Here is a 57,671-nt window from a genome sequence, read left to right as displayed (position 1 = left end):
TGCCTGCATTCCACAGGCAATGGCACAAAAGCAGAGCCGTCTGGAAAAGCTGCTAAGGTATCTGAACGATAATGACGCCGACAAATGGCAGAAAAACCGTGATAAGATAGATGACGAGACGCAAACCTATTACGCTGAGGAACTGGCATTGTTGGATGTTCTCAACGGATTGTGGAACGGACAAAGTGAGCAAGCTGCCACCAACTATTTCGGCTGCTACGAAAAGGCCGCGAAAGCTTATTTTCCGAATATCTGCGAAGAAGAGAAAATACAGCTTTCCAACATACAAGGCAAAGCGGAACAGGCTGTTATCTCCATCCTGGAAGCATCGAAAGAGCAGATTCCCTTTAGCAAAACATTGATGGACAGCATCCAGTCAAGCGGCTATACGGCAGACTCCGCCCTCTTGCAGAAGGTGCGGGACATCCGCGAACTGGCCTTACTGGAAGGGATGCTGAAAACACCTGCGCCGAACATCTATCAAACGTATACCTCGGAATATCCGAACGGCAAGTTTATCTCTCAAATCAACACTGCGGAGAACAAACGGCTTTATCAGATCGTAAAGAGTAATCCGACCTCTGCGAATTTTAAGGCATTCTTTGATAATGCCGCCATGCAGAAATTCTTCACTGATAAAGATACACGCCCCTTCCTTTCGGAAGTCCGCACGTTATACGACGATTTTCTATTTCAAGGGATTGACAGCCTCCGGGAGAAAGGAAACGCAACAGCTATCCGGCAGACCATTGACGAGTATAAGCAATCACCTTATCTGACTTCCACAGCACGTACGCACCTGGATGACCTTGAATATCTTAGCGAAAAAGCTGATTTTGAACTTTTAAAACCTGCCATTGTCAGTTCCGAATCGTTAAGTATGTTGCAGGATTTTCTTTGTACACACAGATACAAGGAATTTCGCGACCAGGCCAACGCACTGCGGGCACCATTTATTCTGCAAACAATCATATCCACCCCTACTTCCGTGAAATATTATAATGGAGGGCGGCTGATAAAGTCTGCGGAAAACGACAGCACAGGGACCACTTCGACCACTTATTCGTATGACGATAAAGGACAGCTCGTCTCCACCCTGGCACTTACCATGAAGAACGGGCAGCCAGACAATGAAATACAGACGAATAGATTATACGACCCGCAAGGTCACTGCATCTTTGAGGTACAAACGAATCCGAAAACCAAAACGGATCTCTACCGGCGGACACGCCGCATCGGTACCGATGGAAGTATCGAGAGTGATTCGCTCAAATATGCAGATGGAAGAGTCGTCATAAGCTCCTACAACAAACAGGGATTATTGACCGAAACCAAAGAATATAATAAGAACGGAGAACTTCAGGCATACACCGCCAACAAATATGATGATAAAGGAAGATTGATTTCATCCCAACATCAGAACTTGCTTTTTGCCAATTCTCCGGATCAGATTATTTCACAAAAAGATGCTTATGAATACGATAAATATGGTTATCTGTCACAGATTGTCTACCAACGGATTTTGGGTAATAACCAAAAAACGTCCGGATGCCTGACTTGCCTGTATGATAAATACGGGAACCGGATTGACGGCAATTCTTATTATGAATATGACAATACGGGCCAATGGATCTGCCGGACCAACCGTGATCACCCGAAAGAGGTGGAACGTATACAGTACATTTACAAATAAAGCAAGATGCTGTGAACATTTTGCAGAAGGCTTCTGTTATTTATAGTATAACAAGCCAATTAAAACTTGTAACATTATGAATACAATATTAATGTCTTTAATTATGATGACCATGACTTACGAAATGCCTAAACTTCCTTACGCAAACAACGCGTTGGAACCTGTAATCAGTCAGCAAACAATAGATTTCCATTACGGAAAACATCTACAAACGTATGTAAATAATCTGAATAGCCTCGTGCCCGGAACAGAATATGAAGGTAAAACGGTAGAAGAAATCGTTGCAACCGCACCGGATGGAGCTATATTCAATAACGCCGGACAAGTATTGAATCACAATCTGTACTTCCTGCAATTTGCCCCGAAACCATCAAAGAAGGAGCCGGCAGGCAAACTGGGAGAAGCCATCAAACGTGATTTCGGTAGCTTTGAAAACTTCAAGAAAGAATTCAACGCTGCAGCAGTCGGATTGTTCGGCTCAGGATGGGCCTGGCTATCCGTTGGTAAAGACGGTAAACTGAAAATCACAAAAGAAGCCAACGGCAGCAATCCGGTACGTGCCGGTTTGAAACCGCTTCTCGGATTTGACGTTTGGGAACACTCCTATTATCTGGATTATCAGAACCGCCGCGCCGACCATGTAAATGCCCTGTGGGATATCATCGACTGGGATGTGGTTGAAAAAAGAATGTAATCGGATTTACTAGCAAAACTAGACTTATGAAAAAGGTCGTTGTGTTTTTCACAGCGACCTTTTTTACAGATTAAAAAAAACAAACTTTTATTGTATATCAGACGCATTAGTTGTATTTTTGCAACTCATAAACTAGCATAACAAACAATTATGGTACTATATAAAAGAGAAGAGATACGATTTATTGTCTCCATTGCCGTTCTCCTTTTCTTCCCCCTTTTCTGCAACGCTGCCGCTACAGAAGAACCAGAGGAAGAGATCCTGTTCATTACCTCATACAATTCTGACACTAAATATACCTACGATAATATCAGCACATTTATAGAAACCTACACCCAGTTGGGAGGAAGATACTCGACTATTGTAGAAAACATGAATGCGACAGATTTGACGCAGGCGCACCAATGGAAAAAAACATTAACCGATATTTTGGACAAACATCCAAAAGCTAAATTAGTGATCCTTTTGGGTGGTGAGGCATGGAGCAGTTTCCTTCATCTTGAAGATGAGAAATATAAGCAGCTTCCTGTTTTCTGCGCAATGGCATCACGCAACGGCATCCGTATTCCGGAAGATTCAATCGATATCCGGAACTATAATCCTGTAAGTATCGACTTAACGGAACGAATGAAGGAGTACAACGTAAAATACTGTGATACATACGAATATAATATCAGCAAAGATATCGAAATGATACAGGATTTCTACCCGGACACAGAGCACCTGGTATTTGTATCGGATAATACCTACAACGGACTTGCCGAATTGGCATGGTTCAAGAAAAACCTGCAACATTTCCCGCACTTATCCATCACCTACATTGACGGCCGCATCCACACACTCGATATGGCTACCAATCAATTGCGCAATCTTCCCAGAAACACAGCAATGCTTCTGGGTATCTGGAGAATTGACAGCCGGGGTATCACTTACATGAACAACTCCGTTTATGCTTTTTCCAAAGCCAATCCGCTCCTGCCTATGTTCAGTATGACTTCCACTGCAATAGGTTATTGGGCCATCGGGGGATATGTCCCGCAATATGAAGGAGTGGGAAAAAGCATGGGAGAATATGCTTACCGCTTTTTAGACCAGAAGGAAACGGGTATCAGCAGCATCAATGTCTTACCCAACAGATATAAATTTGACGCGAAGAAACTAAAAGAATGGGGATTTGAAAACAAGAAGTTGCCTGTCAACTCAATGGTTATCAATCAACCCATCCCCTTCTTTGTAGCTTATAAGACAGAAGTGCAGTTTATCCTGATTATATTCCTCGTATTAGTAGGAAGTCTGATGATTTCCCTGTACTATTATTACCGGACTAAAATACTGAAAAATCACCTTGAAAGAACCACGCAACAATTAAGGGAAGATAAAGAGAAACTGGAAAAGTCTGAAATTGAATTACGTGACGCCAAAGAGCGCGCCGAAGAAGCCAATCAATTAAAAAGTGCCTTTGTCTCGAATATGAGCCACGAGATTCGGACACCGTTAAACGCGATTGTAGGTTTCTCCAGCTTGATTATCGGTTCGGTAGAGCAGAATAATGAACTGAAAGAATACGCGGATATCGTCCAGACTAATTCCAGTTTATTGCTCCAACTGATTAGCGATGTACTGGATATATCACGCCTGGAATCAGGAAAGCTGCAATTCAACTATGGATGGTGTGAGCTAGTGAAGCATTGCCAGAATATGATTACCCTCACCAACCGGAACAAGACAGTGGATGTAGACATCAAACTCCAAATGCCTAAAGAGCCTTACATGCTCTACACGGACCCTTTGCGTCTGCAACAGATTATTATCAACCTGCTGAATAATGCCTTGAAATTCACTCCTGCCGGAGGAAGTATCACGCTGGATTATAAAGTGGACGAAGAAAAGCAATGTATGCTGTTCTCGGTGACAGATACCGGCACGGGAATCCCCGAAGATAAACAGGAACTCGTATTCCAACGTTTCGAAAAGCTGAATGAATTCGTGCAGGGCACAGGGTTGGGACTGGCTATCTGTAAACTGACCATCCAATATATGGGAGGTGATATATGGATTGACAAGAGCTACAAAAATGGCGCCCGATTTATCTTTTCTCATCCCATCAAAAAACAGGAATCAACAGAAAAATGAAAAAAAACCGACTGATTTAGTGTTTTTCTGTTTCTTTTTCGCTTACTTTGCCCCCGTAAAGACAAAGGGGTGCCCCACGAGGGGCTGAGATTATACCCTAGGAACCTGAGGCAGTTAGCACTGACGTAGGGATTGTGTTTCTTCTTATCGCCTTTCTATTTAAGCACGCTCTTTGTATTTACTTTCAACTTATTTATTCTGATAGGACAATGAAAGTACAAGTGAACAACAAAGAGGTGGAAATGACTCCTGACTCTACCCTTACGCAACTGACAGCACAGCTCGAACTTCCGGTTCAAGGCATTGCTATCGCCGTAAACAACAAAATGATTCCCCGTACCGAATGGGAACGTTTCATTCTGCACGAGAACGATAACCTGGTGATTATCAAAGCCGCTTGCGGAGGGTAAGGAGATGATTAGTCTACAATTTATCACGCATCAGACCGAACGGTATTCATACCTCGAATCGGCACGTATGGCACTCGAAGGCGGGTGCAAATGGATCCAGCTACGTATGAAAGACGCTCCTCTCGAAGAAGTGGAGGCAGTAGCCCTGCAACTGAAGCCGCTTTGCAAAGAGCACGAAGCAATCCTGATTCTGGATGACCACGTCGAACTGGCCCAAAAGCTGGAAGTGGACGGTGTGCATCTAGGCAAAAAGGATATGCCTATCGACCAAGCCCGCCAAATACTTGGTGAAGCCTTTATTATCGGCGGCACTGCAAACACTTTCGAAGATGTCGTACAGCACTATCGTGCCGGAGCCGATTATCTCGGCATCGGTCCTTTCCGGTTTACTACCACTAAAAAGAATCTAAGCCCCGTACTGGGTTTGGAGGGATATTCTTCTATTCTTTCACAGATGAAGGAAGCGAATATCGAAATCCCCGTTGTAGCTATCGGAGGAATCACTTTTGAGGATATTCCTGCCATACTTCATACAGGAGTAAATGGAATAGCCCTGTCAGGAACTATTCTCGGAGCAGATAATCCGGTAGAAGAAACACGTAGAATCATTGAAAGTGATTTATAATTTGTCAAATAATAAATGGGATTTTTTAGGCACGGATTACGCTGTTGCTTTATGCAATCATATTTCTAAAACCGTGAAATCCGTGTAATCCGTGCCTAAAATGACAATATCCCGCAGGGAAACCTTGCCGGGGCGCTACGCCCCTAAATTAGCATTTAAATAATCAACTAAAATATATAGAATGGAAAAGTTAGTAATTGCGGGACGCGAATTTAACTCCCGTCTTTTTCTGGGAACAGGAAAATTCAATTCCAATGAAGTAATGGAACAAGCTATTCTGGCTTCGGGCACGGAAATGGTAACTGTTGCCATGAAACGAATCGACATGGATAACAAAGAAGACGACATGCTGAAACATATTATTCATCCGAATATTCAGTTATTGCCCAACACCTCCGGTGTACGTAACGCGGAAGAAGCAGTTTTTGCCGCACAACTGGCTCGAGAAGCTTTTGGAACAAACTGGCTGAAACTGGAAATTCATCCGGACCCGCGCTATCTGCTCCCCGACTCTATCGAAACACTGAAAGCTACGGAAGAACTGGTAAAATTAGGCTTTATCGTGTTACCTTATTGCCAGGCTGACCCTGTACTCTGCAAACGTCTGGAAGAAGCAGGCGCAGCTACCGTTATGCCGCTCGGTGCACCCATCGGTACAAACAAAGGATTGCAGACAAAAGAATTCCTGCAAATCATTATCGAACAGGCGGGTATCCCGGTGGTAGTGGATGCCGGTATCGGTGCACCCAGCCATGCTGCCGAAGCAATGGAACTGGGAGCTTCCGCTGTATTAGTGAATACCGCAATAGCCGTTGCCGGAAATCCGGTAGAAATGGCTAAAGCATTCAAAGCGGCTACAGAAGCCGGAAGACAGGCTTACGAAGCAGGATTAGGATTACAAGCCATCGACTTCGTAGCAGAAGCAAGTTCACCTCTAACGGCTTTTCTTGATTAAAACAAATAAACTATGGAACAAAAAATAAAATTCCCCCGCTCGCAGAAAGTCTATTTACCCGGTAAACTTTATCCGAATATCCGCGTTGCCATGCGGAAAGTGGAGCAAGTGCCCAGTGTCAGCTTTGAAGGCGAAGAAAAGATAGCAACACCGAATCCGGAAATATATGTATATGACACCAGCGGACCGTTCAGTGATGCGGAAATGAACATTGACCTCAAAAAGGGACTGCCCCGCATGCGCGAAGAATGGATCGTGGGTCGTGGTGATGTGGAACAACTTCCCGAAATTACTTCGGAATACGGACAAATGAGAAGGGATGATAAAAGCCTCGATCACTTACGTTTCGAACACATCGCCCTGCCCTACCGTGCTAAAAAAGGAGAAGCAATCACCCAAATGGCGTATGCCAAAAAAGGAATTATCACTCCTGAAATGGAATATGTAGCGATCCGCGAAAATATGAATTGTGAGGAACTGGGAATTAAAACTCACATTACCCCCGAATTTGTCCGTCAGGAGATTGCGGAGGGACGTGCTGTACTACCGGCCAACATCAACCACCCGGAAGCTGAACCGATGATTATCGGACGTAACTTCCTTGTAAAAATCAATACGAACATCGGAAATTCGGCTACTACCTCCAGCATCGACGAAGAAGTGGAGAAAGCACTATGGAGCTGTAAATGGGGTGGAGACACGTTGATGGATCTTTCCACAGGAGAAAACATCCATGAAACACGTGAATGGATTATCCGTAATTGTCCCGTACCGGTCGGCACTGTTCCTATTTATCAGGCACTTGAAAAAGTGAATGGCATAGTGGAAGACCTCACCTGGGAAATCTACCGGGACACATTGATTGAACAATGTGAACAAGGGGTAGATTACTTTACCATCCATGCAGGGATTCGCCGTCATAATGTCCATCTTGCCGATAATCGCTTGTGCGGCATTGTCAGCCGTGGAGGAAGTATTATGAGTAAATGGTGCCTCGTACACGATCAGGAAAGTTTCTTATATGATCATTTTGACGATATCTGTGATATTCTGGCACAATATGACGTAGCTGTGTCATTAGGTGACGGACTTCGCCCGGGTTCTATCTACGACGCAAACGATGAAGCGCAGTTTGCCGAACTCGATACCATGGGAGAACTGGTACTCCGTGCCTGGGATAAGAATGTTCAGGCATTTATTGAAGGCCCCGGACACGTTCCGATGCATAAAATTAAAGAGAACATGGAACGTCAGATTGAAAAATGCCATGACGCCCCCTTCTACACGCTCGGTCCGTTGGTGACGGATATTGCTCCCGGATATGACCATATCACGTCCGCTATCGGTGCCGCACAAATCGGATGGCTGGGTACGGCTATGCTTTGCTATGTCACTCCCAAAGAACATCTTGCCTTACCTGATAAAGAAGACGTACGCGTAGGAGTAATCACTTACAAGATAGCTGCTCATGCTGCCGATTTGGCAAAAGGGCACCCTGGTGCACAGGTACGGGACAACGCATTAAGCAAAGCTCGTTATGAGTTCCGATGGAAAGACCAATTCGACCTGTCTCTCGATCCGGAACGGGCACAGACCTATTTCCGTGCAGGACACCATATCGACGGAGAATATTGTACGATGTGCGGACCTAATTTCTGTGCGATGAAATTGTCACGCGATCTAAAGAAAAGTGCCAAAGGCAATAAATAATGAGTGTTGGAAAACAGAAGGTCAACCTGCACCTCATTTCTAATTTTTAATTTATAATTGAATAAAATGTTCTCAGACGAATTAGAAAAAATATCCTGGGAAGAGACGACAAAAGCCATCTATTCCAAGACAGATGCTGACGTACGCCATGCGTTAGGCAAAAAAGAACATCTGGATGTCAATGACTTTATGGCGCTGATTTCACCTGCCGCCACTCCCTATCTGGAAGTGATGGCACGCCTTAGTCAGAAATATACAATGGAACGGTTCGGTAAGACAATCTCTATGTTTGTACCGCTCTACCTGACTAATTCATGTACTAATTCCTGTGTCTATTGTGGTTTTCACATCAGTAATCCGATGAAGAGAACGATACTGACAGAGGAAGAGATTGTCAATGAATACAAAGCTATCAAACGGTTGGCTCCTTTTGAGAATCTACTGCTTGTGACCGGTGAAAACCCGGCTGCAGCAGGTGTTCCATACATTGCCCGGGCGTTGGATTTGGCAAAACCTTACTTTAGCAACCTGCAGATTGAAGTAATGCCTCTTAAAGCGGAAGAATATAAAGAACTGACCAATCATGGTCTGAACGGAGTGATCTGTTTTCAGGAGACTTACCATAAAGCAAATTACAAGACGTATCATCCGAGAGGCATGAAGTCGAAATTCGAATGGCGGGTAAATGGCTTCGACCGCATGGGCCAGGCAGGTGTACACAAGATTGGCATGGGGGTCCTGATCGGCCTGGAGGAATGGCGAACCGATGTAACGATGATGGCTTATCATCTGCGTTATTTACAGAAGCATTACTGGAAAACAAAATACAGCGTAAACTTCCCACGTATGCGTCCGTCTGAAAACGGCGGATTCCAGCCGAATGTGGTCATGAACGACCGGGAACTCGCCCAACTCACATTCGCCATGCGAATCTTCGACCACGATGTAGATATCTCCTATTCCACCCGTGAGAGCGCAGAAATCCGAAACCACATGGCAACACTTGGCGTAACCACAATGAGTGCGGAAAGTAAAACTGAACCGGGAGGATATTTCAGTTATCCTCAAACCCTGGAACAATTTCATGTAAGTGATGAGCGAAAGGCGGTTGAAGTGGAACGTGATTTGAAAAAACTGGGTCGTGAACCGATCTGGAAAGATTGGGACCAGTCTTTTGATTTTAAAAGATAAACAGATGCGATACGACAGACAAATCATACTTCCCGAAATCGGAGAAGAAGGTCAGAAGAAACTGCAGGAAGCTAAAGTGCTTATTGTAGGCGTGGGAGGGTTAGGCTCTCCCATCGCTCTCTACCTGACAGGTGCAGGCGTGGGATGCCTGGGGTTGGTAGATGACGACTTGGTAAGCATCAGTAACCTGCAACGACAAGTGCTCTATTCCGAAAAGGAATTAGGTAGACCGAAAGCAGTCTGTGCAGCGGAACGACTCTCCGCTCTTAACAGTGAAATCGAAATACACCCCTACTCTGCCCGGCTGACGAAAAACAATGCGCATGATATCATTCAGGAATATGATATAGTGGTGGATGGCTGCGACAACTTTGCCACCCGTTACCTGATTAACGACATTTGCATTGAACAGAAAAAGCCCTACGTATATGGTGCTATCTGCGGTTTTGAAGGACAGGTTTCTGTGTTCAACTACGGAAATCAGAAGAAAAACTACCGGGACCTTTATCCCGATGAAGAAGAAATGCAACGGATGCCTCCTCCGCCCAAAGGAGTGATGGGGGTTACTCCTGCCATTGTAGGGAGCATTGAAGCTACGGAAGTACTGAAAATAATCTGTGGGTTTGGTGATGTTTTAGCCGGCGAACTATGGACAATTGACCTGCGGACATTGCAATCTAACAAATTTTCACTATAAAGGTTGGTTTCTAACACAGTTAATTAGTAACTTTGCTAGACAATCCAATTTTAACAAAAGAAATGAAACTAATTGTAGTTACCACCCCTACTTTCTTCGTCGAAGAAGATAAGATTATTACCGCTCTTTTCGAAGAGGGGCTGGATGTCCTACATCTTAGGAAGCCGGAGACTCCGGCCATGTATTCGGAACGACTATTGACACTTATTCCGGATAAATATCACCGTCGCATCGTTACACATGAGCATTTTTATCTGAAAGAAGAATTCAATCTGATGGGAATTCACCTGAATGCACGTAACCCCAAAGAGCCGCATGATTATTATGGTCATATCAGTTGCTCCTGCCATTCAGTGGAAGAGGTAAAGAATAGAAAGCACTTTTACGACTATGTTTTTATGAGTCCTATCTATGACAGTATCTCTAAAGTGAATTACTATTCAACATACACTGCCGAAGAGTTACGCGAAGCACAAAGAGCCAAGATTATCGACTCGAAAGTGATGGCATTGGGAGGTATCAATGAAGACAATTTACTGGAAATTAAGGATTTCGGTTTTGGAGGGGCTGTCGTTTTAGGAGATCTCTGGAATAGATTCGATGCCTGTCAGGATCAAAACTATTTAGCCGTAATCGAACATTTCAAAAAACTGAAGAAGCTATCAGATTAATAAATAGCCGATAATAAAACTGGCTATGCTTTTCATTTTACCCAATAAGAAAGGCACTTTTCCCAATCATGAAATATTAAAAAAAGCCGTTGCAGAAGATAATTCGCAACGGCTTTCTATATTTTCAGTGTTTTCTTATCAGAACTTATATCCTACAACAATAGAGAAGTTCATATTTTTAGGATTACCAACTTTTTGTACGTCAACCAAACCGAATTGGCCTTCCAAACCTGCAATGATTTTACCGAATTCCAATGCAACTCCAACACCAAGACCTGCATCAAAACGTTTCAAAGCATCGTCACCAAACGTATCTTCCTTATACTCTACATCACCCATATCCATTTTCGATTTTCCTGCAATTCCACATGCCAAATAAGGACCTGCATTAACCACAAGATTAGTATTGTCTGCAACATTAAAACGAGCAGCAGCCATTACCGGTAATTCCAAATAATAAGCGTTGATAGTCAATTCATCTTTTTTGGCACCTTTGCTAGTCAGGTATAATGAAGGCTGCAATGACCATGTATCATTAAAAGCATATTCAAAACCTCCACCAAGTTTGAAACCAATCTTAGCATTCATATCAGCATCTCCTGTGTAATTACTGATGTTCATACCTACTTTGGCATTCCAACCTGTAATTTGAGAAAAACCTGCTACTGAAATCAGCGCAAATAAAACAAACAAAACACTCTTCTTCATAATTTTAAAGTTTTAAATTAATACTAAAGGTTTTTATTGACCTCATTGTTTAACAATGCAAATGTATAATTGTAATTTGTATTAAACAACTTTTTCGTTAACGAGTGCGTAATTTATAGAGTTTATACATAAAAAAAGGGAATTCCCTATTTTTGAGAACTCCCTTTCCTATTTTGTTGAATTACTTTTCTTCTTATCAAAATGCGTAGTGGAAACCAATTGAAAGGTCTTCGCTAGTAAGATTAAGTCCGAATGAATGCTTAATAGGAGCATAATCCCCATCATAATCCATATTTCTCCGGTAACCCAAGAAACCATACTTAGCTATAAAAGAGAAATGGTCATTCAGTTTAACTGCGATTCCCGGTCTCAAACCAACTTGACCTCTTTTAAAAGTATCTCCATCCTTCACTTTATCAAAACCGATTGAAGCGGTTCCATCTAAGAATAAACGAACAATACCACTTTCATAATAAGAGAAACGGATATACGGAGCAAAATCAAATGAATTCATAGAAACTTTGTTTGCATACTCATGTCCATACGCTAATTCAGCACCCAGCGCCCATGTTTCATTAAAGTTGTATCCAATTTCCGGAGCAATTTTAAAAGAAGTTGTGTTGCCTGTGCTGTTACGCCAAACGTTCAAAGATCCGCCTACGTAAATGTCTTGTGCTTTTACAGCGATAGTTGCTAACATCACAACTACCAATAATAAACCCTTTTTCATTTTTTTTGTTTTTTAAATTAAACGTTAGACCCCAATTCGGTCGATTGATTTCTGAGGTACAAATGTAAATCAGTTTTTATGAATGAACAAATATTTAGTTAGTTTTCTACAATAAACACCAAATAAATGTTTAACAGAGGCTCTGTACCTCTTATATAGCAGCACAAAATTCTAGCTATACGATTCTTATTCAAATGGATTGCATGTAGTGAGTGTCGCCCTGCCATAATAAGCCGAAGGATTTAAGAAGTAATGAGGACTGTTTCTTTAAGATTTAGTATCTTTGACGAGTAGTAAGCCTTTCAGCTATCAGACACAGACGCGTTTGACTAACTTTGTATAGTGTAAATGCTTCGTTATTATGAAAATAAAGGCAATAAAACAGTTAGTTTAAACGATTTGTTATGTCAATAGAAATAAAGTATTTCGAGAACAGAAAAGATTGGCGAAAGTGGTTGAATGACAACTTTGAGACTGCCAATGAAGTTTGGTTTGTATTTCCCAGTAAGTCTTCAGGCGAAAAAAGTATCACATACAACGACGCTGTTGAAGAAGCTCTTTGTTTTGAGTGGATTGACAGTACGATAAAATCGCTCGACAAAGAACATAAAATTCAGCATTTCACACCTAGAAACCCTAAAAGTACCTATTCGCAAGCCAACAAAGAAAGACTTAAGTGGTTATTGGAAAATAGGATGATACACCCTAAATTTGAGGATAAAATACGAAATGTATTGTCTGCTCCTTTCATTTTTCCCCATGATATAATTGACAGATTGAAAGAAGATAAGACAATATGGGAAAACTATCTACATTTTTCCGACGCATATAAACGTATCCGAATTGCATACATTGAAGCAGCCAGGAAACGCCCGGAAGAATTTGAAAAGCGATTAAACAACTTTATCAATAAAACGAAAGAAAATAAAAAGATCACAGGATTTGGTGGAATTGAGAAATACTATTAATCTCAACTAAAAATCAATGATAATCTAAAATAAAATAGACTGCAAATACTTTCACAAGTATTTACAGTCTATTTATCAGATAGTTAAGTACCTAACCAGTGTATTCAACTACCCTTCTATAGCTGCCTGCGCCGCAGCCAGTCTGGCAATCGGTACTCTAAATGGAGAACAACTAACGTAGTTCAAACCTACCCGGTGACAGAACTTCACTGAAGAAGGCTCACCACCATGTTCACCACAGATACCACATTTCAAGTCCGGACGGATAGCACGGCCTTTTTCTGTAGCCATACGTACCAGCTGTCCCACACCATTCTGGTCGAGAACCTGGAACGGATCTACTTTCAAAATCTTCTTTTCCAAATAAACAGGAAGGAAAGAAGCTATATCATCACGAGAATAACCGAAGGTCATCTGCGTCAAGTCATTTGTACCGAATGAGAAGAACTCGGCAGAAGAAGCAATACGGTCGGCAGTCAAAGCAGCACGCGGGATTTCGATCATTGTACCTACTTTGAAGTCAATATTATCTCCCACTTCCTCAAACAATTTCTTAGCTTCCGAACGAATCACATTTTCCTGTTCCTTGAATTCATACAAGATACCAGTCAACGGAACCATGATTTCCGGATGAGTTTCCACTCCTTCTTTCTTTAGTTCCAATGCAGCACCCAAAATAGCACGCGTCTGCATTTGAGTAATTTCAGGATAAGTATTTCCTAAACGGCAACCACGGTGACCTAACATCGGATTATGTTCACACAGTGATTCTACACGTTGCTGGATATATTGCAGGCTTACACCCATCGTATCCGCCATTTCCTGCTGTCCCTTCAAATCATGAGGAACGAACTCATGCAAAGGAGGATCGAGCAAACGAACGGTTACCGGGCAACCAGCCATTGCTTTAAAGATACCCTTGAAGTCTTCTTGTTGATATGGAAGAATCTTAGCCAATGCTTTCCGACGTCCTTCTGCATTTTCCGCCAGGATCATTTCACGCATTGCTTTGATCTTTTCGCCTTCGAAGAACATATGTTCTGTACGGCAGAGGCCGATACCTACCGCACCGAAGTTACGTGCAACTTCCGCATCATGAGGAGTGTCCGCATTGGTACGTACCTGCAAACGAGTATATTTATCAGCCAGTGTCATCAATTCGGCAAAATCACCGGAAAGCTCCGCAGCTTTCGTTTCTACCTTACCATTATATACTACACCGGTACTTCCGTTCAGAGAGATATAGTCACCTTCTTTCAGCAACACACCGTCAATCTCCACCGTACGGTTTTTATAATCAATGTTCAATGCACCCGCACCCGACACACAGCATTTACCCATACCACGAGCCACAACAGCCGCGTGAGAAGTCATACCGCCACGAGCCGTAAGAATACCTTCGGCAACTGCCATACCGGCCAAGTCTTCCGGAGAAGTTTCGATACGAACCATCACCACACGTTTACCGGCAGCATGCCATTCGGCAGCGTCATCAGCGAAGAATACGATCTGACCGGTTGCAGCACCCGGAGAAGCCGGAAGACCACGGGTCAACACTTTAGCTTTCTTCAAAGCATCCTTATCGAATACAGGGTGAAGCAGTTCATCGAGTTTATTCGGTTCTACGCGCATCAAAGCAGTCTTTTCGTCAATCATGCCCTGACGGAGCAAATCCATAGCAATCTTCACCATGGCAGCACCTGTACGCTTACCGTTACGTGTCTGGAGGAACCAGAGTTTACCTTCCTGTACGGTGAACTCCATGTCCTGCATATCCTTATAGTGATTTTCCAGTTTAGTCTGGAGAGCATCCAGTTCTTTATAGATTTCCGGCATTGCTTCTTCCATTGAAGGGAATTTCGCTGCACGAACATCTTCGGTAACGCCAGCCAATACAGCCCAACGTTGAGAACCGATCTTAGTGATCTGTTGCGGAGTACGGATACCGGCCACTACGTCTTCACCTTGTGCGTTAATCAAGTATTCACCGTTGAAAAGGTCTTCACCTGTACCGGCATCCCGTGAGAAACAAACACCTGTAGCCGAGGTTTCTCCCATATTACCGAACACCATAGCCTGTACATTGACAGCTGTACCCCATTCATCAGGTATACTTTCCATCTTACGGTAAAGGATAGCGCGTTCATTCATCCATGAATCAAATACAGCACAGATAGCTCCCCAAAGTTGTTCGTATGCACCAGTCGGGAAATCTTTTCCGGTCTGTTCCTTTACGGCAGCTTTAAATTTCTTTACGAGTTCCTGCAAGTCTTCCACTTTCAACTCGTTATCCAGTTCTACCCCTTTCGCTTTCTTCACCTCTTCGATAATTGCTTCGAACGGGTCGATATCATCTTTATTGGTAGGTTTCATGCCCAACACAACATCACCGTACATCTGTACGAAACGACGGTAAGAGTCCCATGCAAAACGTGCATTCCCCGTCTTGCGGATAATACCTTCCACCACTTCATCATTCAATCCGAGATTCAGGATCGTATCCATCATACCCGGCATAGATGCGCGTGCACCGGAACGTACAGACACCAACAAAGGATTTTCAACGTCACCGAATTTAGATTTCATCAACGCTTCCACATGAGTGATCGCTTTTACAACTTCATCTTTCAGCAACTCAACCACTTTATCACGTCCTAACGTATTGTATTCCGTACAAACATCTGTAGTTATTGTGAATCCGGGAGGGACAGGAATTCCGATTAAATTCATTTCAGCAAGGTTGGCTCCCTTACCACCGAGCAAATTCTTCATGTCAGCCTTTCCTTCTGCCTGACCATTACCAAAGGTATAAACTCTTTTTTTATCCATAATATTGTGTTTAAAGTTACATTATGACTTTTTTCTGTTCGCAAATCTAAGGATATTTCGCAAACTTGAAAACTTTTTGCGAGAAAACTTTCTATCAAAATGCAATTTCGACATTACAATCCGGAATATTTCTGTATACCCGAATTTTTTCCAAAAAAAATACCTACTTTTGCAAAGTAATTATTAGACTGGTGTAAAAGTGGCAAGAAAGAAAAAAGAGCTTCCCTTATTGGAGAAGATAACAATCATGGATGTGGCTGCCGAAGGAAAAGCCATCGCAAAAGTAAACGACTTGGTGATTTTTGTTCCCTATGTAGTGCCGGGTGATGTCGTAGACCTGCAAATCAAGCGTAAAAAGAATAAATATGCCGAAGCTGAAGCGGTGAAGTTTCACGAGCTGTCGCCCAATCGTGCTGTTCCTTTCTGCCAACATTATGGCGTATGCGGTGGCTGCAAGTGGCAAGTGCTCCCCTATTCAGAGCAGATCAGATATAAGCAAAAACAAGTGGAAGATAATTTGAGACGTATCGGAAAGATCGAACTTCCCGAGATTTCTCCGATTCTCGGTTCTGCCAAAACGGAGTTCTACAGAAACAAACTGGAGTTCACCTTCTCAAACAAACGCTGGTTGACAAACGAAGAAGTTCGTCAGGACGTGAAATATGACCAGATGAATGCGGTAGGTTTCCACATTCCGGGAGCGTTCGACAAAGTGCTGGCTATTGAGAAATGTTGGTTGCAGGATGATATATCCAACCGAATCCGGAACGCAATACGTGACTACGCTTACGAACACGATTACTCTTTCATCAATCTGCGTACACAGGAAGGCATGCTGCGGAATATGATTGTACGCACCTCCTCCACAGGAGAGCTGATGGTGATTGTTATTTGTAAGATTACGGAGGATCACGAAATGGAACTGTTCAAGCAGTTACTCCAATTCGTAGCGGACTCTTTCCCCGAAATCACTTCTCTTCTATACATTATTAATAATAAGTGCAACGATACCATCAACGATTTGGATGTGTACGTCTTTAAAGGGAAAGATCACATCTTTGAAGAAATGGAAGGACTACGTTTCAAGGTCGGCCCGAAATCATTCTATCAGACTAATTCGGAACAGGCTTATAATTTATATAAAATAGCCCGTGAATTTGCCGGGTTAACAGGAAACGAACTGGTATATGACCTCTATACAGGAACAGGAACAATTGCCAACTTCGTTTCACGCCAAGCCCGTCAGGTGATTGGTATCGAATACGTACCGGAAGCTATTGAAGACGCAAAGGTGAATGCAGAAATCAATAATATCAAGAATGCAATTTTTTATGCCGGTGACATGAAAGATATCCTGACACAGGATTTCATCAACCAGCATGGACGCCCCGACGTAATCATCACAGACCCTCCCCGTGCCGGTATGCACCAGGATGTGGTGGACGTTATTTTGTTTGCTGAACCGAAACGGATTGTATATGTAAGCTGTAATCCTGCTACTCAAGCGCGGGATCTGCAATTACTTGATGAGAAGTATAAGGTGAAGGCTGTTCAACCGGTAGATATGTTCCCTCACACTCACCACGTAGAAAATGTGGTATTGCTGGAACTTCGATAATCTGTGGTGAAAATAGAATCTCAAAAGAAAAAAGAAATGAAAAAAAGACCGAGAAAAACTCCTGCTGAAAAAGCACGTGCTCAATATACCAATTATGCAGTCAAAGAACCCATGGAATTAATGGAGTTCCTGGCTGCCAAGATGCCGGATGCAAGCCGTACGAAATTAAAAACATTATTAAGTAAGCGAGTGGTATTTGTTGATAATGTGATAACCACACAATTCAACTTTCCCCTTGAACCGGGCATGAAAGTGCAAATCAGCAAGCAAAAGGGAAAGAAAGAATTTAATAACAGATTACTGAAAATTGTATATGAGGATGCCTATATCATTGTTGTCGAAAAGATGCAAGGACTTCTATCCGTCAACACGGAGCGTCAGAAAGAGCGCACTGCCTACACGATACTGAATGAATATGTGCAACGCTCCGGACGTCAATTCCGTGTGTTTATCGTTCACCGCTTAGATAGAGATACTTCCGGTCTGATGATGTTTGCCAAAGATGCAAAAACGCAGCAGGTTCTACGTGACAACTGGCACGATATAGTGACCGACCGTCGGTATGTGGCTGTGGTGGAAGGAAGTATGGAAAAAGATTATGATACAGTCGTTTCCTGGCTGACTGATAAAACGCTTTACGTAAGTTCCAGTGAATATGATGACGGTGGATCAAAATCTATTACCCACTATAAGACAATCAAACGCGCTAACGGATATTCTCTGTTGGAACTCGATTTGGAAACTGGCCGAAAGAATCAGATTCGTGTACATATGCAGGATTTAGGCCATCCTATTATCGGCGACGGAAGATATGGAAGAGAGGATTCTCCCAATCCTATCGGACGCTTGGCACTCCATGCTTTCAAACTTTGTTTTTATCATCCGGTAACGGGAGATTTGATGGAGTTCGAGACGCCTTACCCGGCGGAATTTAAGAAGTTGTTTTTGAAAAGATAAATTCCTACATTCAAAAATAAAGCCAGAATCAACCATGACTCTGGCTTTATTTTTAATCTTTATCACTATTTTATTGACGACGCATATAGAATGGCTGTCCATTTATTCTATCCCTAAAATCCCGCCAATTATTATACCATGTTCCACTAAAGGTTCTATCGGTAGCTTCCGCACCCCAAATATAGGCATAAGTGTCATCACCATAAAAATACAATTCCATTGAATTATATCCTTCATCAATCCATCTCCACTCAAAAACCAAGTAATTCAGATCACCGGCAGAACCAATTGTGCCTTGATTTCTTGCGTTAAATGTCATAAGCGTACCTCTTCCCCAAGTATATGCCCCGAAATCAATTTCTTCATTCGTATACCACTCACCAGGCAGATTAAATTCTGTCTCGTCTTCACTTTCGCACGAAGTAAAGCCAACCAATAAAGTCAGCATCATCAAGATACCCGCATATCTCTTTATCATTTCCATAATTCTCTAGTTTATTGCGTTTATTAATACAAAATTAGCGTTTTTTATTTACTATACATCACAAGCCGCAAGTTTTTTGTACCTTTGCGAAGATAATATTAAAATTTCCGCATGAAACTTCTTTGGCTCGATTTAAATAGTTCGTACGCTCATTCTTCATTGGCATTACCTGCCTTACATGCCCAAATAGCAAATAATACAGACATTGAATGGTGTACGGTCTCCGCTACGATCAATGAAAACACCGGCAGTGTCGTCAATCAAATCTACCGCCATCAACCGGACATCATTGCAGCTACCAATTGGCTATTCAATCATGAACAACTCCTGCACATTGTTTCACGTGCAAAAGCATTATTACCTCACTGCTGTGTTATACTCGGAGGTCCCGAATTTTTAGGAGATAATGAAGCTTTCTTATATAAGAACAAATTTGTAAGCGGAGTGTTTCGCGGAGAAGGCGAAGAAGTATTTCCATTATGGTTAAAAGTGTGGAATCAGCCAAGAAAGGAATGGAAATCAATCACAGGACTCTGTTATCTGAATGAATCGGGAGAATATCAGGACAACGGGCTCGCCCGCGTCATGAACTTTTCAGAATTGGTTCCTCCTGAAAAAAGCCGTTTCTTCAATTGGAGCAAACCATTTGTGCAGTTAGAAACTACCCGGGGATGTTTTAACACCTGTGCTTTTTGTGTCAGTGGAGGTGAAAAGCCGGTTCGCACCCTATCTCTCGAAGCAATCAAAGAACGTCTCGACGTGATACACGAACACGGAATCAAAAACGTGCGAGTACTGGACCGTACTTTCAATTACAATAATAAACGGGCAAAAGACCTACTAAATTTATTCTGCGAATACCCGGATATTTGTTTCCATCTGGAAATTCATCCGGCACTACTTTCTGACGAATTAAAACAGGAATTAGCCACTCTGCCTAAAGGTCTGCTACATCTGGAAGCCGGTATTCAAAGTCTTCGGGAAAATGTGCTTGAACAAAGCCGGAGAATAGGAAAACTATCCGATGCCCTGGCCGGACTCCACTATCTATGTTCACTTGAAAACATGGAAACTCATGCCGACTTGATAGCTGGACTTCCACTCTACCATCTTTCAGAAATATTCGACGATGTCCGTACTTTAGCAGAGTATGGCGCAGGAGAAATCCAACTGGAATCCCTGAAATTACTTCCGGGCACCGAAATGCGAAGAAGAGCGGACGAGTTAGGTATACAGTATTCTCCACTTCCTCCATACGAAGTACTCCAGACTCGTGAAATCACGGTAGATGAGTTACAAACAGCACATTATCTGTCCCGCCTGTTAGACGGTTTCTATAACACTCCCACTTGGCGAAGCATCACACGTATACTAATATTGGAGAACCCACATTTCATACATGACCTACTCAACCATTTGGTCCGGACAGATGTCATCGACACTCCTCTTAGCCTGGAAAGGAGAGGATTAATCCTCTATGATTTCTGCAAGAATCATTATCCCGACTACCTGACACAAGTCAGTATTGCATGGATAGAAGCAGGTATGTCATTAAAAAAAGCTCCGGCAGAAAAAGTAAGAACCAAAAGACAATTACCTCCTGCAAGTTGGGAAGTAGTATACGGTGCATACCGCGAAAATCTACGACTATGTTTCCTCCCTGTCGATGAAGAAGGGCATGGCTACTGGTTTGGCTTTGAATCGGAAATTCAGAAGATACAACCGGTTTTCAAAGCTAAAAAATTATCATAAACAAAAGAGAAGTATTCCCATATTATGTGAAATATGCAATACCAATATAACGCTATACGAAAAAGATGGGAATGGATACCTCAAGTCAGCGTTTCATACGAATGGTAAATCCTATTGATAATCGAGGATCGAAAAGTTTTAGAAAGCAAGAAAGCATATTTTCCATTTATTCTCGTACCTTTGTCATACGATTAAATATGCTATCATAATGAAGAACTTTATCAAGGGATTCCGGTTTACCCCCTCTAATTATCCGGCAGAAGTAGAAGCAAAAATACAGAAATACAGAAAACAAGGTTACAAACTTCCTCCCCGTAAAGTACTCCGTACTCCCGAACAACTGGAAGGTATTCGGGAAAGTGCAAAAATCAATACGGCACTGCTGGATTACATTTCAGAAAATATCCGGGAAGGGATGTCCACTGAAGAGATTGATGTATTGGTATATGATTTCACCACCAGCCACGGTGCTATCCCTGCCCCACTCAACTACGAAGGATTTCCTAAAAGTGTATGCACAAGCATTAACGACGTGGTTTGTCACGGTATTCCCAACAAAAATGAGATTCTGAAAAGCGGAGACATTATCAATGTGGATGTTTCCACCATTTATAAAGGATATTTCTCTGATGCGTCCCGTATGTTTATGATTGGCGATGTCAATCCTGACATGCAAAGATTAGTACAAGTCACCAAAGAGTGTATGGAAATAGGTATTGCCGCCGCACAACCCTGGAAACAACTGGGTGATGTAGGCGCTGCCATCCAGGAACATGCAGAAAAGAACGGTTTCAGCGTAGTTCGTGATCTCTGCGGACATGGCGTAGGGATGCAATTCCATGAGGAACCGGACGTAGAGCATTTCGGCCGACGGGGTACGGGCATGATGATCGTACCGGGAATGACCTTTACCATCGAACCCATGATTAACATGGGAACCTACGAAGTCTTTATAGATGATGCCGACGGATGGACTGTCTGCACCGACGACGGACTCCCCTCCGCCCAATGGGAAAACATGATTCTGATTACTGAAACCGGAAACGAAATTCTGACGTATTAATGGAACTGATTCTACTTATTGTCATTGCCATATCAGTGATAGTCCTACTTGTATTATCACTAACCAAAGGCAACAATCAAGCCCAAGCAGAACAACTACAAATAGCCTTGCGTCAACAAATGCAGGAGAACCGGGAAGAACTGAACCGCAGCATCCGGGAACTCCGCATGGAAATGACGCAAACGCTGAACCAGAATATGCAGCAGCTCCAAGACGTTCTGCACAAGAATATGATGACCAGCGGCGAATTGCAACGACAAAAATTTGACACAATGGCCCGCCAACAGGAAACATTACTGAAATCCACCGAGAAACGACTGGATGACATGCGCCTGATGGTGGAAGAAAAGCTGCAAAAGACACTGAATGAACGCATCGGACAATCATTCGAAATCGTTCGTTCGCAACTTGAAAACGTACAGAAAGGACTGGGAGAAATGAAATCCCTGGCCCAAGATGTCGGCGGACTCAAAAAGGTATTGAGCAATGTGAAAATGAGGGGAACATTCGGTGAAGTTCAACTGGGTGCACTCTTAGAACAGATGATGAGCCCTGAACAGTATGACGCCAACGTAAAAACGAAAAAGAGCGGAACTGAGTTTGTAGAATTTGCCATTAAACTTCCGGGAAAAGACGATGCCAACAGCACTGTCTACCTCCCTATCGACGCCAAATTTCCCAAAGACGTATACGAGCAGTATTACGATGCGTTCGAAGCAGGAGACACAGCATTGATGGAATCGTCCGGCAAACAACTGGAGAATACGATCAAGAAGATGGCAAAAGATATCCATGAAAAATATGTAGATCCGCCTTTTACCACAGATTTTGCCATCATGTTCTTACCGTTTGAAAGTATTTATGCAGAAGTAATTCGTCGTACAAGTCTTGTTGAAACGCTACAGAAAGAATATAAAATTGTAGTTACGGGACCGACAACATTAGGAGCTATTCTCAATAGCCTTCAAATGGGATTCCGTACATTGGCTATCCAAAAACGTACCGGAGAAGTCTGGACCGTATTAGGAGCTGTTAAAACGGAATTCAGCAAATTCGGAGGATTACTCGAGAAAGTACAAAAAAACCTGCAAAGTGCCGGCGACCAACTCGAAGAAGTGATGGGAAAACGAACACGTGCCATCGAACGCAAACTGCGGCAAGTGGAACAGTTGCCACACGAAGAAAGCCAGAAAATTCTACCGATCGACGGAATAGAAGACGAATTTGTAGACGAACCATAAATCAGTATCCCCCTTCATCACACTCTTCCCCTATAAAGGAACCAAGTAAAATGAAGGGGGATTTTGTATACCTTATAATCCAAATATATCGTCATTATTAGTTTATATAATAATGTAAGACTATTTTGCAGGGGTACACTTACACCCATTATCTTAATCAGTATAACTTCGCAAAGCCAAGTTCTTCACCCACAATACAAAGATACCGGTCAGAATCAGATTCAACACCAGAGTAAGCACAGAAATCACCAATGCCGGTCCACCCAAGTTATAACCCAATGCTATGAAAATAATTCCGGCTCCTACCTCACCACGGGTAAACATACCGATAGAAAGAGCCAGTCGCTCGCTTAACTTCCGGTCACGGTAAAAGAACATCGGACAAAGCTTTCCTATATTCGACAATAAAGAGACAATCACCACATGAAACAGAATCATTCCCCACGACATCATCTCCTGCGAACCGGTGACGGAATAAGCACCTGCGTGAGTCTCCGCAAAGTTCACTCCAATAAAATGCGGCATACTCATCCCTACCAGGAACATAAAGAAAAATGAAATTCCGGTAGAAACCTTTCGTTCCACGGGCGTGTCATGTTCCTTATGTTTCATAATCATACCCAACACAAATGCAGGCAACAGGACTTCAATATGAATGCTTCCCTCCTCCCCATACAATTCCTTACTACCGAGATAAAGAATTTGAGTAGCCAAAAATACGATTATCGAATAAAAAAGGATAGCCTTCCAGTCCTGACGCCAATCGTATTTATTCAGCCTTTGCCAGCCGATTGATAATAACAGGAACACAATCACTACCACAATAATCAACTGCCAGCGCAGCCCGATCATCATAATCTGAAGAGGAATCATCAAAAGAATCGTATCCAAATCATCGAAAATAGCCAATACCTGTATCTTCTTATAAATCCAACTGGACTTTAGCCCGATAGCCGCCAACATCGTAAACAAAATACCGGCTGATGTCGGTGCGGCAAAACGGCTTAACAGCAAATTCTCCTTCCATGCTTCCCAACTATTCCAAAAATCGGGCGGAAGCAATATAAACACATAATAAATGGCAATCATAAACCACGGCAAAGCAGCCGTAGCCATTGCAATAAAATAATCCTGGGCGTAACTTTTCCACCGTGTCTTATCAAGAACAAATTCACGGCCTACATTAATCATTATAAAACTAAGGCATACATAGAGTAGTACATTCGAAATGGATTTAACGGCTCCATAGCCATCGCCTGCCATCATCGGCAGGAATTGCGAAATGACGAGCCCCAACATCAGGAAGCCCGAAAAAGACAGAACTTTTCTCATATTTATAGTTGTTTGTTTCTAAAAAGTGATTGCCAAGGAAAGCTCTGCAGACAGAAGGCAATCACCTGGTGTATTAAAAACTAACCGCAAGTCAATTTGTTCAGAACATATCTCTGAAAAATTGCTTGCGGCAATATTTCTAATCCAGCTTCAATACGGCGAGGAAGGCTTTCTGCGGCACTTCCACGTTACCGATTTGTTTCATTCGTTTTTTACCTCTTTTCTGTTTTTCAAGCAGTTTACGTTTACGGCTCACGTCGCCACCATAACACTTCGCGGTCACATCCTTACGAACCGCCTTAATGGTTTCACGAGAAATAATCTTCGCTCCGATAGCTGCCTGAATGGCAATATCAAACTGTTGACGCGGAATAAGTTCCTTCAACTTCTCACACATCCGGCGTCCCATATCGTAAGCATTGTCAATATGTGTCAAAGTGGAAAGCGCATCCACAGGCTCACCGTTCAAGAGTATATCCAACTTCACCAATTTAGAAGTACGGAAACCATTCGGATGATAATCAAACGAGGCATACCCTTTGGAAATACTCTTCAACTTATCATAAAAGTCAATCACAATTTCTCCCAAAGGCATATTATAGTAGATTTCCACCCGGTTACCGGAAATATATTCCTGTTTGATCAATTCACCACGTTTACCCAGACAAAGCGTCATGATAGGACCGATATAATCGGTAGTAGTAATAATAGACGCTTTGATATACGGCTCTTCGATATGGTCAATCATGGTCGGGTCGGGCATACCACCAGGGTTGTGCACTTCCTTCATATTACCTTGTTTATCATATATATGGTAAGAAACGTTCGGCACCGTAGTAATCACATTCATATCAAACTCACGGTCCAGGCGTTCCTGCACAATCTCCATGTGGAGCAATCCGAGGAAACCACAACGGAAACCAAAACCCAGAGCCAACGAAGATTCCGGCTGGAAAGTCAAAGACGCGTCATTCAACTGCAACTTTTCTAAAGACGCACGAAGATCTTCAAAATCCTCCGCCTCAATCGGATAAACTCCGGCAAACACCATCGGCTTCACTTCCTCAAAACCGGCAATAGCCTTTTCACACGGACGGGCAATATGCGTAATTGTATCTCCCACTTTCACCTCCTTAGAAGTTTTGATACCGGAAATAATATATCCTACATCGCCCGTACGAAGTTCGTTACGAGGCACCATATCCATTTTCAACACCCCTACTTCATCAGCATCATACTCTTTTCCCGTATTGAAGAACTTCACCTTGTCTCCCTTGCGAATCATACCGTTTTCAATCTTGAAATAAGCAATAATTCCACGGAAAGAATTGAATACAGAGTCGAAAATCAAAGCCTGCAACGGCGCCTCTTCATCTCCTTCGGGATGAGGAATCCGCTCAATCACAGCCGCCAGTATCTCTTCCACTCCCATCCCCGTTTTGCCGGACGCACGGATTACTTCCTCCCGTTTACAGCCCAACAATTCAACAATCTCGTCTTCCACTTCTTCGGGATTGGCGCTTGCCATGTCACATTTATTAATCACCGGAATAATCTCAAGGTCATGCTCAATGGCCATATACAGATTCGAAATCGTCTGCGCCTGCACTCCCTGTGAAGCATCGACAATCAGCAACGCACCTTCACATGCAGCAATAGAACGCGATACCTCATACGAAAAGTCCACATGTCCCGGGGTGTCAATCAAGTTAAGGATATACTTCTCACCCTGATAAGTATATTCCATCTGGATAGCATGGCTCTTGATAGTGATCCCTCTTTCCTTCTCCAGATCCATATTATCAAGCATCTGCCCGGAAGTCACCTGAATGGTATGTGTAAACTCCAACAAACGGTCAGCCAAAGTCGACTTACCGTGATCAATATGAGCAATAATGCAAAAGTTGCGTATATTCTTCATTCTGAATTCTTATTATTTTATCTTTTTGGTGTGCAAAGATACGTAAATGGCGGAATAAAAAAAAATGCGTTGATAACATTATGATCATGTACCAACGCATTTTTTTATTGCTTAAGTGAGTTACTCGCTTAGATCAATTTGATGAAGAGTTCACCTTCAACTTCTTCCACAGAGACTTTGTCTTCTCTCAATAACCAGCCAAGGCCGAGAAACAGATCTTTGTCAACCAATTTAGTTGCTTTTTTAAGCTGCTTGGCAGTCATTCCTTCTGTTTCGTTCAGTGCATTCCAGATAGTACCTGCAATTACACCAGCTTTTTCTTTCAACATTTGCTTTGCAATTTTAGTTAGACATGCATAAAATCTTTCCAGCCAAAAGACTTTCAGATTTTATTTCGGAGGCAAAGATAGTTATTTTTATGTTATATAACATTTTATTGAGCACTTTTTTACCGTTTTTGTAATAAAAAAGCATTTTAGGACCTTATTTGGGATGCTTTTCGAGATATTCAGACCAAATTCTTGCCGCTTCTTCGACCATTTTTGCACAGGGACGCTTGCTATAATATTGAGTAGTACGCTCTTCCGGAATAGTGGAAACCGGCTCTTTTTTCTTTAATCCCAACAATTCGCCACAAATCAACGAGCCGTTACGCTTCTTAAATTCAGCCGCCAATTCTTGCACTACCGCATAATTGGCAGCTTTTCCTTCCCGGTCAGTTGCTTCCGTAGCACCGGTTTCCAAGCCTGCCACCAGAAACATGCCGCAGGCAGCCCCACACGTTTCACGCATCCGTCCGATGCCCCCGCCAAAAGAAGCACTCATACGCAATGCCTGTTCCTGTGTAAATCCATACATGTCCGCAAAAGCCGCTACTACCGACTGCGAGCAGTTATATCCACTCTTAAAAAGCTCCACCGCTTTCTGTATTCTATCTTCCATAAACTATTTTGCATTTTTAAGGTGTCTGCCTCTGCGAGTTTCGCGACGGAAGAGACACCCGTAAATTGAGTATTACCATTCTATAATATTTCCAAAGCCATTGGACAATGGTCGGAATGTACGGCCTCATTCAAGATATACGCCCGTTTCAACAGCGGGCGTACCGGCTCACTGACCATACAATAATCGATTCTCCAGCCTTTATTCCTGGCACGCGAATTAAAGCGATAGCTCCACCAGGTATATTCCTGTCTCTCCGGACAAAGCGTACGGAAAGAGTCCACATATCCCGCAGACAGGAAACGCGTCATCCATTCCCGTTCTTCAGGAAGGAAACCGCTGTTGGTCGCGTTCCGGACAGGGTCATGAATATCAATCGGCTCATGGCAGATATTATAATCACCACAAAGAATCAAGTTGGGACGAGACTTCTGCAACTCCATCACGTATTTCTGGAAATCTTCCAACCACACCATTTTAAAGGCCTGGCGTTCATCCCCGCTTGTTCCCGAAGGATGGTAAACGCTGACCACCGACAAGTCACCGAAGTCCGCACGGATGAAACGTCCTTCATTGTCATATACTTCCATTCCCATACCGTATTCCACATGGTCCGGTTCCCGCTTGGTAAGTATGGCCACCCCACTGTATCCTTTTTTCTGTGCGGAATACAAATAAGACTTGTAGCCCAACGCTTCAAACACTTCTCCCGGATATTGGTCCGGTTGCAGTTTCGTCTCTTGCAGACAAAGAATATCAGGATTCTCCTGCGCCAGCCATTCCGGTAATCCTTTAGATACGGCAGCGCGTAGTCCGTTCACGTTATAAGTAATAATCTTCATCATTCTATATTTATAAATTCGTGTTCATTTTATGAAAACAAAAGCATAATGTTCAGTACCGAAACAATAATAGCAATCGAATATAATACAAACGTACTCCAACGGCTATTGACATAATCCCCCATCACCTTTCGGGAAGACGTCAGTCCCACCTGTAAAAACACGGTGAAAGGCAATTGAATACTTAGTACCATCTGCGAAATAATCAATCCTTTAAAAGGATCTCCAATAAAGAAAATCAGCAATAAGGCAATTCCCAAAGACAAGAGGACTCCCACCTGCGAGTGACTGTCCCTGATATGATAAGACTCGCCGAAAATACCTGCAAAGATAGAGCCTGCCGCCATTCCGCTCGTTATGGTTGAGGAGATACCCGCCATCAGCAGTGCCAATGCAAATACAATTGCCGCATTACTTCCCAATAAAGGTTCGAGCAAGGACTTAGCCTGTTGCAACTCTTCTACCTGAATACCACTTTTAAAGAAAGTGGCGGCCGCCAGCAGAATCATGGCACTGTTAATCGCCCAACCGACAATCATTGAGAAAAGAGTGTCAAACAACTCATATTTCAATACCTTCTTAATAGAAGCATCATCTTTCTTATTGTACTCGTGACTCTGTATCACCTCCGAATGAAGGAACAGATTATGAGGCATCACTACCGCTCCCAGCACGCTCATGATAATCAGCATACTTCCTTTCGGGAAAGAGGGAGTCACCCACCCCGCCGCAGCAGCCGGCCAATCTATTTCCACCAAAAACAATTCATAAATAAACGAAAGCCCGATTACGGAAACGAACGCAATGATGGAACGTTCTATTTTTTTATATGAATTAGTGAAAAGCATAATGGAGACAAAAAGCGTAGTCAACACAGCTCCCCATATAATAGGAATATCCAATAACATTTCCAATGCGATGGCACCTCCCAGAATTTCCGCCAGGGAAGTAGAGATCGACGCCAGTACTGCCGTGCCAAGAATAGGGCGTGACACCCATTTAGGAGTGTACTTAGTGGCCGCCTCCGAAAGGCAAAGCCCGGTAACAATACCCAAGTGGGCAACGTTGTGCTGAAGAATAATCAGCATGATGGTAGACAAAGTAACCACCCAAAGCAAGGAATAGCCGAATTCGGAACCGGCTGCGAAATTAGAAGCCCAGTTTCCCGGATCAATAAATCCTACAGTAACCAGCAGCCCCGGACCAATATATTTAAAAACATCCAGTCCACCCAGATAGCGTTTATGATCTTTCCGTCTTAAGTCTTGAAAAATATTCTTCATTTTTGCATAATAGTTTTTTTAACTTCACAAATATACTTATAAATAACGAGTGAAGATCAATTTTAGTTCAAAATACCGACAAGTAAGTAAACGATAAAAACGGATAAAATTCCGATAGAAAGGAAGCGGATAGCATATAACTATTTTGCAGGGGATTTTAAGGAAAAGGAAATAAAGATTTAACAAAAAACAGCCCCCGACAAACCAATTGCCAGAGGCTGAAAATTAAAAATAAAAAAAAACAAAAAAATCGTCAATTAATATCCCATTTCATGCAATGCACGACACAATTGATCGGGACATGAAGTCGGTCTGCCACCACAACGCACTCCTTCGAGTTTTGTGATAACATCCGCCACCTTCATCCCTCTCACAAGGCGGGAAAGACCTTGAAGATTACCATTACATCCTCCCCAGAAAGCAACTTCTTTCACCACTCCATCTTCCACATTCAGTTCGATATTCGTGCTGCAAGTCCCCTGGGTCTTATAAACATATTCCATAACCTTGCTTTACTCTTCTCCCCCTTCCGGTTGCATGTTGGTATAGACAGTCTGCACGTCATCAAATTCTTCCAGACGTTCGATCATCTTATCCAATGTTTCGCGTTGTTCCGGAGTAACCTCTTTCAGGTCGTTCGGAATATAAGTGAAGTCTCCGCCGACATCTTCAAAGCCACATTCTTCCAAATGTTTCTGAATAGCGGCATAGCTCTTGGGATTACCATAGATAGTGATTGTTCCCTCTTCATCATCTTCTTCATATTCATCTTCCACATCATAGTCGATCAGATCCAGAATCAGTTCTTCCATATCCAATCCGTCTTTCTTCTTGAAAGTGAATACACATTTGTGGTCGAAAAGAAATGCAAGAGAACCCATTGTACCCAAATTACCACCGAACTTATTGAATACCGAACGGACATCAGCCACCGTACGAGTCGTGTTGTCTGTCAATGTGTCTACAAACACAGCAATACCGTGAGGACCATATCCTTCATAAGTCATACTCTTGTAGTCACTCTGGTCTTTACCCATCGCGTTTTTGATAGCACGCTCAATGTTATCCTTCGGCATGTTTTCACGCTTACAAGTAGCGATCACCGAACGCAGTGTCGGGTTGTTTTCAGGTTCCGGACCGCCTGCCTTTACAGCGATAGCGATTTGTTTACCCAGTCTTGTAAAAGTTTTAGCCATGTGGCCCCATCTTTTCAGTTTAGCGGCCTTTCTATATTCAAATGCTCTTCCCATTGGTTTATATTTTTAATAATGACAATTTTAAGTTTATCTAAGTTTGGCACCCAGTTTATCTTCCAGGTTCTTCACCAGTTTCGACATGATCTTATCAATCATCTTATCATTCAAAGTCTGGTTTTCATCCTGAAGCAGGAAGCTCACTGCATACGACTTCTTACCCGCTTCGAGATTCTTACCTTCATATACATCGAAGAGTTCCACTTCTTTCAACAGTTTCTTCTCTGTTTCGTATGCAATCTTTTCGATTTCGGCAAATTGTATATTCTTGTCAAGCAACAATGCCAGGTCGCGTTTCACAGCAGGGAATTTAGAGATTTCCTTGTAGCTGATCTTCACAGAACGGATGGCTTTCATCAATTCCTTCCAGTTCAGGTCGGCATAATACACTTCATTGTCGATATCAAACGCTTTCAACAGCTTCTTAGTCACAACACCGAAAGAAGCAAGACGTTTTCCGCCCTTCGTGTTGACAGAGAGTGCGGCAGCAAAAATATCGTCTGTCAGATTACCGACAACCAGATTGTGCAAATCCAGTCCCAGACGTTTCAATATATTTTCTACGTACGCTTTCAATTCATACACCGAACTGTTTTCATCCGCATGCGCCCATGAATTGGAAACCTTCTTACCGGTTACCCACAAGCCCAGGTGATAATCTTCCGAGTAAGGAGCCAGTACCTTCTCTTCGTTCTTCTTGTCAGCATTGAAATAATAACAGTTACCGAATTCGAAGAACTTCAAATCAGCGTTCTTACGATTGGCGTTATGAGCAATACTTTCCAGTCCGCCGAACAGCAAAGTCTGACGCATAGCGTTCAGATCAGCACTCAACGGATTGAGCAGCATCACCAGGTGATTGGACGGATAAGCCTCCAGACCATCATAATAAGCCGCACGGGTCAGTGAGTTGTTCAGAATTTCATTAAATCCACAGCCCACCAGTTGTTCTGCAATCAGGTTCTGCAATTTATTCGACTTGTCGTGCTCACCCTTTGTAGTCAGGCTGGAGTTCAGCGTAGTCGGAATTTCGACATTATTATATCCGTAGATACGAAGAATATCTTCAATCACGTCGCAATCACGCTGCACATCTACACGATAAGGAGGCACAGCCAATGTCAGTCCTTCTGCCGTTTCATTGGTAATCTTCATTTCCAGGCTGGTCACAATGCTCTTGATTGTCTCTACCGGAATCACTTTACCTACCAAAGAATGTACTTTTTCGTAAGCAAGATCGACGATAAAATCCTGTGCAGGAGTCGTAAATACATCTTTTATTTCAGAAGAAATCGTACCGCCAGCCAGTTCTTTCACCATCAAAGCAGCCAGTTTCAAGCAATAAATCACACTATTCGGATCGATGCCACGTTCGAAACGGAAAGAAGCATCCGTATTCAACCCATGACGACGGGCTGTCTTACGCACCCATGTAGGATGGAAATAAGCACTTTCAATGAATACGTCTGTCGTAGCTTCCGTAGAACCGGAGTCCAGTCCGCCGAATACGCCGGCAATGCACATGGCCTCTTCCTTGTTGCAAATCATCAAGTCGCGTTCATTCAGTTTACGCTCTACTTCATCCAACGTAACGAACGGAGTACCTTCAGGCATTGTCTTTACAATCACTTCGTTGCCTTTAATCTTTCCGGCATCGAAGCAGTGCAACGGCTGACCGAAAGCATGAACGATATAATTCGTAATATCCACTACATTATTAATAGGGCGCACACCGATCAGACGCAATTTGTTTTGCAGCCATTCCGGACTCTCCTTCACCGTTACACCTTTCACGGTAACACCGGCATAATGCGGACAAGCTTCGCTGTTTTCAACCTTCACTTCGATATTCAAGTCATGGTTTTCCACCTTAAAGCCATCCACCGACGGACGTTGTAAAGTTGCCTGACGACCGTTCTGAATCAGATAAGCGTACAGGTCGCGAGCTACCCCATAGTGAGAGCAGGCATCCGCACGGTTAGGCGTGATGTCCACTTCCAATACATAGTCACTCTTGATATTATAATAATCCTTGGCAAGCGTACCCGGAACAGCATTTTCCGGCAATACGATGATACCTGCATGATCCGTACCGATCCCAATTTCGTCTTCAGCACAAATCATACCTGTAGATTCTACTCCACGGATTTTTGATTTCTTGATGGTAAAGCATTCGTCACCGTCATAAAGTTTCGTACCTAAAGTAGCTACCACCACTTTCTGTCCGGCAGCCACGTTCGGGGCACCACAAACAATCTGTACCGGTTCACCGTCTCCCAGATTGACAGTAGTAATATGCAAATGGTCAGAATTAGGATGTTCCGCGCAGGTCAGCACTTCCCCGATCACAAGTCCTTCCAAACCACCTTTAATGGTTTGCACTTCTTCCACACCGCCAGTTTCCAAGCCGATAGAAGTCAACGCAGCAGCCGTTTCATCAGGCGTCAGGTCGAAGTTGACATACTCTTTCAGCCAGTTATAAGAGATATTCATATACTTAATTTTTTATTGTTTCTCAAAAAGATTCGCAAAGTTAATAAGATTTTTCGGTTGACCGAGAAGGTTTGATAAAAAATTGCGCGTTATTTCACCACAGAGGACGCAACTAGAACGGCAAAGGCCCATCCCCCGGTGTTCCGAACGGATTGCCCGTCTGTGGCATAAAATCAGGCGCGGGAGGAGGCGCGGAACCGACATTACCAGTATTCATCTTCGATCCCAGCATAGCCCCGGCGGGCTCACCCGGCATCGGGATAACCATATCGTCCTCCGGATTAGAGAAACGGGTAAATTCTCCCTTGAACCGGAGCAACACTTCGCCTACCGCACCGTTACGATGCTTGGCGATGACAATCTCCGCCATACCGCGCAGGTCATTACCACGATCATCCTGATAAATCTTATAGTATTCGGGACGGTGGATAAAGCATACCATATCGGCATCCTGCTCGATGGCTCCCGATTCACGAAGGTCACTCAACTGCGGACGTTTACCATCGATACCTTCACGACTTTCCACACCACGATTCAACTGCGACAGTGCGATGATCGGAATATTCAACTCTTTTGCCAGTCCTTTCAACGAACGGGAAATGGTACTAACCTCTTCCTGGCGGCTACCAAACGCCATACCGCTTGCATTCATCAACTGAAGGTAGTCAATAATAATGATTCTCACCCCATGCTCACGTACCAAACGACGTGCTTTCGTTCGAAGTTCAAATACAGACAGAGACGGAGTATCATCCACGTAAAGCGGCGCATCCATCAGATTCTTCAGTTTATAGTCCAACTGTTGCCACTCATAACCTGCCAACTGTCCGCTCTTGATCTTTCCACTTTCAATCTCGCAGACATTCGCAATCAAACGGTTCACCAACTGAACGTTACTCATTTCAAGAGAGAACAACGCCACCGGATTCCGATAATCGACAGCAATATTCTTAGCCATGGAAAGTACGAAGGCTGTCTTACCCATCGCAGGACGTGCAGCGATAATGATAAGGTCGGAATTCTGCCAACCGGAAGTCATTTTGTCGAGCTTTGTGAAACCACTCTCAAGACCGCTCAAACCGTCGGTTCGCGCCGCAGCTTTCTGAATCAACTTATAGGCCTCGTCAATCACCGGATTGATCTGCGTATAATCCTTTTTCATATTCTGCTGCGAGATCTCGAAGAGCTTACCCTCCGCTTCCTGCATCAAGTCGTCCACATCCAGCGTTTCATCGAACGCTTTACTCTGGATATTGCTTGTAAACGTAATCAGATCACGTGCCAGAGATTTCTGCGCAATAATACGGGCGTGATACTCAATATGTGCCGATGAAGCCACCTTACTACTCAATTGAGTAATATAGAACGGACCTCCCACCTCTTCCAGTTCTCCGCGTTTGCTAAGTTGTTCCTTTACAGTCAGAATATCCACCGGTTTCTGATTCACCGCAAGATCGGTGATAGCAGAATAAATCAACTGATGCCGGTGTTCGTAAAAAGATTCGGGACGAAGAATCTCACTCACCAATGAGTAAGCATCCTTTTCAATCATCAAAGCTCCCAGAACTGCTTCTTCCAGTTCAGGTGCCTGCGGCTGAATACGACCATAATCATTTACCGGTTGTACTTTAGTAGACTTTGCATTGCGGGTATTTCTTTTCTGTTCGGCCATGAAGATATTAACTATTTTACAATTTGCTATTTACTATTCGCGACCGGACATACTCCATAAATAACAGAGTTCTTCCGGTCGGGACGACAAAGATAGAATATAATCATGAAGAATGGATAAGGAAAAATGAAGATTTTACTAACTTTGTCCCCGAATGACATTCAACACATGATTAATTGTCATGTGCAGCACTGCAAATAGTAAATTGTAAAATAGTAAATATGCTCGCCTTTCCCAATATTAAAATAAACCTGGGGCTCTCCATCACCGAGAAACGCCCGGACGGATATCACAATCTGGAAACTGTTTTCTATCCGGTAGCACTTGAGGATGCCCTCGAAATCCGGACTTCTTCTGAAGCTGAAAAGAAGATTACCCTCCACCAGTATGGTATGGAAATAGCCGGCAATCCGGAAGACAACCTGGTGGCAAAGGCTTATTCACTGCTGGACAAGGAGTTTCACCTTCCCCCTGTCGAAATTCATTTGTACAAGCATATTCCTTCGGGAGCCGGACTGGGGGGCGGTTCATCCGATGCCGCTTTTATGCTGAAGTTGCTCAACGATCATTTTCAGTTGGAATTATCCGAAGAACAGCTGGAGGTATATGCCGCCACTTTGGGAGCGGACTGTGCTTTCTTTATTAAAAACAAGCCGACTTATGCCGAAGGTATCGGAAACATCTTCTCACCGATCGAGCTTTCATTAAACGGCTATCAAATCATGATTGTCAAACCGAACGTTTTCGTTTCCACCCGGGAAGCCTTTTCAAATATCCATCCGCACCATCCGAAATATCCGGTCAAAGAGGCAATCCTGCGTCCGGTTGCAGAATGGAGGAATATCCTAATCAATGATTTCGAGGCAAGTGTGTTCCCTCAACATCCCGTTATCGGAGAAATCAAAAGGGAACTCTATAATCAAGGAGCAATCTATGCCTCCATGAGCGGCTCCGGCTCTTCAGTGTTCGGACTGTTCGCCCCCGGAACGTCCCTACCGGAAACAATTGAAGGAAGAGACGTTTTCTGTTTCAAAGGAAAGCTATAAACATAGTATTGTTCGCCCGTACCGGGCGAATAAAAAAACGGTACCACGACTCACGTCGTAGTACCGTCACAACACAAACACAAAATAAAACACGACAAAACTACTATGCAATCTTTCCTGTCTATGCCGGGGAGGCATAAGTACTATTTACGTATATTCGCATACTCATAAACAGCTTCAGGTCGATTGGCATCAAATAAACAAATCGCATGCACGATTTGTTTAATCTTTTATGTTAATTTAAAAACAGAATTCTTTTATTGGATCCCTCTTTCACGGAGTTTCAGCTGCCAGTTCCATGCAGAACGTAAAGTATCTTCCAAAGTTTCTACAGCCTTCCAACCCAGTTCTTTGTTTGCGAAATCCGGATTCGCCCAAACTTTTTCAATGTCGCCTGCACGACGTCCGACAATCTGATAATTCAGTTTTACGCCGGTGGCTTTTTCAAAGCCATTTATTAATTCCAATACAGAAACGCCACGTCCTGTACCGATATTGAACACTTCCACTTTCTCTTTTTGCGTCTTTTCCAAGATACGACGGATAGCAATCACATGGGCTTTAGCCAAGTCAACGACATTGATAAAGTCACGGATACAAGAACCGTCCGGTGTATCATAATCGTCACCAAACACACTTAGTTTCTCACGGATACCAATGGCGGTCTGGGTCAGATATGGAATCAGGTTTTGAGGAACTCCATTGGGAAGTTCACCCAGCAATGCCGTAGGATGCGCACCAATCGGGTTGAAATAGCGCAACATAATCGCATTGATCGGAGCACCTGAAGCTACCGTATCACGAATAATTTCTTCATTGATCTGTTTCGTATTTCCATAGGGTGATTCCGCTTTCTTAATCGGAGCCTTTTCCGTTACCGGCAGTTCATCCGGCTGGCCGTATACTGTACAGGAAGAAGAGAACACAATACCTTCTACTCCATGTTTTGGCATCAGTTCGAGCAGGTTAATCAAAGAAACCAAGTTATTACGGTAGTAAAGCAATGGTTTCTGTACCGATTCTCCTACTGCTTTGCTTGCTGCAAAGTGAATGATCGCCTTAATTCCTTTATATTTTGTAAATACTGCATCAAGACCTGCAAAGTCCAGACAGTCCAGCTTTTCAAAAACTGGGCGAATACCGGAAACTTTCTCTATATTGTCAACGACGTCAGCACTTGAATTTGATAAATTATCGATGATGATTACTTCATATCCGCTGTTTTGTAGTTCTACAACAGTATGAGACCCTATGTATCCTGTCCCGCCTGTTACTAAAATTCTTTCTTTCATATACTTTATAAAATGGTTAGTTTCTCGGCTTATTATTGTTTGAGTTACAAATGTATGGAAATAAAATGGAATAGCAATAATCTGCCACCATTTTATTTATCAAAAAGTGATTAAGGTACGATTTGGTAGCAATTAGGTATAAAAAAGAATTGGAAACTCAAATCTGTATGTCGCCACACAGCAGAGCTTCCAATCCCCTATTTAATTATCAACTGTAAATCCTTACACCACGCCGGAGAATCCCATGAATGCCATAGCAAGCAAACCGGCGGTAATCAAGGCAATCGGAGTGCCTTGCATTCCTTTCGGAACTTTCACGAGGCTCATCTGTTCGCGCAATCCGGCAAAAAGCACCAGTGCCAGACCGAAGCCGATAGCCGTAGAGAACGCGTACACAACACCTGTCAGCAGGTCGTAGTCTTTCTGAATCACCAGGATAGCCACACCAAGAATACAACAGTTGGTGGTAATCAAGGGCAAGAACACGCCCAAAGCCTGATACAGAGCAGGCGATACTTTTTTCAGAATGATTTCCACCATCTGTACCAATCCGGCAATGACCAGAATGAATGTAATGGTCTGCAAATATCCCAGTCCGAAAACATCCAATACAAACTTCTGAATCAGGAAGGTAACGATGGTAGCGATGGTCAACACGAAAGCAACCGCAGCGCTCATACCCATCGCAGTCTCTACTTTCTTGGATACGCCCAGGAACGGACAGATACCCAGGAACTGCGACAACACGATGTTGTTTACAAAGATTGCCGATATAAATATCAATATATATTCCATATTCTTTTCTTATTTAATTGAATTAGGCTTTCTTGAAACTGTTAATCAGCGCGATGAGATAGCCCAAAGCGATGAAAGCACCCGGAGCCAACACAAACACCAACATTCCATATTCTTCCGGCATGATGGTCAGATCGAAAATCTTACCGGTTCCGAGGAATTCACGAACAGCACCCAACAATGTCAGGGCAATGGTGAAACCAAGCCCCATGCCGATACCGTCGAACATAGAAGCAACTGCGTTATTCTTGGCAGCGAAGGCTTCGGCACGCCCCAACACAATACAGTTCACCACAATCAACGGGATGAAAAGACCGAGCGTAGCATACAGTCCCGGCACGTATGCCTGCATCACCATTTGAAGCAAGGTTACGAAAGACGCGATCACCACGATAAACGACGGGATACGCACCATATCCGGAATCAGGTTCTTGATTAAAGAGATCACCACATTCGAGCAGATCAATACGAACATGGTAGCCAGTCCCATACCCATACCATTGATGGCCGACGAAGTCGTACCCAATGTAGGACACATACCGAGCAGGAGTACAAACGTAGGATTCTCTTTGATAATCCCGTTCATCATTACTTTAAAGTTATTCATTATCTGTCTCCTTTCTTATTTAGCACTGACCGAATCAGTAAGTTCAACTTTTATTGTGGCTCCCGTAGCTGCGTCTGCGTCTGTAGCCTTTTGAGATGCACCGCTGACACCGTTCACTTCACCACCTTTGGCTTTATAGGCTTGATAGGCAGCATTCACCGCATTCAGGAAAGCACGTGAAGTAATGGTAGAAGCTGTAATGGCATCCACCGTTCCCCCATCTTTGCTGACGGTCAGCGGAGTTTCACCCGGATTCATCCCCAAAATAGATTTCGTACTCGCTTCGTGAGATACAGCCTGTTCTCCCTTGGCCGGGTCGTATGCTCCGAACCATTTGTCGGCTTTAGAGCCCAGTCCCGGAGTTTCCGCGTGAGCGAGCAACGAGTAATTATAGATTTTACCTTCGGCGTTAAAACCTACCAGCACTTTCAGTTCGCCGCCAAATCCCATTGATTTAGCTTCGACAGCCGTTCCTACAAGTTCTTCGCCGTTCTTGGCGGGATAAACGATGAAGTCAACGTTCTTCTTTCCGTCTTTCTCGCTGAAGATCGTATCGCTTTCCGCTACCGGATTATTGGTAAATTCGGGAAGAACCTTTTTCAAGGCCTCGTTCAGCGTCTTCGCGTTCGCTTCGGCAATGGGGCCTTTTGTCAGTTCGTTTACATAAGCCAGCAACGCTACGGAGACAGCCGTCACGCCCGTAAGCACCAGCAACATATTCTTTAAAGATGATTGTAACTTTTTCATTTCTTCTTCGCTACCTCCCCAAAGCGTTTAGGTTTACAATAGGTGTTAATCAGCGGAGTGAACGCATTCATAATCAGGATGGCGAACGACATACCTTCGGGATAGGCACCGAACAGACGGATGACAACCGTCAGCAGACCGATACATACACCATAAATCAACATTCCTTTTTTGCTCATCGGAGAAGTCACATAGTCGGTTGCCATAAAGACAGCACCCAGCATCAGACCGCCGGAGAGCAATTGCAATACCGGAGAAACGTATTTTTCAGGATCTGCCAGGTGCATGATACCTGCAAAGATAAACACGGTAGCCAGGATAGACACAGGAATATGCCAGGTGATGATTTTCTTCCAGAGCATATAAACGAGTCCGATCAGCAGGGCCAGTGCACTCACTTCACCCAAGCATCCGCCATTCTGTCCGATCAGCAAGGTCAATGCGTCCGGAATCTGGCTTAAAGCGGCAGTGTCACCGTAGATGGCTTGCTTCATCAATGCCAGCGGAGTGGCACCGGTGGTAGCATCCGTATAAGCGGTCAACTGTCCGACTACCGGCCAGCTGGTCATCTGTACCGGGAAAGAAAGCAAAAGGAACACGCGTCCTGCCAATGCCGGATTGAAAGGATTGCAGCCTAATCCGCCGAAAGACATTTTGCCTACACCGATAGCAAACAGTGCACCCAGAATGATAATCCAGACAGGAAGATTAGACGGTAAGTTGAATGCCAGCAACACACCTGTGATGATGGCAGAGCCGTCGCAGATGGTAGTGGTAGGTTTCTTCATTAAATATTTCCCGATCGCCCATTCGAAGAACAAACAAGCTGCAACGGAAGTAGCCGTGACAATCAGGGCACCCAGTCCGAAGAAATAGAGAGACACCAGAAAGGCCGGAATCAGTGCGATCAGCACGCCATACATATTTTTCTGTACGCTGTCTCCGCCATGAACGTGGGGCGATAGTGATACGATTAATTTATTTTCCATATTCGTTATTTTTTAGCTTGACGTGCACGAATCATAGCACCTACTTTGCCTTTACCCAGACGACAGTAGTCGAGCAACGGACGATTGGCAGGACAAGTGAACTGGCAAGAGCCGCACTCGATACAATCCATGATTCTTTCTTTTTCCATTGTTTCAAAATCCCCGTTTTCGGACAAAGCTCCGAGCAAGTACGGTTCCAGTCCCATCGGACAGGCACTCACGCACTTCGCGCAACGGATACAGGTTTGAGCTTCGCCACGTTTGGCTTCCTTCCGATTCATAATCAGGATACCGGAACTGCCCTTCGCAGTAGGAACCTCTATATTTACAAGTGCCTTACCCATCATCGGACCGCCACCGATCACCTTACCCGTATCTTCGGGCAGACCGCCGCAAGCGTCAATCAACTGTTTCATCGGTGTACCGATACGAGCCAGGAAGTTGGAAGGTTTCGCAACCGACTTTCCAGTCACGGTAATCACACGTTCGAACAACGGCTTATTCTTCTGCACTGCCTCATAAACAGCAAACGCTGTTCCCACGTTCTGCACGACGGCTCCCGTAGAGATAGGCAATGCGCCGCTCGCCACCTGACGTTTGGTGATCGCGTCAATCAGTTGCTTTTCACCTCCTTGCGGATATTTCACCTTCAAGGGCACTACTTCGATGCCTGCATAGCTGGAGGCCACTTTAGTCATCAGTTCGATAGCATCCGGCTTATTATTTTCGATTCCGACAAATGCCTTGTTCACTTTCACCGCTTTCATCAGGATAGAAACACCTACCATGATTTCTTCCGCGTGTTCCAGCATCAGCTGATGGTCGGCAGTCAGGTAAGGTTCACATTCTACGGCATTGATAATCACACATTCAGCCTTAAAAGAAGGAGGAGGACAAAGTTTCACCTGTGTAGGGAAACAAGCACCGCCCAAACCTACGATTCCGGCATCGGCAATTTTCTTTACGATCTCTTCTGCGGAAAGCTCACACTCTTTCACCAGTGTGGTGCTACGGTCGATTGTTTCTTCCCATTCGTCGCCTTCCACATCAATGAAGATAGCAGGTTTCGCATAACCACTGGCATCGACTATGGTATCAATCTTCGCCACTTTACCACTGACCGAAGAGTGAATGGCTGCCGAAACAAAGCCGGCAGGTTCGGCAATCCGTGTACCTACCTTTACCACATCCCCTTTCGCTACAATCGGTTTTGCAGGTGCACCGATGTGCTGCCCCAGCAAAATAACAGCCTTTGCAGGAACTTCCGCTGTGATAATAGGTTGATGTGCCGACAATTTATTTTCGTGTGGATGAACTCCACCAATTGAAAATGTCTTTAACATACAGTTCTGTATTTTTTTCTGTTATTATTCTGTTACTTTCGGAGCTTCTGTAGCCTTCGGAGCAGCCGGAGCTTCTTCTTTCGGTTTCCGCGGCGGGAAATTCAACTCGATAATGGTATTCTGCGGACAAACTTCCACACATTTCCGACAAGATTTACACTTGTGCGGATCGATGTAAGCCAAGTTGTTTTCCAGCGTAATAGCTTCGAACGGACAAGTCTTCACACACTTGCCACAGCCGATACAGCTCACTGTACAAGCCTTACGTGCCACAGCTCCCTTGTCTTTATTCACACAAGAGATATACACGCGGCGTGACTTCTTTCCTTGCGGACGGATTTCAATGATCGCCTTCGGGCAAGCCTTCACACAGGCACCACAAGCGGTACATTTCGCTTCATCCACTTCCGGAAGCCCTGTTTCAGGATTCATGTGAATGGCATCGAACTGACAAGCAGCCACACAATCGCCACACCCCAGACATCCGTAACTACATCCTGTTTCCCCACCATACAATGAAGCGGCAATAGCACAACTCTTCGCACCATCATATTGGTTGGTACGCGGACGATTTGCACACGTTCCGTTACATCTCACCACTGCTACCATCGGTTCAGCTTCACCGGCTGCAAGTCCGAGGATATCAGCAATTTGTGCCATGACAGGTTGTCCACCTACGGGGCAGAATTTACCATCCAGCGAACCGGCTTTGACGCAAGCGTCGGCAAATCCGCTACAACCGGGATAGCCACATCCACCACAATTAGCCTGGGGAAGCACTTCTCCCACCTGAGCAATCCGCGGGTCTTCATACACGGCAAATTTCTTGGAAGCCACATAAAGAATAGCGGCCAGCACGAGCGCTATAGCTCCCAATGAAATCACTGCAATCAGAATCAAATTCATAATGTTTTTAGTTATTTATTGGTTTTATAGTAAATGAAAATTGTTGTTTGAGTCGCGTTTTGTTAAGCCATAAAACGAAATAATAAGGTACAAGAACAGCCAGAGAAAGAAGTGCTGCATACAACTCATTCTCTATCCATGCCATCAAAAGAAACAATGAAAATATAAGAAGTACGAAAGGAAGTACGAAAGCCAATACTACCGCCATCATGCCCATCGACGTTTCGCCGACTACCATCACCCTCTCTCCCACCTGATAGGAAGAAGCCGCGGTATCTATAATATCTATGATTTTGTCCTTACTATCCGCCGAGGAACAATGCCCCTTTGCGCTACAAGCCGCGCAAGCCGATGTCTGGACAATCCTCACCGACAGATGAGAACCTTGTATGTTTTCCACAATACCTAGATGCTTTATAGTATTATTCGTCATTTTGCAAACTCCGCATTACAAATCGCGGCAAATTTAATCATTATTTGCGAACTACGAAGCATTCCCCCAACTTTTTCTACATAATAAATTGTTATTTTTTGTGTTTACGTTATCGCACACGGAAAAAAGATTCCTATCATTTAGTACTCTAATAAACAAACGTGAGTTCGATATGTCGAACTCACGTTTATTCTACATTATGCAACTTATTCTACTTATCTTCTACGCATCGTACGAAGCAGGCATCTTGTGCATCGCCGGTTGAACTATGGGTGATGGGATAGAAATCAAAAGTAAAGTAATTGAAATCCCATCCGGTTGCATTCCCATCTCCGGGCTTTTCAGCCTTTACATAATGGCTCAACCAGTAGATTGCTCCGGGACGCATATATACGTCATAAAAGAGAGGAGCGCCCTCGACGCCCACGGGGTAGCTCTTGCTAAGCCATCCACTGGGGAATCGTTCGGCTCGAGTTGCTGCATATCTTAATGTGCCCGCGCCTTTGGCATCTTTTTCTTTTCTATGTCCATATCCGGAAGCTCCAATAGGAAAGAACAGACTTTTTCCGGTTTGCTGATTGTAGACAAAACAACCACGCATTCCGCGCTTTGTATGATTGTAGTCATAACCGTACGCGTCGTTTATATCATCTTCAGTACTTGTCGATCCATCTCCATACAATATACCATATCCTTGTTTGATGTCTATATGGTCATATAATGCTTTAAAATCATCATAAGAAGCAATTCTTGTATTTGAAGGAAGCTGCGATGAATCGACAAATGCAGCATCGAAACCACTGTCCTTCGGCGGCGCGTTTACAGGTTTTATCTCTCCCCATGTCTTTCCTTCACTTGTGCCGGCAATGGTTAATTTTTGGGTTCCTGGCCCTTGGAAAGATTCCGGTGTAACGTTTATCCAATATGGACCCGGGGTCTTATTATTGATCGCGTCGATTGGCTCGGTCAGGTTACCCCATTTGAACAACGAACCTTCTTCTAGCGGAGAAGCGGCTTCTGTGGTTTTAGTTTTCATGTTGCACGCATGCCATTCGGTCCCTCCATCAATCAATGCATCGGGAGCATCTCCTTGACGTACAAATATCAAGTGGTAGCAAGTATAGTTGTGATACTCTACCCGTATGATGGCATATCGGTTTTCATTTTCTCCGCAATTGCCTTTAAAGTCAATTTTAAAATCTATATTCGAACCGGTTTTTCCATAAACGGTGTCGTTGCTTACTTTGCTATGTTCCTTGCCAACACCTAAATTGATAAAGTTTTTATCCCCACAAACCACATAGGCTTTCCACGGACCTTCGGAAGCGAATGCCTCAAATTTTGTTCCATTTTCTTTGGGCAATCGTTTCAACAGAACGTCGAATCCTTCGTTATTGCTATGGCTGCGCCAAATACCTTTGGGGTTGACAACGCGGCGTACTTGATAAATAACAGGGTTTTCATTCCCCTTGGCGGAGTTTGTAGCGGAAGAATTGGTGGAAATCGTTCCCCATACCGTACCGTCCGGCCTCAATAACGTCGCTTTTATCTCCACTTCCGATCTACGTTGATAGGCTACATAGGGATTATTCCCAGTGTGGCCGGTGGGTTTAATCATCTGTTTGGCGCGGGTGTACATAGGAAGTTGCACATGATATATGCTATCACCTTCTTTTCTTACCTTATATTCACCGTCATCTTTCTCTCCTTCTTCACCATAGAAACTATGTTCCTCTTCGTCCGTGATCGCATTCTTTTCTTCGATAGGATACGTTCGTTCTCCTCTTTTATGCTCTTCATAATAAGACTGGTTGGAGGTGGGAGTATATGGAGACGTTCCGGTTATAACCAAATCCTTGGTCGCACGCAGGGACAAAAAACCGTTCCACTGGTTGGCATTGGCTATATCCATCGGATGGTAATAATCGAAAGTACTTAATGCATTGTGGGGCCCCCATCGGTTGTCTTTAATACTTGCTTCTATTTTACCCAGTTTAAGTCCTCCTGTTCTGATTTTCAGTGGCAACATCATCGAATGATTATACAGATAAGAGATATAATAAGGATTCGGCACCTCAATACCCGGTTCCGGTTCCTTATATTCTATGTGCCAGTCGGCATCATTCGCGAAGTTTTTGAATTTCAGTGTGAGTTTATAATGATGGTTACGCTCGGCGTTGTAGTCGTCCTCCACATTTTTTCCAAGCATAAAACGATATTTGATATTTCCGCTTCCCACTTTTTCAGGGTTGACGGAAACGTAATAGGCATCTACTTCGATGTAAGTACCATAAGGCACGTTATCTTTCGGCAGATAACCGGGATCTCCCGGCAATCCGGGATGATCCAATTCTCCATTCCTATCGGCATCTTGCAATTTACTGGGGCCTTTTCCTTGCATATTTTCGAAGAAAAACAAGGCATCGGCAGTTTCTTCGTGCCCTTTCTTTTGTAACACTCCGTTTTCTTCAACAGGCCACGGATAATAAGATTTACCAGTGGACAGACGTACTGGATATGATGCATCAAACACTGTCGGTTCCGTATCTCCTTCGTAGTATTTGATCACCTCTCCGTCAGGCATATCCTCTCCCTTTTCAGGAAAGTGCAAGCCATATCCTTCTTTCCCCACCATATTGTCTTTTCCCAAATAACAATGAGTCGGAATATCTTTAATCTGCACTGACTTCAGGTAAATGAAAACCCCTTCTTTCAAGTTGCTTGCATCGTATGCAACAGTTACTTTGGAGGCTGCGCGGCGTATCCATGCATGCAGCGTCATATCTTTCTTGTTGATAGCTACCAGCGCATCTTCCGTATTGCGGTTGGCTCCTGTGGGGGCATCCGGCAGCGTGGTGAAATGACCGAACATCTGGTTGTTGGCGATGGCTTTGCTTTTTGCACCGTCACCGGTTTCTTCCGTCGACACCCAGTTCTCTGCTTGCCACTCCAAACCGATGGATTTCAGTCCTTCCCTAGTCTTGATGGCAGGGTAAAATCTATTCACCAGATTTCCCATATTGGCCACTGCATATATATAATGATTGCCATAAGGCACTCCGGACAATCGGAATGAGGCTTGCTGAGTCCGGCTTTCCGCGCTTGTCTCCCCTTCTGCGTCGGCGTTTGTACGATCTTCATCTTTTACCTTGAAAGAACCGTCGTTGCTTTCTGTAGAAGCAGAACCTTCGGGAAGGAGGTAATATGCTTTCGTCAGGTTTCCTTCTTTATCATACAGCAGCACACACAGGTTGTTGATGTCTTTGATGGCATCCCCTGCCGTGCGTGTCTTTACGTCCAAGGCCGGACGAAGAGGAAGAAACTCTACCGTTGCATTTACGTCGGTTTCCCCTTCGGGCATTTGCTCGTATCTGTTGTTGAACCAATCGTCCGTGCAGGCAGCCAAAACAAATATCAGCATACCCGTAAGACTATAAAGAATATTTCGTTTCATATTTTCCTGCATAAAATTATTTTAAGGAAATCCTCCCTTCGTTGGTTATAGCCCGAAACCGGGATCTAATGTGATTTCAGTATATGGACGCACATCTACCTTCCAGTCCATGCTTGTATCTTTAATGGTAATGTATACTTTTACGTGTGTATTGCGCGGCAGTTGGGGCACGTTCTCCAAAAAGCCTTTCAGCTCCGCGCCGTCTACCCCAAGGCTTACCGAATAATTCTTCTTCTCGTCCGCTCCTCCTTCACCTTCATACACGTGTTTGCCCTCCAAAAAATAGCAGGAAGGCGACAAGGTGACCTCTTTACCTCTTGGCAAAGAATAGTTAGCTGTAAAGCGATAGGTATAATATTCCGTTTCGGGAACCTCAAATGCTTCAATTTCTTTATAAATTGTCCCATCGCTTCCCTCTGCATTCCGATACCTCACACCTCGTGGCAGGAGATATGCCTGTCTAGCCATATCATGAACGGCATATCCCGTGACAGTCTTGTCTCGAGAACTTTCGTTCTTGACATAGAATGAGTATTTGACAGCAGCTCTTATGATGAACAAATCAGCTTTCTGGTCGGTCTCTCCCACCTCCACCGTATGACATTCGTTCATGGGCAGATAGTGAGGATTCACCGCCAGTTGTTTACCTTCATCCAGCTTTATCATTAGCTTGCCGAATTTATCCGCCGGAAACGTACCTCCCTTTTTAATCTGCTCCAATTCCTCTTTTAAATTGAGCCAGGCACCATCTTCCGACTGAACGTCTATCGATGAGTTTTCATTTGCAAACAGATAAACTCGCTTGGTTTCCCTGCCGCGCACTTTGAAGCGTTCATCCCCATAATGTTGCAGAACATCCCGGAAAGAGATAAACCGGTTTTCTTCTACAGTGTTATCAGGACGCACTACGATGATACGCAGTGTGCTCATCAATTCGTAACCGTTGGCGGCATTTTCGTATCCGTCGCCTTCGGCACGGGTAACGCCCGAATACATCACATCTGTAAGCGAAACATTGATATCGAGATTTACCCACACCGCATCATCATCACCACTGAATCGGCTCATCTCCTCTTTGTCACTGCCGCAAGCAGACAACAGACAGACAATGGAACTGAATAGAATAATATATACGAATTTATTCATATTTTATATTATTGACTCTGACTACCCAATCGTTTACTTTTATAGTCACCTTAAACCACTCGTGGCTTGAATCAAGGAAAAATATCATCGACCAGTAATATCCCCGGTCCAAAAACTCCTGTGGGGGCATCGTGGCAAAATGATCACTTTTGAGTATTAACAGATAATTAATCAAAGGAATGTTGACCACTTCCTTTCCATCTACTTTACGCCGGATAATCATCTTCGGACTGTTCTTCGTCATCAACCGTGACGTGGAAAACTCTGCATAAGCCACCACTTCCTCTTTGCTTCCTTCAATGACTCCCGTCGAGGCTTGTCCTTGCGACCACGGGGTATAGGTGACCGGACCATTCGAAAGCAAGTCGTTGTTGTACGAAAACAAAGTATTGTCGTCGGTGATTTCAAACTCATAGTCTTTGTCATCCACCGGTTCACCGTTCATCTGTTGCAATACGATACGGATGTTGTTGGTGTTCTTCATCATCTTCACCACCCCGTTCTGATAAAGGTCGGACGTAGCAAGAGTAAGCTCACCCCAAAACATATCATGCAATTTACGCTTTTCAGGAAGAACAGACTCGACGCGGCGCCAGTCGGCTTCTACCCGCAGATCGGTATAATTGCTTCCGATGGCAGGCTCTTGAAGCAGCGAGAAGGTTTTCTCCTTGCATGCCATTCCACCATAGGCCACAAAGCGATATGTGCCTTTCTTCAAGTCGAGCTGCATCCGGTAGTCCTCATTTTGCAATTCGGTGCCAATGACGATACGGCGGTCTACATAGTTGCCTTCTTCGTCGTAAATAAACAAAGTAAGGCAATCTACCTGATTCGGGAATGCGTTGGCAAACTCCAGGTTATAATCGTAGATAAAGCGTAACGATACACCATGCGGACAAGGATCAAGATCCTCGTAGATGCGTTCGCACGAAGAAAAAACAAGCCCCATAGCTGCAGCGCAAAACACTGCAGCCATAAGTCTTGAAATTATATTTTGTTTTCTACTTTGCATTGTTTTAATCAATCAAATGTGATGTTATTGACGCGAACTACCCATGGCAACACTTGTACAGACACTTTGAAGTATACATCACTGCTTTCGTCCGGATCGCCCGGATCTACCGGATCAGGATCTTTGCCCGGATCTGTGGGATGTCCCAGTAGGGAAATCTTGTCTACGCACAATTTATAAACATTGTTGCGTACTACAGCAAATTCCATTATGCCCATTTCTGCAGGCATGCCGTTGTTGTTGTGACGGTTCCAATAATAGTAAAGTACTTCATACTCATTGTTGGCACGGTTGAGTGTGTAGATAGTAAAACCGTGGTCCGTCCACATCTTATCCGTTGGGGTGCCGCCGGCAGCTGCAGCCATCACTGCATTATAAGCATTCTTAACGGCAGTGTTTTCCGATAAACCTGCGAACATACTCCGGGTATACAATGAATTGTTGTACATATAAAGAGGTTCTCCTTGTGCCATAGCAGCTTTCACATCAGGATTATCATCTGTGGCGATAATATGTCCTTTAAATACAATACCGGTCGAAATACCGTTCATTTGTCTGCCCGGAGAAGGTATTGTGTTCTCTGTCACATAACGCCAGATACGATAACCGGTCTTCTCTATATCGCTGGGCGCATTCTGCCAGTTGTCACCGTCATTTTCTACTTTGCTTGTAATTTCGGTCAATTTCACCCATTTCCATTCGGAGTTGTTGCCAAACTGTCCGGAAATCCATCCATTATCAGTGAATTTTCCTAAGTTATAGAAGAAGTTTCCCGTTAAATCTTCGCTTCCCGTATAAGAGATTTTGTCATCAAAGTCGTAATCCACTACATAATTATCAGTCGTCTCAAGCCCGCAAAGGTCGAATTTAGTATAATCTGCATTGCCACTGCCATCTCGTTTGCAAGTGCGGCGCAAATAATAAAACTCATTACTCATATTGAGCAGAGCCGCCTCGGTCAGCTGTACTTGAACCATGGTTTTACCTTCCGAATTTTTGAGAACATTATAAGTAGCAGTAGCTCTATCTCCATTCTCACTATCGGACGGTCCCTGTTTGTAGTCGAAACGAGCCACTGCGCGTTCCACTTTCACTGTCCCCAAAGGATAGGCAGATTCTTTCGTCTTATATAGAGCAAAAGATTCTGGCAGCGTGTTGGTTAATAAAACAGCATTTGACATTAAGAATCTCCCACCTGTACATATCTCCATGTTTTCTCCATTTGACAATTTATAGGTTGCATTTCCCACTGTCAGCAATTCTCCGGAATTAAATTTATTAGCCTTTTCTATCAAATCATCTGTCGGGTTGCAAAAGGCATAAATCAATACATCTTTTCCGGCTTGGCCACGCAATGCCGTTTCAGAAAGTCCCATGGTGTAAGTGTTTGCATCAACCCCTTCTGTTCCGTCGCTACCAGATATATAGCTAGACGCAATAAATTTGCGATCGGGCGTGGTTAAAACAACCAAAACACCTTTTGTCACTTTGTTTTCATTATCTGTTCCAATTTCTATACCACCGTTAGAAGTGCCATAATCATCCTTCCCTTCCTCAGTGTCTGTTACACTGCGGGTTGTTTGGGGCAGTTCCAATCTAAAGCGCATATAAACTCCGTTTTCTACATCACCATCATTCACAGTAGCAATGTCGTCATTGTTACAAGCTGCCAATGCAAAACATAAAGCGCCTGCTAAAATTTTACTCCAGCTTTTTCTCATCTTTTCTTATTTTTAAATTAGTATTCCTTATTTGATTTCCTCAATTTGCCTTAACATCTTTTCTGCCTCCGGCATTCCTTTACGCACAGCTTCTTCAAACATTTTTTCGGCAGTGTCGAAATCTTTGTTCAAAGCAGCAAGAGTGGCGCGTGCATAGATAGCCTGCGGTGAATCACCGGCTTTCTGCAGGTAACGTTCGGCACTTTTAAGACCGCCACGACTCATAGCGATATTGGCAGCATTGAGGTTAGCCACTTCATCGTCGGGGAACATACGCACAGCGATGTCAAATGTTTCGTTATACTCCTCACTGCCTATTTCCATTTCTTGTGCGGCGAGATACATTTCATTGAGGCTTAGCTTCTGCGGCTGTGTCTTGATGAGACGTTTAATCTCTTCCACGTCAGTATAAGCACGCACTTCATACTTCACGGCATAGTCCGAATGGCGCAGCCCCGGATACACCTCTTTCAGCAAGAAAGCATACTCCTTCGGAAAAGCAGTCTTGATACTCCGTTCTTTGGCGTCCGGATCCATATTGCTACGTATCAAGGCAAGGATGCCAGCCTTGTTGTCCAAAGATGAACTTTCAACGTAACGTTCCAACCCGGCCCAATCCTCGGGTTCGTAGTCGGTAATGAATTGCGAGTCGGCAAAATTATATTGTTTGCGTACGTACTCTTTAAGTGTCTTCGTACGCCCCATGGCAAGGCGCTCGTTATTAGAATATGGACTTTCGGGCGATGCATATCCCTTGATGCTGACAGAGATAATGCGCGTATCGGCATCGTTGCGTACAGCATCAATGGTGGAAAGAATCTTTTGCAATTCCACCGGATTACGGCGGTAGTTCTCATGTATTTCCGTACGGTTTACAGGAAAATCGATATAAGCTGAGCCTTCCAATACATTAATTTTTGGTTCGGCTTTCGGGCGTATATATATGTAAGAAGGCACAAACGCCTTCGGTTCGAGACGGAGCGCCAGCAACGGTTCGTTTTCGCCGGCAAGCGTCTCGTCACAACATCCGCACACTTCATTCAGGGTAACAAGTTTGGATGTATTCATCCATTTTTCATAAGGCACCACCGTACGATATTCCACTACCGACACGTCGCTACGACGGTAAATTTGCGTAGTCGCTGGTCTCAAGTTATCATTGCGCAAATGATGATAATACCGATTGCGCCCTGCAATCAACACTGCAGGCAAGCTCAACGTGTTGTCATCACTTGCCAATGCCGGCGTAAATATTACTTCGCGATTGCTCTTAACCTCTAAATCGGATACGTCTATATCCATCGAAATGAAGAGTTTGTCATCCGAACGGGAAACGAGAAGGTTTCGCACTGTCACTTGCCCATTCATAAGCGGCTGCCCTTTTACTCCAGCCACACCAAGTAGTGACAACAAAACACTACCTATTATTTTAGCTATTTTATTGTTTATTGTAATCATGACTACAGACCGAATTAAAATGTATAAACCAGATTGACAGCCGCTTTTGTGGGACCAAAATAGTTGTGCGATTTTCCTTTGGCAAGTTTGGTGCCGCAAGTTGCACATGGATAGACATCGTAGCGTGTATAAACCCAACCCACCCCGAGTTCGGCTTCCAAATTCCAATGCTTATTCAATATCCATGCATAACCGTATGCAACGCCGGCACCGGCAAACCATCCTTGATAACGACGGTCGGAAACTACAGAGAAATCTGTACCTAGAAAAGAAAGGCTATTCTTCAGACCGCCAACGTTATATTGGCCGCCTAAAGCGTGGACACCCATAAAATGACCGGCAAAACGGTCGCAGAACCAATAACGCGCTTCCGGTTGCAAAAGCCAGTGTTTCCACTTCCGCTCATGAGAAAGTGTCCATCCATTGTAATCGGCAGATAAATCGAATGTCCAACGAGGAGCCAAACCTACCTCCACGCCTGCATTCACATTCAAAAACGCATCATACAGAACATTTGTCTTAATTGCTACTTTCTGTGCTCTCGCCATCGGACATAACGCCCCAGACAAGACTAACAACAGAAAAAAAGTCGTTCGTTTCATCTCAAGTGTGTATTATTCAGTTTAACTTTAAGTCTTTACTTATTTAACCCTCTGAATTCCCCACAAGTACATATCAAATGTACTAATAAAACTACATCGGACAATATCCCGGATGATAATATAATATACACAATATTTATGCTTCTCTCTATATAAGATTAAGAAAAGCACCAAGCAATATAAAAAAATCAGCACCTCTTCATAAGAGGTATATTAATTTACGGGCAAAGTTACATAAATTCCTTAAAGAAACAATATAATATGACTTTTTTTTAATCATCTCCAAAAAAATCAAATAAGAAAACTGCCATACACTCCTCCCCTTATTTTTTTATAAGGCCACAAAAATTGATTCATAAAAAGATGGCAGGCGAGAAAATTTTCTCGCCTGCCATCTTTTATTTCACCTGCTTTTCATTGCATTCTTCTCTCTCCTCTTTTTCCTTACGATACCTCATATATAGCCGTTTCCACCTGTCCAGAACCCTCTCTATTTCCTCCTCGTCAAGATAATCAAAACAGAGTTCCACAACTTTTAAGTAATTACCCAATGAGCAATCTAGCCCTTTTTTAACTCATTCAAAGGATCATGGCCGATCCCCAATGCCTTGTACACATTCTCATTTGTCAAATACGCGTGTTTAAGCAACTCACTAACGCCAGCTCCTAATGCAGCGTAATAGTTTTTTTCTTTTTTCATACTTATTTATTATTAAAATTGCACCTTAACGGTTAATTATTTTAACTTTCATCCTAACATGTCAGGATAATACTTATTTTGTTTCTACTACATTTACACCATGTTTCAAACATGTACATGTATATGTTGCAAAGTAAATAATTTAATTTATAATAACAAATAATTATGCCAAACAATTACAAAATGTCCTATTTCATGCCTCCTATCGCCCCTATCAAAGACAAACAGGGGCAAATACTCACTCCTCCCACACTTTTCCCCACCTGCGAAGCCTGCATTGAACAGGTTTTCCGAATGATTACCAGCAACGGGAACCTCAGACTCCTGACCGAGCAAGTACGCAACGCACCGGACATACGCATAGCAAAAACAAGACTTTTGCCCTATGTAACTCCCTGCGGCACCTTCTCCCGCCGCAGCAGCAAATGCCTCCTGTCCCCATCAGGGCTGGTGATAGTGGACCTGGACCATTTCCGCTCTTACCGAGAAACAGAAGAAATGCGCCGTGTGTTACATGACGACCCGCTCCTCCGTCCCGTACTCACGTTTATCAGTCCCAGCGGACTGGGTGTAAAGGCCTTTGTACCCACCCACCGTTTATCCACGGCAACTGGCTACAAACAAATCACAGAATGCATGAGTTGGGCAATGTGGTACGTAGAGACAGCATATAATACAGAAACATCTGTTTTTCCCGAAACAAAGACCAAAGTAGATTTCTCCGGCAAAGACCTCGTAAGATCCTGCTTTCTTAGCCACGACCCCGAAGCTTTATTCAGAAACATCTAACATAAGACAATAAGAAAAAATGAACAACATCGAATCACTACGCCGTCTCACCGAGACAGTTGAAACGGCAGGAGCAGACATCGCCCCTACTTACATCGAATACATACAACTGGCATTTGCCATCGCCACAGACTGCGGCGAAGCCGGGCGCAACTATTTCCACCGTCTCTGCTGCCTGTCTGCCAAGTACCAACGCGAACATACCGAACGGGTGTTCTCCAACGCACTCGCCACAAAACATGGTGACGTACATCTGGGCACGGCTTTCCACCTTGCCGGAATCGCAGGAGTCAAGCTCCATCAAGACGACATTATAAACAACCCGAAGGGTACAAAGGGTACAGAAGATTCAAGGGCAAATTTCTCCACACACACGTGCGCGCGTTATAAGGTAGACAATGACGGAAATACCGGAAAGGAGGAAAATACCCAAGAAGAGGAAAGAGAAGAAGAGGAACTTCTCTCGGGCAGTGAACCAAAGCAACAACTGCCCACCTTCCCCAAAGCCAATTGGCCCACACTCCTGCAACGTATCATTACCTATGGCAAAAGCGACGCCCTAAAAGATGTTATGCTTTTAGGAGCATTGACAGCCCTTGGCGCAACCATCGCCCCACACTTGCGCTGTTCCTATAGCGGCAAATTCCTGCATCCCTGCCTTCAGTATTTTGCCATCGCTCCTTCGGCTTCCGGCAAGAGCATCCTCTCTTACATCCGGCTGCTTGCCACTCCCATTCACGACGAAATCCGTGCGGAAGTGGCAGCAAAGATGAAAATCTACAAGAAAGAGAAAGCCGCCTACGAGGCATTGGGCAAAGAACGAGCGAAAGTGGACGCACCGCAAATGCCCGCCAACAAGATGTTCATCATTTCGGGTAACAACACCGGCACAGGCATCCTGCAAAATATTATGGACTCTGACGGAATAGGATTTATCTGCGAATCTGAAGCGGATACCCTCTCTACCGCCATCAACGCAGACCATGGACATTGGAGCGATACCCTCCGCAAAGCCTTCGACCACGACTGCCTGTCTTACAACCGCCGCACCGACCAGGAATACCGTGAAGTGAAGAAAAGCTACATCTCCCTCAACATTTCCGGCACACCGTCGCAAGTGAAATCCTTCATCCCCACCACGGAAGACGGAGCCTTCTCCCGGCAATTGTTCTACTACCTCTACGGCATCGACCAATGGATCAACCAATTTTTGGAAGACGACCTGGATCTCGAAGAAGTATTTACCAACCTCGGATTGGAATGGAAAAAAGAAGTGGAACAGATAAGAGCACATGGGATACACACGCTCTGCCTTACCGAGGAACAGAAAAAAGAGTTCAACGCCCAATTCTCCCACCTCTTCCAACGCTCGAGCATAGCCAACGGCAGGGAGATGTACAGCTCCATCGCCCGCCTGGCTGTCAATCTATGCCGCATCATGTCGATAGTAGCCCTGCTGCGTGCCCTCGAAAGCCCGCATCCCTACCAAGTGAAGAACGCTCCCGCCTCGGGACTGACTCCGGATAAGAACATTCCCGAAGATAACATCAAAGACAATATCATCACCCGTTGGAAGGTTGCCATCACCCCTGACGATTTCCACGCAGTGCTCCGTCTTGCGGAACCGCTCTACCGCCATGCCACACACATACTCTCTTTCCTTCCTTCCACGGAAATCAGCCGACGTTCCAATGCCGACCGCGACTTCCTCTTCTCGCAGTTGGGCGACCGTTTCACTCGTGCACAAATGATAGAGATAGCAGAAGCCATCGGAATTAAGAAAAATACCGCCATCACTTGGTTGAAACGACTGACGCAGCGAGGCATATTAGTCAAGGGAGATGCCAACGGAGTATATGAACGCGCATGTGCGCGTGTGTGAGTGAGCCCGGAAAAAGTGTACCCGCTGTACCCCCGCCGCAGATAAATAACGGTACAGCATTTTACGGATACTAAAGCGGCGCTTTAGAGAGCATAAAGCTAAGCTTTAGCCCCCTTAAAGCGCCGCTTTAAGGTTCTCCCAATGCATCCACAATCACCCTCACCTCCAAAGGCGTATATGAACGGTGCTCCGGTTGATAGCCCAGGTCGTACAACCGTTGCAGCAGTCCGGGACACCGCTCTATCCACTTTTTCATTTTTCGGTAAGCGGCAATATCAGTAAGTTCGGGAGAATAGAGTTGCGCCAGTTCCATGCGCCCGTAGGCACGTATTCTGAATTCGATCATAATGGATAAGAGTTTGATTTAATGTTACAAATATAGCAAAATAGTTGTACATACGCAAGGCTTTCCGGTTGAATAACCGACCCTAACTGCACATAACTGACAAGTAACGGACATAAATGCATATAAGCGATTTTTCGGACTTCCGACATCCTATCTTTGTATCGTCGGAAGGGAAAAGAATCCCGGAGACACGATGTTTTAACCCTTTAATTTATTGTTTTATGATTCGTTACAAAATTTATCAGAACCAGCAGAAAAAAGGCTTGAATGCGGGTAAGTGGTTCGCCCGTGCAGTAAGCGACGAGACGTTTGATCTGGCAAAGCTTGCCGAACACATGTCGAAGCACAATTCACCGTATTCCGGTGGTGTCATCAAAGGTGTGCTTTCGGATATGGTAGATTGTATCAAGGAGTTGTTGCTGGACGGAAAGTGTGTGAAAATTGATGATCTTGCCATTTTTGGGGTAGGTATTCGCAGTAAGGCGGCTGATACGCTGGAAGAGTTCTCGTTGGAGAAAAATATTAGCGGCATGCGTCTGAAAGCTCGTGCCACCGGTAACTTATCAACTACCAACTTGAAACTCGACAGTCAGTTGAAACAGCAGGCTGAGTATCAGAAACCGGGCACTTCCGGAGGTGGTTCTGATCCGGATGATAACCCTGATCCGAAACCGGATGGAGGCGGCGAAGCACCTGACCCGGCTGCTTAAAAGGCTCACCACTGATTACACAGATTTCCACAGATTATAATTTAATTGGTAGTCATTAAAGTAGTCGATTATTTATTTCTGTGTGAATCAGTGTAGTAGTGTGCATAGTTGCGTAGTTTGCAGCTCTGTGACAAAAGAAAACTGTTATCCATTTATTTAAAACCTGTTATTGTATGAGCAAATCATCCTCTTCCCGCTCCGTATGGAGCTTCATTATCAAAGTAATCATCACCGTTGCCACCGCTATCGGGGGCTTGATCGGAGTACAAAGTTGCATATAGATCTATGCGAACTATTACACTGATTATCATTCATTGCAGTGCCACGCCGGAAGGAAAATCCCTTTCGGCGGAGGCTTGCCGACAAGATCATATCCTGCACCGTGGTTTCCGTGATATTGGCTATCATTTTTACATTACTCGCGACGGGGAGATCCACCGGGGACGTGCGTTAGAAAAGGTCGGAGCACACTGCCGTAATCATAATGCCCATTCGATAGGTGTTTGTTATGAGGGAGGATTGGATGCGAACGGGAAACCAAAAGATACTCGTACATTGGAACAACGAGGATCGCTGCTTGCTTTATTGCGTGAATTACGACGGCAGTTTCCGAAAGCGTTGATTGTTGGACATCGTGACTTGAACCCAATGAAAGGGTGTCCATGCTTTGAGTGTGTGAAGGAATATCGGGATTTATAATGTAAGCATCCGATAAAGTACACTATAAAAAATGGCTGTATCTCCTTTCAAGGTAAGCAGCCATCTATAGTTGTATCTCCATCATTCTTTATTCTTTTCCTTCCATTTGTGTGGCAACATTTGTAGC

Annotated in this window: 52 protein-coding genes, 2 pseudogenes and 1 riboswitch (1 of these 55 running past the window's edge); of the genes and pseudogenes, 24 read left to right on the top strand and 30 right to left on the bottom strand. The window is 44.0% G+C overall.

The genetic code is table 11. The features are described from left to right. The 10 genes from I2I04_RS15695 to I2I04_RS15650 all read left to right on the top strand — a co-directional run. A protein-coding gene (locus I2I04_RS15695) for an RHS repeat protein (RefSeq protein ID WP_195655410.1) crosses the window boundary here: on the top strand, positions 1-1,693 show its 3' portion. It extends 47 nt beyond the left edge of the window; only the last 1,693 of its 1,740 coding nucleotides appear in the window; the start codon falls outside the window, past its left edge; the stop codon is at positions 1,691-1,693. A gap of 76 nt (positions 1,694-1,769) precedes the next feature. After that, complete coding sequence (locus I2I04_RS15690) at positions 1,770-2,387, top strand: superoxide dismutase (RefSeq protein ID WP_008022648.1); 618 nt, start codon at positions 1,770-1,772, stop codon at positions 2,385-2,387. Between the two features lie 150 nt (positions 2,388-2,537). Then, the gene (locus I2I04_RS15685; RefSeq protein ID WP_143258705.1) at positions 2,538-4,520 is read left to right on the top strand and encodes an ATP-binding protein; all 1,983 of its coding nucleotides are present in this window, start codon (positions 2,538-2,540) and stop codon (positions 4,518-4,520) included. Positions 4,521-4,575: 55 nt separating this feature from the next. After that, positions 4,576-4,669, top strand: a riboswitch (TPP riboswitch). A gap of 60 nt (positions 4,670-4,729) precedes the next feature. After that, positions 4,730-4,930: a sulfur carrier protein ThiS gene (gene thiS, locus I2I04_RS15680; protein WP_143258706.1), complete on the top strand. Its 201-nt coding sequence runs from the start codon at positions 4,730-4,732 to the stop codon at positions 4,928-4,930. A 4-nt stretch (positions 4,931-4,934) separates the two neighbouring features. Beyond that, positions 4,935-5,555 (top strand): thiamine phosphate synthase, encoded by a 621-nt coding sequence (locus I2I04_RS15675; RefSeq protein WP_143258707.1) that lies wholly within the window; start codon positions 4,935-4,937, stop codon positions 5,553-5,555. A gap of 181 nt (positions 5,556-5,736) precedes the next feature. After that, a complete protein-coding gene (locus tag I2I04_RS15670; protein WP_087321192.1) occupies positions 5,737-6,510 on the top strand; it encodes a thiazole synthase in 774 nt (257 codons plus the stop codon). Positions 6,511-6,522: 12 nt separating this feature from the next. Then, entirely contained in the window at positions 6,523-8,220 is a 1,698-nt protein-coding gene (gene thiC, locus I2I04_RS15665) for a phosphomethylpyrimidine synthase ThiC (RefSeq protein ID WP_143258709.1), read from the top strand. A 66-nt stretch (positions 8,221-8,286) separates the two neighbouring features. After that, positions 8,287-9,411, top strand: coding sequence for a 2-iminoacetate synthase ThiH (thiH, locus tag I2I04_RS15660; protein WP_195655409.1), 1,125 nt, complete (start codon positions 8,287-8,289; stop codon positions 9,409-9,411). Positions 9,412-9,415: 4 nt separating this feature from the next. Then, a complete protein-coding gene (locus tag I2I04_RS15655) occupies positions 9,416-10,108 on the top strand; it encodes a HesA/MoeB/ThiF family protein (RefSeq protein WP_195472798.1) in 693 nt (230 codons plus the stop codon). A gap of 62 nt (positions 10,109-10,170) precedes the next feature. Further along, positions 10,171-10,779 carry a thiamine phosphate synthase gene (locus I2I04_RS15650; RefSeq protein ID WP_004313169.1) on the top strand — a complete coding sequence of 203 codons (609 nt, stop codon included), beginning with the start codon at positions 10,171-10,173 and terminating at the stop codon, positions 10,777-10,779. A gap of 138 nt (positions 10,780-10,917) precedes the next feature. Here I2I04_RS15650 and I2I04_RS15645 read toward each other — a convergent pair whose 3' ends face one another. Then, on the bottom strand, positions 10,918-11,487 hold the full coding sequence (locus tag I2I04_RS15645; RefSeq protein ID WP_195472799.1) for a porin family protein: 570 nt from the start codon (positions 11,485-11,487) through the stop codon (positions 10,918-10,920). 196 nt (positions 11,488-11,683) lie between these two features. Further along, entirely contained in the window at positions 11,684-12,217 is a 534-nt protein-coding gene (locus I2I04_RS15640) for an outer membrane beta-barrel protein (protein WP_143258713.1), read from the bottom strand. Between the two features lie 404 nt (positions 12,218-12,621). Between I2I04_RS15640 and I2I04_RS15635 the strand changes: the two genes are divergently transcribed. Further along, positions 12,622-13,185: a YdeI/OmpD-associated family protein gene (locus I2I04_RS15635; protein WP_143258714.1), complete on the top strand. Its 564-nt coding sequence runs from the start codon at positions 12,622-12,624 to the stop codon at positions 13,183-13,185. Positions 13,186-13,293: 108 nt separating this feature from the next. On the opposite strand, the gene ppdK is transcribed toward I2I04_RS15635, so the two are convergent. Beyond that, on the bottom strand, positions 13,294-16,014 hold the full coding sequence (gene ppdK / locus I2I04_RS15630) for a pyruvate, phosphate dikinase (RefSeq protein ID WP_143258715.1): 2,721 nt from the start codon (positions 16,012-16,014) through the stop codon (positions 13,294-13,296). Positions 16,015-16,261: 247 nt separating this feature from the next. Here ppdK and rlmD point away from each other — a divergent pair, with 247 nt between their 5' ends. Both rlmD and I2I04_RS15620 read left to right on the top strand, forming a co-directional pair. After that, positions 16,262-17,632, top strand: a complete 1,371-nt coding sequence (gene rlmD, locus I2I04_RS15625) for a 23S rRNA (uracil(1939)-C(5))-methyltransferase RlmD (protein WP_229067707.1) — start codon at positions 16,262-16,264, stop codon at positions 17,630-17,632. Positions 17,633-17,668: 36 nt separating this feature from the next. After that, positions 17,669-18,589, top strand: coding sequence for an RluA family pseudouridine synthase (locus I2I04_RS15620; protein ID WP_143258716.1), 921 nt, complete (start codon positions 17,669-17,671; stop codon positions 18,587-18,589). A 70-nt stretch (positions 18,590-18,659) separates the two neighbouring features. Here I2I04_RS15620 and I2I04_RS15615 read toward each other — a convergent pair whose 3' ends face one another. Next, positions 18,660-19,073 (bottom strand): hypothetical protein, encoded by a 414-nt coding sequence (locus tag I2I04_RS15615; protein WP_195655408.1) that lies wholly within the window; start codon positions 19,071-19,073, stop codon positions 18,660-18,662. 111 nt (positions 19,074-19,184) lie between these two features. Between I2I04_RS15615 and I2I04_RS15610 the strand changes: the two genes are divergently transcribed. The 4 genes and pseudogenes from I2I04_RS15610 (at position 19,185) to I2I04_RS15600 (ending at position 23,129) form a co-directional block, all read left to right on the top strand. Then, on the top strand, positions 19,185-20,825 hold the full coding sequence (locus I2I04_RS15610; protein WP_195655407.1) for a B12-binding domain-containing radical SAM protein: 1,641 nt from the start codon (positions 19,185-19,187) through the stop codon (positions 20,823-20,825). A gap of 33 nt (positions 20,826-20,858) precedes the next feature. Continuing rightward, positions 20,859-20,933 (top strand): annotated as a pseudogene (locus tag I2I04_RS23285) (DUF4858 domain-containing protein); the annotation flags it as partial. A 100-nt stretch (positions 20,934-21,033) separates the two neighbouring features. Continuing rightward, entirely contained in the window at positions 21,034-21,888 is an 855-nt protein-coding gene (map, locus tag I2I04_RS15605) for a type I methionyl aminopeptidase (RefSeq protein WP_008643702.1), read from the top strand. Continuing rightward, positions 21,888-23,129, top strand: a complete 1,242-nt coding sequence (locus I2I04_RS15600; protein WP_143258720.1) for a DNA recombination protein RmuC — start codon at positions 21,888-21,890, stop codon at positions 23,127-23,129. Before map ends, I2I04_RS15600 begins: the two co-directional genes overlap by 1 nt. 153 nt (positions 23,130-23,282) lie before the next feature. On the opposite strand, the gene I2I04_RS15595 is transcribed toward I2I04_RS15600, so the two are convergent. The 6 genes from I2I04_RS15595 to I2I04_RS15570 form a co-directional block, all read right to left on the bottom strand. Continuing rightward, positions 23,283-24,461, bottom strand: coding sequence for a sodium:proton antiporter (locus I2I04_RS15595; protein WP_143258721.1), 1,179 nt, complete (start codon positions 24,459-24,461; stop codon positions 23,283-23,285). A gap of 139 nt (positions 24,462-24,600) precedes the next feature. After that, entirely contained in the window at positions 24,601-26,382 is a 1,782-nt protein-coding gene (gene lepA, locus I2I04_RS15590) for a translation elongation factor 4 (protein ID WP_004312779.1), read from the bottom strand. Between the two features lie 128 nt (positions 26,383-26,510). Beyond that, positions 26,511-26,711, bottom strand: a complete 201-nt coding sequence (locus I2I04_RS15585) for a winged helix-turn-helix domain-containing protein (protein WP_004295603.1) — start codon at positions 26,709-26,711, stop codon at positions 26,511-26,513. Between the two features lie 154 nt (positions 26,712-26,865). Next, positions 26,866-27,324, bottom strand: coding sequence for a C-GCAxxG-C-C family protein (locus I2I04_RS15580; protein ID WP_143258722.1), 459 nt, complete (start codon positions 27,322-27,324; stop codon positions 26,866-26,868). Between the two features lie 80 nt (positions 27,325-27,404). Further along, positions 27,405-28,166 (bottom strand): exodeoxyribonuclease III, encoded by a 762-nt coding sequence (locus I2I04_RS15575; protein ID WP_195655444.1) that lies wholly within the window; start codon positions 28,164-28,166, stop codon positions 27,405-27,407. Between the two features lie 29 nt (positions 28,167-28,195). Further along, positions 28,196-29,449 (bottom strand): Nramp family divalent metal transporter, encoded by a 1,254-nt coding sequence (locus I2I04_RS15570; protein ID WP_143258723.1) that lies wholly within the window; start codon positions 29,447-29,449, stop codon positions 28,196-28,198. Between I2I04_RS15570 and I2I04_RS23675 the strand changes: the two are divergent. Continuing rightward, positions 29,431-29,502: pseudogene (locus I2I04_RS23675) on the top strand (hypothetical protein); the annotation flags it as partial. The gene I2I04_RS15570 and the pseudogene I2I04_RS23675 sit on opposite strands and share 19 nt — an antisense overlap. A gap of 204 nt (positions 29,503-29,706) precedes the next feature. Here the strand turns inward: I2I04_RS23675 and I2I04_RS15565 are convergent. The 4 genes from I2I04_RS15565 to dnaB form a co-directional block, all read right to left on the bottom strand. Further along, positions 29,707-29,952 (bottom strand): TIGR03905 family TSCPD domain-containing protein, encoded by a 246-nt coding sequence (locus I2I04_RS15565; protein WP_008022698.1) that lies wholly within the window; start codon positions 29,950-29,952, stop codon positions 29,707-29,709. Between the two features lie 9 nt (positions 29,953-29,961). Then, entirely contained in the window at positions 29,962-30,699 is a 738-nt protein-coding gene (locus I2I04_RS15560) for a YebC/PmpR family DNA-binding transcriptional regulator (protein ID WP_143258724.1), read from the bottom strand. A gap of 33 nt (positions 30,700-30,732) precedes the next feature. Further along, complete coding sequence (gene pheT, locus I2I04_RS15555; RefSeq protein WP_195655406.1) at positions 30,733-33,195, bottom strand: phenylalanine--tRNA ligase subunit beta; 2,463 nt, start codon at positions 33,193-33,195, stop codon at positions 30,733-30,735. Between the two features lie 112 nt (positions 33,196-33,307). Further along, positions 33,308-34,867 carry a replicative DNA helicase gene (dnaB, locus tag I2I04_RS15550; protein WP_143258726.1) on the bottom strand — a complete coding sequence of 520 codons (1,560 nt, stop codon included), beginning with the start codon at positions 34,865-34,867 and terminating at the stop codon, positions 33,308-33,310. A gap of 221 nt (positions 34,868-35,088) precedes the next feature. Between dnaB and ispE the strand changes: the two genes are divergently transcribed. Further along, positions 35,089-35,913, top strand: coding sequence for a 4-(cytidine 5'-diphospho)-2-C-methyl-D-erythritol kinase (ispE, locus tag I2I04_RS15545; protein WP_143258727.1), 825 nt, complete (start codon positions 35,089-35,091; stop codon positions 35,911-35,913). 257 nt (positions 35,914-36,170) lie between these two features. Here ispE and galE read toward each other — a convergent pair whose 3' ends face one another. The 15 genes from galE to I2I04_RS15470 form a co-directional block, all read right to left on the bottom strand. Then, positions 36,171-37,205, bottom strand: coding sequence for a UDP-glucose 4-epimerase GalE (gene galE / locus I2I04_RS15540; RefSeq protein ID WP_074705183.1), 1,035 nt, complete (start codon positions 37,203-37,205; stop codon positions 36,171-36,173). Positions 37,206-37,427: 222 nt separating this feature from the next. Next, entirely contained in the window at positions 37,428-38,000 is a 573-nt protein-coding gene (gene rsxA / locus I2I04_RS15535; RefSeq protein WP_004303570.1) for an electron transport complex subunit RsxA, read from the bottom strand. A 22-nt stretch (positions 38,001-38,022) separates the two neighbouring features. After that, the gene (gene rsxE / locus I2I04_RS15530; RefSeq protein WP_004295586.1) at positions 38,023-38,607 is read right to left on the bottom strand and encodes an electron transport complex subunit RsxE; all 585 of its coding nucleotides are present in this window, start codon (positions 38,605-38,607) and stop codon (positions 38,023-38,025) included. Positions 38,608-38,622: 15 nt separating this feature from the next. Beyond that, the gene (locus I2I04_RS15525) at positions 38,623-39,354 is read right to left on the bottom strand and encodes an RnfABCDGE type electron transport complex subunit G (RefSeq protein WP_120069932.1); all 732 of its coding nucleotides are present in this window, start codon (positions 39,352-39,354) and stop codon (positions 38,623-38,625) included. Further along, positions 39,351-40,343, bottom strand: coding sequence for an RnfABCDGE type electron transport complex subunit D (locus I2I04_RS15520; RefSeq protein ID WP_143258728.1), 993 nt, complete (start codon positions 40,341-40,343; stop codon positions 39,351-39,353). Before I2I04_RS15520 ends, I2I04_RS15525 begins: the two co-directional genes overlap by 4 nt. A 5-nt stretch (positions 40,344-40,348) precedes the next feature. Next, positions 40,349-41,686, bottom strand: a complete 1,338-nt coding sequence (rsxC, locus tag I2I04_RS15515) for an electron transport complex subunit RsxC (RefSeq protein WP_195655405.1) — start codon at positions 41,684-41,686, stop codon at positions 40,349-40,351. 24 nt (positions 41,687-41,710) lie between these two features. Further along, positions 41,711-42,592, bottom strand: coding sequence for a Fe-S cluster domain-containing protein (locus tag I2I04_RS15510; RefSeq protein WP_074909207.1), 882 nt, complete (start codon positions 42,590-42,592; stop codon positions 41,711-41,713). 7 nt (positions 42,593-42,599) lie between these two features. Continuing rightward, positions 42,600-43,025 (bottom strand): SoxR reducing system RseC family protein, encoded by a 426-nt coding sequence (locus I2I04_RS15505; RefSeq protein ID WP_074909211.1) that lies wholly within the window; start codon positions 43,023-43,025, stop codon positions 42,600-42,602. 211 nt (positions 43,026-43,236) lie between these two features. Then, the gene (locus I2I04_RS15500) at positions 43,237-46,479 is read right to left on the bottom strand and encodes a DUF4906 domain-containing protein (protein ID WP_195655404.1); all 3,243 of its coding nucleotides are present in this window, start codon (positions 46,477-46,479) and stop codon (positions 43,237-43,239) included. Positions 46,480-46,524: 45 nt separating this feature from the next. Further along, positions 46,525-47,625 (bottom strand): hypothetical protein, encoded by a 1,101-nt coding sequence (locus I2I04_RS15495; protein WP_195655403.1) that lies wholly within the window; start codon positions 47,623-47,625, stop codon positions 46,525-46,527. Next, positions 47,618-48,601: a FimB/Mfa2 family fimbrial subunit gene (locus I2I04_RS15490; protein WP_229127000.1), complete on the bottom strand. Its 984-nt coding sequence runs from the start codon at positions 48,599-48,601 to the stop codon at positions 47,618-47,620. The genes I2I04_RS15495 and I2I04_RS15490 overlap by 8 nt, the downstream gene beginning before the upstream one ends. A 44-nt stretch (positions 48,602-48,645) precedes the next feature. After that, the gene (locus I2I04_RS15485; RefSeq protein ID WP_195655401.1) at positions 48,646-50,358 is read right to left on the bottom strand and encodes an Mfa1 family fimbria major subunit; all 1,713 of its coding nucleotides are present in this window, start codon (positions 50,356-50,358) and stop codon (positions 48,646-48,648) included. 27 nt (positions 50,359-50,385) lie between these two features. Beyond that, positions 50,386-51,816 carry a DUF3868 domain-containing protein gene (locus I2I04_RS15480; RefSeq protein WP_195655400.1) on the bottom strand — a complete coding sequence of 477 codons (1,431 nt, stop codon included), beginning with the start codon at positions 51,814-51,816 and terminating at the stop codon, positions 50,386-50,388. A gap of 14 nt (positions 51,817-51,830) precedes the next feature. Continuing rightward, positions 51,831-52,418 (bottom strand): DUF3575 domain-containing protein, encoded by a 588-nt coding sequence (locus tag I2I04_RS15475; protein ID WP_143258734.1) that lies wholly within the window; start codon positions 52,416-52,418, stop codon positions 51,831-51,833. 559 nt (positions 52,419-52,977) lie between these two features. After that, positions 52,978-53,118: a hypothetical protein gene (locus I2I04_RS15470; RefSeq protein WP_185911498.1), complete on the bottom strand. Its 141-nt coding sequence runs from the start codon at positions 53,116-53,118 to the stop codon at positions 52,978-52,980. Between the two features lie 165 nt (positions 53,119-53,283). On the opposite strand from I2I04_RS15470, the gene I2I04_RS15465 reads away from it, so the two are divergent. Both I2I04_RS15465 and I2I04_RS15460 read left to right on the top strand, forming a co-directional pair. Beyond that, positions 53,284-53,907, top strand: coding sequence for a BT4734/BF3469 family protein (locus tag I2I04_RS15465; protein WP_195655399.1), 624 nt, complete (start codon positions 53,284-53,286; stop codon positions 53,905-53,907). 19 nt (positions 53,908-53,926) lie between these two features. Next, positions 53,927-55,789 carry a DUF3987 domain-containing protein gene (locus I2I04_RS15460; protein ID WP_143258736.1) on the top strand — a complete coding sequence of 621 codons (1,863 nt, stop codon included), beginning with the start codon at positions 53,927-53,929 and terminating at the stop codon, positions 55,787-55,789. A gap of 127 nt (positions 55,790-55,916) precedes the next feature. Here I2I04_RS15460 and I2I04_RS15455 read toward each other — a convergent pair whose 3' ends face one another. Continuing rightward, positions 55,917-56,135 (bottom strand): DUF4248 domain-containing protein, encoded by a 219-nt coding sequence (locus I2I04_RS15455; RefSeq protein ID WP_195472816.1) that lies wholly within the window; start codon positions 56,133-56,135, stop codon positions 55,917-55,919. A gap of 221 nt (positions 56,136-56,356) precedes the next feature. Here I2I04_RS15455 and I2I04_RS15450 point away from each other — a divergent pair, with 221 nt between their 5' ends. The 3 genes from I2I04_RS15450 (at position 56,357) to I2I04_RS15440 (ending at position 57,544) form a co-directional block, all read left to right on the top strand. Beyond that, the gene (locus I2I04_RS15450) at positions 56,357-56,845 is read left to right on the top strand and encodes a DNA-binding protein (RefSeq protein ID WP_143258738.1); all 489 of its coding nucleotides are present in this window, start codon (positions 56,357-56,359) and stop codon (positions 56,843-56,845) included. Between the two features lie 173 nt (positions 56,846-57,018). Then, positions 57,019-57,126, top strand: a complete 108-nt coding sequence (locus I2I04_RS15445; RefSeq protein WP_151935230.1) for a smalltalk protein — start codon at positions 57,019-57,021, stop codon at positions 57,124-57,126. A 4-nt stretch (positions 57,127-57,130) separates the two neighbouring features. Beyond that, positions 57,131-57,544: an N-acetylmuramoyl-L-alanine amidase gene (locus I2I04_RS15440; protein WP_195655398.1), complete on the top strand. Its 414-nt coding sequence runs from the start codon at positions 57,131-57,133 to the stop codon at positions 57,542-57,544. The last annotated feature ends 127 nt before the right edge of the window (positions 57,545-57,671 follow it).

The sequence above is a fragment of the Bacteroides sp. 1001136B_160425_E2 genome (genome assembly GCF_015559655.1).
Taxonomy (GTDB): Bacteria; Bacteroidota; Bacteroidia; order Bacteroidales; family Bacteroidaceae; genus Bacteroides; species Bacteroides luhongzhouii.
The sequence above is the reverse complement of the archived record's forward strand: the minus strand, read 5'-3'. Positions and strand labels throughout refer to the sequence as shown.

Coding starts and splice junctions, on each gene's coding strand:
- I2I04_RS15460 (WP_143258736.1), top strand. CDS start 53,927: ATGAACAACATCGAATCACTACGCCGTCTCACCGAGACAGTTGAAACG.
- I2I04_RS15650 (WP_004313169.1), top strand. CDS start 10,171: ATGAAACTAATTGTAGTTACCACCCCTACTTTCTTCGTCGAAGAAGAT.
- I2I04_RS15635 (WP_143258714.1), top strand. CDS start 12,622: ATGTCAATAGAAATAAAGTATTTCGAGAACAGAAAAGATTGGCGAAAG.
- ppdK (WP_143258715.1), bottom strand. CDS start 16,014: ATGGATAAAAAAAGAGTTTATACCTTTGGTAATGGTCAGGCAGAAGGA.
- rsxA (WP_004303570.1), bottom strand. CDS start 38,000: ATGGAATATATATTGATATTTATATCGGCAATCTTTGTAAACAACATC.
- I2I04_RS15690 (WP_008022648.1), top strand. CDS start 1,770: ATGAATACAATATTAATGTCTTTAATTATGATGACCATGACTTACGAA.
- I2I04_RS15475 (WP_143258734.1), bottom strand. CDS start 52,418: ATGAAACGAACGACTTTTTTTCTGTTGTTAGTCTTGTCTGGGGCGTTA.
- I2I04_RS15440 (WP_195655398.1), top strand. CDS start 57,131: ATGCGAACTATTACACTGATTATCATTCATTGCAGTGCCACGCCGGAA.
- I2I04_RS15450 (WP_143258738.1), top strand. CDS start 56,357: ATGATTCGTTACAAAATTTATCAGAACCAGCAGAAAAAAGGCTTGAAT.
- galE (WP_074705183.1), bottom strand. CDS start 37,205: ATGAAAGAAAGAATTTTAGTAACAGGCGGGACAGGATACATAGGGTCT.
- rsxC (WP_195655405.1), bottom strand. CDS start 41,686: ATGTTAAAGACATTTTCAATTGGTGGAGTTCATCCACACGAAAATAAA.
- rlmD (WP_229067707.1), top strand. CDS start 16,262: ATGGATGTGGCTGCCGAAGGAAAAGCCATCGCAAAAGTAAACGACTTG.
- map (WP_008643702.1), top strand. CDS start 21,034: ATGAAGAACTTTATCAAGGGATTCCGGTTTACCCCCTCTAATTATCCG.
- pheT (WP_195655406.1), bottom strand. CDS start 33,195: ATGAATATCTCTTATAACTGGCTGAAAGAGTATGTCAACTTCGACCTG.
- I2I04_RS15600 (WP_143258720.1), top strand. CDS start 21,888: ATGGAACTGATTCTACTTATTGTCATTGCCATATCAGTGATAGTCCTA.
- thiC (WP_143258709.1), top strand. CDS start 6,523: ATGGAACAAAAAATAAAATTCCCCCGCTCGCAGAAAGTCTATTTACCC.
- I2I04_RS15465 (WP_195655399.1), top strand. CDS start 53,284: ATGCCAAACAATTACAAAATGTCCTATTTCATGCCTCCTATCGCCCCT.
- I2I04_RS15675 (WP_143258707.1), top strand. CDS start 4,935: ATGATTAGTCTACAATTTATCACGCATCAGACCGAACGGTATTCATAC.
- I2I04_RS15560 (WP_143258724.1), bottom strand. CDS start 30,699: ATGGGAAGAGCATTTGAATATAGAAAGGCCGCTAAACTGAAAAGATGG.
- I2I04_RS15575 (WP_195655444.1), bottom strand. CDS start 28,166: ATGAAGATTATTACTTATAACGTGAACGGACTACGCGCTGCCGTATCT.
- I2I04_RS15655 (WP_195472798.1), top strand. CDS start 9,416: ATGCGATACGACAGACAAATCATACTTCCCGAAATCGGAGAAGAAGGT.
- I2I04_RS15470 (WP_185911498.1), bottom strand. CDS start 53,118: ATGAAAAAAGAAAAAAACTATTACGCTGCATTAGGAGCTGGCGTTAGT.
- I2I04_RS15510 (WP_074909207.1), bottom strand. CDS start 42,592: ATGAATTTGATTCTGATTGCAGTGATTTCATTGGGAGCTATAGCGCTC.
- I2I04_RS15490 (WP_229127000.1), bottom strand. CDS start 48,601: ATGGCTGCAGTGTTTTGCGCTGCAGCTATGGGGCTTGTTTTTTCTTCG.
- I2I04_RS15495 (WP_195655403.1), bottom strand. CDS start 47,625: ATGAATAAATTCGTATATATTATTCTATTCAGTTCCATTGTCTGTCTG.
- ispE (WP_143258727.1), top strand. CDS start 35,089: ATGCTCGCCTTTCCCAATATTAAAATAAACCTGGGGCTCTCCATCACC.
- I2I04_RS15645 (WP_195472799.1), bottom strand. CDS start 11,487: ATGAAGAAGAGTGTTTTGTTTGTTTTATTTGCGCTGATTTCAGTAGCA.
- dnaB (WP_143258726.1), bottom strand. CDS start 34,867: ATGGCCGAACAGAAAAGAAATACCCGCAATGCAAAGTCTACTAAAGTA.
- I2I04_RS15570 (WP_143258723.1), bottom strand. CDS start 29,449: ATGAAGAATATTTTTCAAGACTTAAGACGGAAAGATCATAAACGCTAT.
- I2I04_RS15640 (WP_143258713.1), bottom strand. CDS start 12,217: ATGAAAAAGGGTTTATTATTGGTAGTTGTGATGTTAGCAACTATCGCT.
- rsxE (WP_004295586.1), bottom strand. CDS start 38,607: ATGAATAACTTTAAAGTAATGATGAACGGGATTATCAAAGAGAATCCT.
- lepA (WP_004312779.1), bottom strand. CDS start 26,382: ATGAAGAATATACGCAACTTTTGCATTATTGCTCATATTGATCACGGT.
- I2I04_RS15685 (WP_143258705.1), top strand. CDS start 2,538: ATGGTACTATATAAAAGAGAAGAGATACGATTTATTGTCTCCATTGCC.
- I2I04_RS15505 (WP_074909211.1), bottom strand. CDS start 43,025: ATGACGAATAATACTATAAAGCATCTAGGTATTGTGGAAAACATACAA.
- thiH (WP_195655409.1), top strand. CDS start 8,287: ATGTTCTCAGACGAATTAGAAAAAATATCCTGGGAAGAGACGACAAAA.
- I2I04_RS15620 (WP_143258716.1), top strand. CDS start 17,669: ATGAAAAAAAGACCGAGAAAAACTCCTGCTGAAAAAGCACGTGCTCAA.
- thiS (WP_143258706.1), top strand. CDS start 4,730: ATGAAAGTACAAGTGAACAACAAAGAGGTGGAAATGACTCCTGACTCT.
- I2I04_RS15445 (WP_151935230.1), top strand. CDS start 57,019: ATGAGCAAATCATCCTCTTCCCGCTCCGTATGGAGCTTCATTATCAAA.
- I2I04_RS15455 (WP_195472816.1), bottom strand. CDS start 56,135: ATGATCGAATTCAGAATACGTGCCTACGGGCGCATGGAACTGGCGCAA.
- I2I04_RS15615 (WP_195655408.1), bottom strand. CDS start 19,073: ATGGAAATGATAAAGAGATATGCGGGTATCTTGATGATGCTGACTTTA.
- I2I04_RS15525 (WP_120069932.1), bottom strand. CDS start 39,354: ATGAAAAAGTTACAATCATCTTTAAAGAATATGTTGCTGGTGCTTACG.
- I2I04_RS15595 (WP_143258721.1), bottom strand. CDS start 24,461: ATGAGAAAAGTTCTGTCTTTTTCGGGCTTCCTGATGTTGGGGCTCGTC.
- I2I04_RS15565 (WP_008022698.1), bottom strand. CDS start 29,952: ATGGAATATGTTTATAAGACCCAGGGGACTTGCAGCACGAATATCGAA.
- I2I04_RS15610 (WP_195655407.1), top strand. CDS start 19,185: ATGAAACTTCTTTGGCTCGATTTAAATAGTTCGTACGCTCATTCTTCA.
- I2I04_RS15580 (WP_143258722.1), bottom strand. CDS start 27,324: ATGGAAGATAGAATACAGAAAGCGGTGGAGCTTTTTAAGAGTGGATAT.
- I2I04_RS15480 (WP_195655400.1), bottom strand. CDS start 51,816: ATGATTACAATAAACAATAAAATAGCTAAAATAATAGGTAGTGTTTTG.
- I2I04_RS15520 (WP_143258728.1), bottom strand. CDS start 40,343: ATGGAAAATAAATTAATCGTATCACTATCGCCCCACGTTCATGGCGGA.
- I2I04_RS15670 (WP_087321192.1), top strand. CDS start 5,737: ATGGAAAAGTTAGTAATTGCGGGACGCGAATTTAACTCCCGTCTTTTT.
- I2I04_RS15500 (WP_195655404.1), bottom strand. CDS start 46,479: ATGAAACGAAATATTCTTTATAGTCTTACGGGTATGCTGATATTTGTT.
- I2I04_RS15585 (WP_004295603.1), bottom strand. CDS start 26,711: ATGTTGAAAGAAAAAGCTGGTGTAATTGCAGGTACTATCTGGAATGCA.
- I2I04_RS15485 (WP_195655401.1), bottom strand. CDS start 50,358: ATGAGAAAAAGCTGGAGTAAAATTTTAGCAGGCGCTTTATGTTTTGCA.